46 protein-coding genes and 1 tRNA gene (1 of these 47 running past the window's edge) are annotated in these 57671 nt (G+C 67.9%); 28 read left to right on the top strand and 19 right to left on the bottom strand.

Annotated features, from left to right (window positions below; genetic code table 11):
• The 6 genes from FZ029_RS23190 to FZ029_RS23165 all read right to left on the bottom strand — a co-directional run.
• Positions 1–685, bottom strand: partial view of a TrkH family potassium uptake protein gene (locus FZ029_RS23190; protein WP_149272118.1) — the 5' portion only. It extends 776 nt beyond the left edge of the window; only the first 685 of its 1461 coding nucleotides appear in the window; its start codon is at positions 683–685; its stop codon lies beyond the left edge, outside the window.
• A 57-nt stretch (positions 686–742) separates the two neighbouring features.
• Complete coding sequence (gene trkA / locus FZ029_RS23185; protein WP_149201395.1) at positions 743–2122, bottom strand: Trk system potassium transporter TrkA; 1380 nt, start codon at positions 2120–2122, stop codon at positions 743–745.
• Between the two features lie 145 nt (positions 2123–2267).
• Positions 2268–5000 (bottom strand): TIGR02302 family protein, encoded by a 2733-nt coding sequence (locus FZ029_RS23180; RefSeq protein WP_149272117.1) that lies wholly within the window; start codon positions 4998–5000, stop codon positions 2268–2270.
• 208 nt (positions 5001–5208) lie between these two features.
• Positions 5209–6147, bottom strand: a complete 939-nt coding sequence (locus FZ029_RS23175; RefSeq protein ID WP_247892459.1) for a DMT family transporter — start codon at positions 6145–6147, stop codon at positions 5209–5211.
• A 128-nt stretch (positions 6148–6275) separates the two neighbouring features.
• The gene (locus FZ029_RS23170) at positions 6276–6842 is read right to left on the bottom strand and encodes a DUF2934 domain-containing protein (RefSeq protein ID WP_149272116.1); all 567 of its coding nucleotides are present in this window, start codon (positions 6840–6842) and stop codon (positions 6276–6278) included.
• A 135-nt stretch (positions 6843–6977) separates the two neighbouring features.
• Positions 6978–7610: a hypothetical protein gene (locus tag FZ029_RS23165; RefSeq protein WP_149272115.1), complete on the bottom strand. Its 633-nt coding sequence runs from the start codon at positions 7608–7610 to the stop codon at positions 6978–6980.
• Between the two features lie 178 nt (positions 7611–7788).
• Between FZ029_RS23165 and FZ029_RS23160 the strand changes: the two genes are divergently transcribed.
• The 5 genes from FZ029_RS23160 to FZ029_RS23140 all read left to right on the top strand — a co-directional run bounded on the left by FZ029_RS23160 (position 7789) and on the right by FZ029_RS23140 (position 12765).
• Positions 7789–9360, top strand: coding sequence for a bifunctional aminoglycoside phosphotransferase/ATP-binding protein (locus FZ029_RS23160; RefSeq protein WP_149272114.1), 1572 nt, complete (start codon positions 7789–7791; stop codon positions 9358–9360).
• 176 nt (positions 9361–9536) lie between these two features.
• Positions 9537–10403 (top strand): universal stress protein, encoded by an 867-nt coding sequence (locus tag FZ029_RS23155; protein ID WP_149272113.1) that lies wholly within the window; start codon positions 9537–9539, stop codon positions 10401–10403.
• 149 nt (positions 10404–10552) lie between these two features.
• A complete protein-coding gene (locus FZ029_RS23150; RefSeq protein ID WP_149201389.1) occupies positions 10553–10813 on the top strand; it encodes a hypothetical protein in 261 nt (86 codons plus the stop codon).
• 107 nt (positions 10814–10920) lie between these two features.
• A complete protein-coding gene (locus FZ029_RS23145; protein ID WP_149272112.1) occupies positions 10921–11391 on the top strand; it encodes a hemerythrin domain-containing protein in 471 nt (156 codons plus the stop codon).
• A gap of 183 nt (positions 11392–11574) precedes the next feature.
• Positions 11575–12765, top strand: coding sequence for a hypothetical protein (locus tag FZ029_RS23140; RefSeq protein WP_247892458.1), 1191 nt, complete (start codon positions 11575–11577; stop codon positions 12763–12765).
• 4 nt (positions 12766–12769) lie between these two features.
• Here FZ029_RS23140 and uvrC read toward each other — a convergent pair whose 3' ends face one another.
• From uvrC to FZ029_RS23125, 3 genes are all read right to left on the bottom strand, one after another.
• Entirely contained in the window at positions 12770–14644 is a 1875-nt protein-coding gene (uvrC, locus tag FZ029_RS23135) for an excinuclease ABC subunit UvrC (RefSeq protein ID WP_149272111.1), read from the bottom strand.
• A gap of 126 nt (positions 14645–14770) precedes the next feature.
• Positions 14771–15826, bottom strand: a complete 1056-nt coding sequence (locus FZ029_RS23130; protein WP_149272110.1) for a GMP reductase — start codon at positions 15824–15826, stop codon at positions 14771–14773.
• Positions 15827–15980: 154 nt separating this feature from the next.
• Complete coding sequence (locus tag FZ029_RS23125; protein WP_244560979.1) at positions 15981–16784, bottom strand: DeoR family transcriptional regulator; 804 nt, start codon at positions 16782–16784, stop codon at positions 15981–15983.
• A 371-nt stretch (positions 16785–17155) separates the two neighbouring features.
• Between FZ029_RS23125 and FZ029_RS23120 the strand changes: the two genes are divergently transcribed.
• The 11 genes from FZ029_RS23120 (at position 17156) to FZ029_RS23065 (ending at position 32247) form a co-directional block, all read left to right on the top strand.
• On the top strand, positions 17156–19333 hold the full coding sequence (locus FZ029_RS23120) for a HAMP domain-containing methyl-accepting chemotaxis protein (RefSeq protein ID WP_149272109.1): 2178 nt from the start codon (positions 17156–17158) through the stop codon (positions 19331–19333).
• Positions 19334–19485: 152 nt separating this feature from the next.
• On the top strand, positions 19486–21237 hold the full coding sequence (locus FZ029_RS23115; protein WP_149272108.1) for a glycosyltransferase family 61 protein: 1752 nt from the start codon (positions 19486–19488) through the stop codon (positions 21235–21237).
• Positions 21238–21604: 367 nt separating this feature from the next.
• The gene (glpD, locus tag FZ029_RS23110; protein ID WP_149272107.1) at positions 21605–23227 is read left to right on the top strand and encodes a glycerol-3-phosphate dehydrogenase; all 1623 of its coding nucleotides are present in this window, start codon (positions 21605–21607) and stop codon (positions 23225–23227) included.
• Positions 23224–24327, top strand: coding sequence for an ABC transporter ATP-binding protein (locus tag FZ029_RS23105; protein ID WP_149272106.1), 1104 nt, complete (start codon positions 23224–23226; stop codon positions 24325–24327). The genes glpD and FZ029_RS23105 overlap by 4 nt, the downstream gene beginning before the upstream one ends.
• Positions 24328–24341: 14 nt before the next feature.
• Positions 24342–25418: an ABC transporter ATP-binding protein gene (locus tag FZ029_RS23100; protein ID WP_149201380.1), complete on the top strand. Its 1077-nt coding sequence runs from the start codon at positions 24342–24344 to the stop codon at positions 25416–25418.
• Positions 25419–25433: 15 nt separating this feature from the next.
• Complete coding sequence (locus tag FZ029_RS23095; RefSeq protein ID WP_149201379.1) at positions 25434–26309, top strand: sugar ABC transporter permease; 876 nt, start codon at positions 25434–25436, stop codon at positions 26307–26309.
• 113 nt (positions 26310–26422) lie between these two features.
• Positions 26423–27175: a carbohydrate ABC transporter permease gene (locus FZ029_RS23090; RefSeq protein WP_149201473.1), complete on the top strand. Its 753-nt coding sequence runs from the start codon at positions 26423–26425 to the stop codon at positions 27173–27175.
• A gap of 15 nt (positions 27176–27190) precedes the next feature.
• Positions 27191–27469 (top strand): DUF2160 domain-containing protein, encoded by a 279-nt coding sequence (locus tag FZ029_RS23085; RefSeq protein ID WP_244592272.1) that lies wholly within the window; start codon positions 27191–27193, stop codon positions 27467–27469.
• Between the two features lie 131 nt (positions 27470–27600).
• Positions 27601–29364 (top strand): ABC transporter substrate-binding protein, encoded by a 1764-nt coding sequence (locus FZ029_RS23080; protein WP_211104194.1) that lies wholly within the window; start codon positions 27601–27603, stop codon positions 29362–29364.
• 284 nt (positions 29365–29648) lie between these two features.
• On the top strand, positions 29649–31142 hold the full coding sequence (gene glpK / locus FZ029_RS23075) for a glycerol kinase GlpK (RefSeq protein WP_149272105.1): 1494 nt from the start codon (positions 29649–29651) through the stop codon (positions 31140–31142).
• Positions 31143–31731: 589 nt separating this feature from the next.
• Entirely contained in the window at positions 31732–32247 is a 516-nt protein-coding gene (locus FZ029_RS23065) for a DNA-binding protein (RefSeq protein WP_149272103.1), read from the top strand.
• Positions 32248–32289: 42 nt separating this feature from the next.
• Here FZ029_RS23065 and FZ029_RS23060 read toward each other — a convergent pair whose 3' ends face one another.
• Positions 32290–33915 (bottom strand): 3-(methylthio)propionyl-CoA ligase, encoded by a 1626-nt coding sequence (locus tag FZ029_RS23060; protein ID WP_149272102.1) that lies wholly within the window; start codon positions 33913–33915, stop codon positions 32290–32292.
• Positions 33900–34361: a MerR family DNA-binding transcriptional regulator gene (locus tag FZ029_RS23055; RefSeq protein WP_149272101.1), complete on the bottom strand. Its 462-nt coding sequence runs from the start codon at positions 34359–34361 to the stop codon at positions 33900–33902. The genes FZ029_RS23060 and FZ029_RS23055 overlap by 16 nt, the downstream gene beginning before the upstream one ends.
• A gap of 205 nt (positions 34362–34566) precedes the next feature.
• Between FZ029_RS23055 and FZ029_RS23050 the strand changes: the two genes are divergently transcribed.
• Complete coding sequence (locus FZ029_RS23050; RefSeq protein WP_188052022.1) at positions 34567–36267, top strand: glycosyltransferase family 39 protein; 1701 nt, start codon at positions 34567–34569, stop codon at positions 36265–36267.
• Positions 36268–36301: 34 nt separating this feature from the next.
• On the opposite strand, the gene FZ029_RS23045 is transcribed toward FZ029_RS23050, so the two are convergent.
• Positions 36302–37684, bottom strand: coding sequence for a sigma-54 dependent transcriptional regulator (locus tag FZ029_RS23045; RefSeq protein WP_149272099.1), 1383 nt, complete (start codon positions 37682–37684; stop codon positions 36302–36304).
• A 7-nt stretch (positions 37685–37691) separates the two neighbouring features.
• Positions 37692–39482: an ATP-binding protein gene (locus tag FZ029_RS23040; RefSeq protein WP_149272098.1), complete on the bottom strand. Its 1791-nt coding sequence runs from the start codon at positions 39480–39482 to the stop codon at positions 37692–37694.
• 304 nt (positions 39483–39786) lie between these two features.
• Between FZ029_RS23040 and FZ029_RS23035 the strand changes: the two genes are divergently transcribed.
• The 3 genes from FZ029_RS23035 to FZ029_RS23025 all read left to right on the top strand — a co-directional run bounded on the left by FZ029_RS23035 (position 39787) and on the right by FZ029_RS23025 (position 42730).
• Positions 39787–40407, top strand: a complete 621-nt coding sequence (locus tag FZ029_RS23035) for a class I SAM-dependent methyltransferase (RefSeq protein ID WP_149272097.1) — start codon at positions 39787–39789, stop codon at positions 40405–40407.
• 144 nt (positions 40408–40551) lie between these two features.
• Positions 40552–41409: a uroporphyrinogen-III synthase gene (locus FZ029_RS23030; RefSeq protein ID WP_149272096.1), complete on the top strand. Its 858-nt coding sequence runs from the start codon at positions 40552–40554 to the stop codon at positions 41407–41409.
• 154 nt (positions 41410–41563) lie between these two features.
• Complete coding sequence (locus FZ029_RS23025; RefSeq protein ID WP_149272095.1) at positions 41564–42730, top strand: cytochrome c peroxidase; 1167 nt, start codon at positions 41564–41566, stop codon at positions 42728–42730.
• A gap of 38 nt (positions 42731–42768) precedes the next feature.
• On the opposite strand, the gene FZ029_RS23020 is transcribed toward FZ029_RS23025, so the two are convergent.
• The 3 genes from FZ029_RS23020 to ccoG all read right to left on the bottom strand — a co-directional run bounded on the left by FZ029_RS23020 (position 42769) and on the right by ccoG (position 45359).
• Positions 42769–42954, bottom strand: coding sequence for a hypothetical protein (locus FZ029_RS23020; protein ID WP_149272094.1), 186 nt, complete (start codon positions 42952–42954; stop codon positions 42769–42771).
• A 177-nt stretch (positions 42955–43131) separates the two neighbouring features.
• Positions 43132–43689, bottom strand: coding sequence for a hypothetical protein (locus FZ029_RS23015; RefSeq protein WP_149272093.1), 558 nt, complete (start codon positions 43687–43689; stop codon positions 43132–43134).
• 194 nt (positions 43690–43883) lie between these two features.
• The gene (gene ccoG / locus FZ029_RS23010) at positions 43884–45359 is read right to left on the bottom strand and encodes a cytochrome c oxidase accessory protein CcoG (protein ID WP_247892457.1); all 1476 of its coding nucleotides are present in this window, start codon (positions 45357–45359) and stop codon (positions 43884–43886) included.
• A gap of 651 nt (positions 45360–46010) precedes the next feature.
• On the opposite strand from ccoG, the gene FZ029_RS23005 reads away from it, so the two are divergent.
• Positions 46011–47879 carry a PAS-domain containing protein gene (locus FZ029_RS23005; RefSeq protein ID WP_149272091.1) on the top strand — a complete coding sequence of 623 codons (1869 nt, stop codon included), beginning with the start codon at positions 46011–46013 and terminating at the stop codon, positions 47877–47879.
• 86 nt (positions 47880–47965) lie between these two features.
• Here the strand turns inward: FZ029_RS23005 and FZ029_RS23000 are convergent.
• Positions 47966–48051: transfer RNA gene (locus FZ029_RS23000), tRNA-Tyr, on the bottom strand.
• 172 nt (positions 48052–48223) lie between these two features.
• On the bottom strand, positions 48224–49090 hold the full coding sequence (locus FZ029_RS22995; RefSeq protein ID WP_149272090.1) for a hypothetical protein: 867 nt from the start codon (positions 49088–49090) through the stop codon (positions 48224–48226).
• Between the two features lie 405 nt (positions 49091–49495).
• Here FZ029_RS22995 and FZ029_RS22990 point away from each other — a divergent pair, with 405 nt between their 5' ends.
• From FZ029_RS22990 to FZ029_RS22970, 5 genes are all read left to right on the top strand, one after another.
• Positions 49496–51094 carry a DegQ family serine endoprotease gene (locus FZ029_RS22990; RefSeq protein WP_149272089.1) on the top strand — a complete coding sequence of 533 codons (1599 nt, stop codon included), beginning with the start codon at positions 49496–49498 and terminating at the stop codon, positions 51092–51094.
• Positions 51095–51208: 114 nt separating this feature from the next.
• Positions 51209–51970, top strand: coding sequence for a glycosyltransferase family 2 protein (locus FZ029_RS22985; RefSeq protein WP_149201363.1), 762 nt, complete (start codon positions 51209–51211; stop codon positions 51968–51970).
• 37 nt (positions 51971–52007) lie between these two features.
• Positions 52008–52343 carry a lipid-A-disaccharide synthase N-terminal domain-containing protein gene (locus tag FZ029_RS22980; protein ID WP_149272088.1) on the top strand — a complete coding sequence of 112 codons (336 nt, stop codon included), beginning with the start codon at positions 52008–52010 and terminating at the stop codon, positions 52341–52343.
• Positions 52340–54031 carry a glycosyltransferase family 39 protein gene (locus tag FZ029_RS22975; protein WP_149272087.1) on the top strand — a complete coding sequence of 564 codons (1692 nt, stop codon included), beginning with the start codon at positions 52340–52342 and terminating at the stop codon, positions 54029–54031. The genes FZ029_RS22980 and FZ029_RS22975 overlap by 4 nt, the downstream gene beginning before the upstream one ends.
• A 169-nt stretch (positions 54032–54200) precedes the next feature.
• Positions 54201–54608, top strand: a complete 408-nt coding sequence (locus tag FZ029_RS22970) for a hypothetical protein (RefSeq protein ID WP_149272086.1) — start codon at positions 54201–54203, stop codon at positions 54606–54608.
• Between the two features lie 10 nt (positions 54609–54618).
• Here FZ029_RS22970 and FZ029_RS22965 read toward each other — a convergent pair whose 3' ends face one another.
• Entirely contained in the window at positions 54619–55623 is a 1005-nt protein-coding gene (locus tag FZ029_RS22965; protein ID WP_149272085.1) for an ROK family protein, read from the bottom strand.
• A gap of 277 nt (positions 55624–55900) precedes the next feature.
• Between FZ029_RS22965 and FZ029_RS22960 the strand changes: the two genes are divergently transcribed.
• On the top strand, positions 55901–56671 hold the full coding sequence (locus FZ029_RS22960) for a hypothetical protein (protein ID WP_247892456.1): 771 nt from the start codon (positions 55901–55903) through the stop codon (positions 56669–56671).
• 386 nt (positions 56672–57057) lie between these two features.
• Positions 57058–57671: branched-chain amino acid ABC transporter permease LivH (locus FZ029_RS22955; RefSeq protein ID WP_149272083.1), on the top strand; the 614-nt coding region annotated here is incomplete at its 3' end.

Here is a 57671-nt window from a genome sequence, read left to right as displayed (position 1 = left end):
CGGAGGTGGAGAAGCCGCCGCTCGACAGGCTGGTCAGCGCATGCACCACCGCCTCGAACGGCGTCATGCCGGCCACCCAGTAGCTGACACCGCAGATCACCGTCAGCCCGGTATAGACGGCGGTGATGGCCTTGGCGATCTGCTGGGCGCGCGGCAGCACCTTCTGCGAGCGGTCGGAGGATTCGGTGCGGAACAGCTGCATGCCGCCGACCCCGAGCGCCGGCAGCACCGCGATGGCGACGCCGATGATGCCGATGCCGCCCAGCCATTGCAGCAGCGCCCGCCACAGCAGGATCCCTTCCGTCGTCTGGTCCAGCCCGACCAGCACGGTCGATCCCGTGGTGGTCAGCCCCGACATCGTCTCGAAGAAGGCGTTGGCGTAGTTCAGCGACAGCTCGGGGAAATGCCCGAACTGGAAGGGCAGGGCCGCGAAGGCTGCGGTGGTCGTCCAGGTCAGCGGTGTCAGCAGGAAGGCCTGCCGCAGCGACAGCCCGCCGTGCAGGCGGCAGCGCGCGGACAAGGCCAGCGCCCCGCCGCAGGCGGCGGTGACGGCGGCGGAATAGAGGAAAATCCGCGAATCCGGATTCCCATAGGCATAGTCGACCGCGGCCGGGATGAGCATCGTCGCGGCGAGCGCCAGCAGCACGATGGCGATGATGAACAGGATCGGCCTCAAATTCGGCATGATGTCTCTGGGCGGGGATGAGGAGCGGCGGAGTCTCGACAGGAGGGGGTTGACCGATCAGAAGAATTCCAGCCCGACCGCGAACAGCTTTTCGACCTTGCGCACCAGATCGGAGGTCGCCATCACGATGACGCGGTCATGCGGTTCGATCACCGTCTGGCCGGTGGGGATGATGACGTCGCCGCCGCGGACCAGCGCGCCGATCATCATGCCGGCCGGCAGGCCGATGGTGCCGATCGGGCCGCTGACGGCGCGCGAGGTCGCCAGCGCCTCCGCCTCCACCACCTCGCCGAAATTGTCGCCGATGGTCTGCACCGCCGCCACCCGGCCGCGCCGGACATGGCGCAGGATCGAGGAGACGGTGACCGCCGCCGGGTTGACGACGACATCCATCCCCAACCCCGCGACGATCGGCGCGTAGGAGGTCTTGTTCAGCAGCGTGATCGCCCGGCCGCAGCCGGCGCGCTTGGCCAGCAGCGAGGTGAAGACGTTGGTCTCGTCGTCGTTGGTGACGGCGACGATGGTCTCGGCGCGGCCGACCTGCGCCTCCTCCAGGATTTCATGGTCGAGCGCGTCGCCGTTCAGCACCACCGTGCTCGAGCGCAGAGAGCGGGAGATCAGCTCCGCCCGGTCGGCGTTGCCCTCGATCATCTTGATCGAAATGCCGCGCATGTGGCGTTCGACGATCTGCGCCAGATTGAAGCCGACATTGCCGCCGCCGGCGATGACCAGCCGGCGGGCCGGCGCCTCGCTGTGGCCGAACAGGGCGACGACGCGGACGATGTCGGCGGTCCGGCAGACCAGATGCACGTCGTCGCCCAGCCGCAGCTGGTCATTCCCCTTCGGCACGAAGCCGGTGCCGTCGCGGAAGACCGCCAGCACGGCGGCGCGCAGGTCGGGAAACATCTCGGTCAGGCGGCGCAGCGGCGTGTTCAGCAGGGGCGAGCTGTTGGTGCAGTGGACGCCGATCAGATGCACCTTGGCGTCGGCGAGCGGCACCATCTCGAACGCGCCGGGGGAGCGCAGGCGGCGCGCGATGCTGTGGGCGATCTCCACCTCCGGCGAGATGACGACGCTGATCGGCAGATGGTCGGGCGCGAACAGCTTCGACCATTCCGGCTGGAGATAGGCCTGCTTGCGGATGCGGGCGATGCGCAGCGGGATGTCGAACACCGAATGGGCGACCTGGCAGGCCACCATGTTGACCTCGTCGGAGTGGGTCACGGCGATCAGCATGTCGGCGTCCCGCGCCCCCGCCTGGGCCAGCACGTCGGGGTGCGAGGCGTAGCCGACCATGCCGCGCACGTCGTGGCTCTCGTCCATCCGCTGGGCAAGCTCGGTCGATGTGTCGATGACCGTGATGTCGTTGTCTTCCAGTGCGAGATGCCGCGCGATGCTGGCCCCGACCTGTCCCGCCCCGCAAATGATGACCTTCATACGCCCGCTCTCCCCGGCTTGCCGCCCGCTCCGCCCCCGTTCGGCCGGAATTCGTGAGGAAATGACGGCGGGAGCGGAGCGTTGCAAGTCGGAGCGGCGGGGAAGGCCGGGAAACCGGCCGGAATTGCCGGAGTTCCCGCCGCCGTCAGAACTGTTTCAACAGCCGGTCGATGTAGTTGCGTTCCTCCTGCGGGCGGCCGTACTGGCCGGACCGGCGGCGGAGTTCGTCCAGGATTTCGCGGGCGCGCTGGAGTTCCGACTGTTCGGGGATCTTCACGTCGTTGGAATCCTGCATGCCGTAGCCCGACGGGCGTCGGCCCAGCGGGTCGCGTCCCCGGCCCTGGCGGGGCATCTGGCCCTGCTGGCCCATCATCGCTTGCCCCTGCTGGCCCATCATCTGCTGGGCCATCTGTTCGGCCATGCCCTGCATGCCCTGCTGCAGCTGTTCCATCGCCTCCGTCTGCGACGGCACCGCGGCGCCGGGGGCGCCCTGCTGCAGCGCCTGGGCGGCGTCGCGCATGGCGCGTTCGGCGCGGCCCAGCGGCTGCGGGATCTCGCCTCCCTGCTGTTCGCCCATGCGGCGCATCAGCTCGCCCAGCTGGCGGCGCAACGCCTCCTGCTGTTCGGCCTGCTTCTGCAGGGTCGGGCTGCCGGGATTTTGTTGCTGGCCGTTCTGGTTGCGGCGCTGGTTTTGCTGGCGGCCGCGGGGCTGTTCGCCCTGCTGCCCCTGCTGCTGATCCATCGACTCCTGCGATTGGCGGAAGCTCTGGTCGAGGAGCTTCTGCTGCTGCTGAGCCAGCTTCTGCAGCTGCTGCATCATCTCCCAGGTCTGGTTCTGCTGCTGGGCCTGCTGCTGGTTCATCTGGGCCATGGCGCCGGAGCGCATGTTCTCCAGCATCTGCTGAAGCTGGGACAGCATCTGACGGGCGGCGTCGCGCGACCCCGTCTGCGCCATCTCGCGCATCTGGTCGAGCATCTGCTGCAGGTCGTTGCGGTCGGTCATGCGGTCGGCCATTTCCGGCGGGACCATCGGGATCTTCTCGCCGCGCTGCAGCGCCTCCATCATCCGCTGTTCCATGGCGTCCATGAACTTGTCGAGCGCCGCCTGCAATTCGTCCATCAGGCGGTTCAACTCCTCGTCGGAGGCGTTCTTGTCCAGCGCCTCGGACAGGCGCTTCTCGGCGTCGCGCAGGTCCTTCTCCGCCAGTGAGAGGCCGCCATCCTCGATGCGCAGCGCGGTTTCCCACAGAAGCTGCTGCAAGGCCGGGACGCTGTCGGCGCTCTGGTCCAGCATCAGCCGGGCCATGGCGGTGCGCAGCGACAGGAAGGCGACGATGTCGTCGCCGTAGGTGCCGGGGCGCGAGGAGATCTCCGCCAGCGCGCGGGCGACCTCGACCCGCGACTCCTGCGGATTGCGGGTCAGGATCTTGCGCTGGTTGATGATGGCGCGGGCGACGGGATGGCTGAAGGTCCGTTCCGGCAGGATGATGGCCGCATCCTCCGACCGGCCGGTCTGGCCGGCACCGTCGGTCGCGGTCAGCCGCACTGTCACCGGCATGCCGGCCCAGGGGTGGGCGGTCAGGTCCTGGAAGGCGGTGGCGTGCGCCTCCTTCGGGCGGACGCCGGGCAGCGACAGCGGGAATTCCAGCACCGGGCCGGCTTCGGTCTTCGGCGCCTCGGTCTTCGCGGTGCCATTCTTCACGGCGCCGGGCGGCGGAACCTCGGGCGCGAGGCGGATTTGCGCCTTCACCTCGGTCAGGCCGTAATCGTCGCGGGCGGCATAGTCCAGCTTCAGCGCCCCGCGCTCGCCGGCGGCCGGCGGATTGGCATGGGCGATGATGGGAGCGCGGTCGGGAACCACCTCGATCGGCCAGGAGCCCAGCGTGCGCCCGCCCTGGGTGACGGCGATGCGGGTGCCGCCGGTCACCGGCTTCTGCACCTGGAAATTGGTCGAATCAACCGCCTCGAACGCGCTGGTCTGGTCGCCGGCCTCCAGGCTGGGGGTGCCGCCGCCGCCGGTGACGCGGGCGAGCACGAGGCTGCCCTGCGGCACCTTCACCGGCTGGTCGGTGGGGTGGTCGCCGGAGTGGTTGGCGGTCGGGGAACCGGCGGTCTGCTGGCTTGCCGGTTTGGCAGTGGACTTGTCGGCGGACTTGGCGGCGGAGCCGGATTTCAGGAAGACCGGCGGCAGGCCGGTGTAGTCGGGCGGGTTGATCCACAGGTCGAGCGTCGCCGCCGCCGTGGCGGTGCCGCCGGCGAAATGGGGGGTCAGCGCGGCGGCGATGCGCGGGCGCCAGTCGCCCCAGGCGGCGGCGCCGGCGACCACCAGCGTCAGGATCACCAGGGCGCGCAGGGCGTAGCGGTCGTGCGACGGCACCTCGGTGCCCGGCCAGGCGACGCGCAGGCCGCGCATGGCGGCGCGCGTGCGTTCCTGGTGCAGGCGCCACAACGCCTGGGCGGTCGGGTCGTTGCCGGCGGGCCGGTCGCGCAGGGTGTGCAGCGGACGGTGGGCGAGGCCGCTGTCCCGCTCCAGACGGCGGCGGGCCTCATCCTCCGCCGGGGTGCGGAAACGCCGGACCCCGATGACGAGCGACAGCAGGAAGGCGGCGGCGAGCACCAGCAGGGCCAGCCCATGCAGCCAGCCCGGCAGCAGGACCAGCAAATTCAACAGCGCCAGCGCCAGGAAGGCGCCCAGCACCGACAGCGGCGCCCACAGCGCCGGCCCCAGCCGTTCCCACAGCAGCGCCGCGCGCGCCTGGGCAAGGCGGAAGCGCGGTTCGGTCACGCCGTCGCCGGCGCCACGATCATCGGCGGCCCGGTTCGGGGCCGCCCGATTCTGGACCGGTCCGGAGTCGCCGCGTCGCTCGTTCTGCTTCATGCCGCCCCCTCCGCGCCGAAATGCAGCCGGTCCGGCGGTTTGCCTGAGCCGCCGACCGGTCATGCTGCGCGAACCAATCATATAGGCGCCGCCTGCGGCTTTTGCCCACCGACTCGTTCACCGGCGCAATGCTACAGCCCATCATTGCGCCATGGCGAAACTATGACGCGTGGCGATCCGCCGAAATTTCGGGGCGTGCGGGGTGCCGTCAGTCGCCCTCGCCGGCCGGCAGCGGCTTGGTCAGGGTCGTGCCGCGCCGGGTCTCGCGGTGCAGGATGTAGAGACCGCTCGCCATCACCACGGCGGCGCCGGCCGCCATGGTCGCGGTCGGCACCTCCCCCCACAGGAGCCAGCCGAAGCCGACCGCCAGCAGCAGCGAGGTGTAGTTCAGCGGCGCCACCAGGGCGGCCGGGGCCAGCGAATAGGCGCGGGTCAGCATCAGCTGGCCGCAGCCGCCGCACAGACCGGTCGCCAGCAGCATCAGCAGGTCCAGCGGGGCCGGCGTGATCCAGGAGAAGGGCAGGGTCAGGCCGAGCAGGACGGTGGTCAGCAGGGTGAAGTAGAAGACGATGGTGTTCGCCAACTCCGTCCGGCTCAGCTGGCGGATGGCGATCATCGCCAGCGCGTTGGTCAGCGCGCCGAACAGCGCGATGAGCGCGCCCAGATTCAACACGTCGCCGCTGGGCCGCACGATGATGAGCACGCCGACGAAACCGACCAGAACCGCGCTCCAGCGGTGGATGCCGACCTTCTCGCTCAACAGCGGCACCGACAGCGCGGTGAGGAACAGCGGGGCGGCGAAGTTCAGCGAGATGGCGTCGCCCAGCGGCAGCAGGTGGAAGGACCAGAACATGGCGGCCATGGAACTCAGCCCGATCAGCGACCGCCCCAGATGGCCCCAGGGATAGCGGGTGCGCAGCGTCGTCACGAAGCCCATGCCGAAATGGATCGCCAGACAGACCGGGATCAGCGCGAACAGGCTGCGGAAGAACATGACCTCGGTCACCGGGAAGCGGTCCATCAGGAGCTTCGCCAGGACGTTCATCAGCGAGAAGAACAGCACGGAAATCAGCATCGAGGCGATGCCGAGCGGGGTGTTGTCGACGCGCTTGTGCGGCTTGGGGATGGTTTGCGGCGGGACTGTCACGGTGCGCCGAGCCTACCAAGCGTTGCCGCCCGCGTCACTGTGTCGCGACGCGGGCGGTCATGTCGGGGCGGTATGGCGGTGTTGCGTAAACCCGCGCGGGCGCTCGGCCTGGAACGTCCGACCGTCGCTCAGACCTTGAACAGGCCGGAGATCTCGGCCTCGGCGCGCAGCCAATGCTCCTGCTCGCGGCCTTCGGGGCAGCCTTCCTCCTGCCAGATCTGATAGGCGCGTTCCTGGATCATGCGGTTGCGCTGGCCGCTGAGCAGGCCCTCGGCGATGTTCATGTTCAGGCGGGCCAGCGAGACCAACTTGCGCGTCTCGATCGCGCCCTGGGTCGCCAGCATGGTGGTGGAGACGACATACTGCGCCAGATTGCGCAGGTTGGCCTTCACCTCCGGCTCGACCGGGCAGTCGTCGTTCAGCAGGACCGTCTTGATGGCGATCCACAGCTTCAGGTTCTGGTCCAGGGCGACCGTGACCTTTTCCGGCACGTCCGATTCCAGCAGGGTGCTGGCCGCCTTCAGCAGGACGATGCTGTCCTGTTCCACCGACGCGAAATTGGTGCGCAGGATGGTGTCGGCCCAGCTTTCCACCGGAGCCTCGAACACCGGCGCGGCGGCGGCAGTCGCGGAAGCAGCGGCGGCGGGAGCGGTTGCGGGAGCGGCGGAGGAGGCGGTCTTGCGCTTGGTGGCCATGGTGGGTTCCCCGGGGAGCGTTCGGTCCGCGTCCACTTGATCCAACCATGTTTAAGATGCGGTTAAGACGCTACCCTTGCGCGCGTTTTCAGGACATGAGACGCCGCGACACGATGTCCTGGCCATCGCGGCCGGTCAGGGGCCGCCGAAAGGCAAGCGGTAGTAAAAGCCGAAGACGTTGTTGGTGCCGGCCGCCGGATCGCCCGCCGCGGCGTCGTTGACGATGCGGCTGTAGCCCAGGCTGAAGCGCGACTTGTTGTCGAACTCGTATCCCAATTCCAGCTGCGAGCGGAACTCGGTGGTGGGGGCGCCCTCGCGCCGGGCGGTGGGCAGGGTGCCGGCGCCGAAACTGGGGGTGAAGACGAAGGAGCCGAGCGGCACGTCGACCAGCACGCCGCCGCTGAGGCCGCCGGTCAGTCCCCCCGTCAGGCCCGCGCCGAGGCCGGTCACGGCGCCGCGCGGGGTCAGGCTGCTGCCGCTGCCCGGCCCGATCCAGGGCTGGATGCTGACATAGGGTTCGACCTGCGGGATCAGCGATGACCCGATCCGCATCTTGCTGTTCAGGATGGTGAGGCTGCTTTCCGCCGGCGGCTGCAGACTGTAGGCGAGGCCGCCCACCGCCCAGTTGCCGAACCGGCCGTCCGCGTCGATGGACTCCGCCCGTGCCGAACCGGCGCCGGCCGCCAGGAAAACGAGGACGACCGCGAGCGACCAGGCGGGCAAGGCGCTTGGCAGGCAATTCCTCTGGCGGCTGAACAGGCGGTTCACGGGCACCCCCTCCCGGTGACGCGTCGGATCGCACCATGCGGTCCGGCCACTATAACGATGGGGCGTGGCGACTGACCCATGGAGTATCGGCACTACCCCTAGGATGTCGTCATCGCCATCCGCGTTTCAACCATGAAAGCATGAGCGGCGCGGGACGATCGTCTGTTACCATATGCTCATGAACGCGCATCCCGCCGAGCCAGCGTCCGGCCCTGGGCCGCAGGAGGAGGTGATCGCCTTTCTCGGCGATCCGCGCACCCATGGCGGGCAGTCGGTGGAGCGGATCGACACCCACGCCGCCCTGGTGTTCCTGGCGGGTGACCGGGCGTTGAAGCTGAAGCGTGCGGTGCGCTATCCCTATCTGGATTATTCGACGGTCGGGAAGCGCCGCGCGGCCTGTCTGGCGGAGCTGGCGATCAACCGTCGCACCGCACCGGCGCTTTATCGGGGCGTTGTAGCAATCCGCCGTGGGGCCGATGGCGGTTTGCGGCTGGACGAAGAGGACGGGGACGCGGCAGGGGATGTGCCAGTGGACGCAATCGACTGGCTGGTATCGATGGCGCGCTTCCCCGACGAGGCGCTGTTCGACCGCATGGCCGAGCGGGACGGCCTGACCCCCGCCCTGATGCGCCGTCTGGCCGAGCGGATCGCCGCCTTCCACCGCGATGCCGCTCCCCGGCCGGATGGCGGCGGGGTGGAGGCGCTGCGCGTGGTGGCGGACGGCAATCTGGAAGACCTGCGCGCCGCGCCGGACCTGTTTCCGGCGGACGCGGTGGCGCGGCTGGCGGAGCGTACGGGACAGGCGCTCGACCGGCTGGCCCCGCTGCTGGAGACGCGGCGGCGGGACGGATTCGTCCGCCATGGCCATGGCGACCTGCATCTGCGCAACATCGTCCTGCTGGACGGCGAGCCGACCCTGTTCGACGCCATCGAGTTCGACGAGGCGCTGGCGGTGGCCGACGTCTTCTATGACCTCGCCTTCCTGCTGATGGATCTGGATCACCGCGGGCTACGGCCGTTGGGCAACGCGGTGCTGAACCGCTATCTGGAGGAGACGGCGGATTACGGCGGGCTGGCGGCGCTGCCGCTGTTCCTGTCGCTGCGCGCGGCGGTGCGGGCCAAGGTGTCGGCCGCGGCGCTGCGGCTTGGCGGAAAGGCGGAGGGGTTGGCCGGGGAGGCGCGGCGCTATCTGGACCAAGCGCTCGCCGCGCTGGAGCCGGCGCCGGCGCGGCTGGTGGCGGTCGGCGGGCTGTCCGGCACCGGCAAGACCAGGCTGGCCACGGGGATCGCGCCCGATCTGGGGTCGTCGCCCGGCGCGGTGGTGCTGCGCAGCGACGTGCTGCGCAAGCGGCTGTGCGGAGTCGCCGACACCGACCGGCTGCCGGCCGACGGCTATGCCGCGGCGGTGACGGAACGGGTCTATGCGGAGTTGTACCGGCGGGCGGCGTCGGTGCTGGGAACGGGCCAAGCCGTGGTGGTCGATGCGGTGAGTGCCCGGCCGGACGAGCGCCGCCGGATCGAAGCGGTCGCGGCGGAGGCCGGGGTGCGGTTCGACGGGATCTGGATGGAGGCGCCGCTGTCGGAGCGGGTGGTGCGTGTGACCAATCGTCGCAACGATGCGTCCGACGCCACCGCCGACGTGGTGGAACGGCAGGAATCCTATGATTTGGGTACAATCGACTGGACGCGCCTGGATTCTGGCAGGGTTGCAGCGGATGTGCTGGACGACGCCCGTGCAAGCTTGGCCTAATTCCAGGAGTGACAACGTCTTATGGACTGCATCTTCAAGGTTTGCGGCCCCTGCCCCGGACCGCGGACCGCAGCGACGATGGGGCGAATGACGGCCCGGTGAGAATCGCCCGCCACACCGGCGGACGGACCGCCGCCGTCCGGGAAGGGCCGCTCGAACCGGTCCGGGAGGAGTCCATGACCTACAAGACCATCCTTGTGCCGCTGTGCGGCAGTGAGAACGATCCGGTGGCCCTCAAGGGCGCGATTTCGGTGGCGCGCGATTTCGACGCCCACCTCGTCGGCCTGTTCGTCAGCCTCGACCCGCGCGATGCCGTTCCGATGCTGGGCGAGGGCATGTCCGGCGCCATGGTGGACGAGATCATGCGCGCGGCGGAGACCGAATCGAACAACCATCGCGCCGTCGCCCGCCGTTCCTTCGACGCCGCCGTCGCCGAGGCCGGTTTCGAGATGCGCGATGTCCCCGGCGGGGTCGAGGCGCCGTCCGCCTCCTGGCGCGAGGTCGTCGGCCGGATCGAGGACGTGGTGCCGGCCGAGGGGCGTCTGGCCGACCTGATCGTCTGCGCCCACACCTCGATCGAGGCGGACACGCAGGGCTACACCACCATGGAAACGGCGCTGCTGGGATCCGCCCGGCCGGTTTTGCTGGTGCCGAAGAATCTGCCGGCGGAGATCGGCCACACCATCGCCGTCGCCTGGAACGGCAAGACGGAAGCCACGCGCGCCGTCGCCGCGGCCCTGCCCTTCCTGCGCAGCGCCGAGCGAGCCCACATTCTGACCGCCGAAACTTCGGTGACGGAAGGCGCGACAGGACGCCGCATTGCCCAATATCTCGCTTGGCAGGGCGTTAACCCTGAGTTAACTATATTGCATCCGGGATCGGAACCCGTTGGGGAGACGGTCACCAAGAAAGCCGTGGAGCTGGGCGCCGACCTGCTGGTTATGGGCGGTTACGGCCACAGCCGGATGCGGGAAATGATCCTGGGCGGTGTCACGCGCTACGTGCTGAACCACGCCGGGCTGCCGGTTCTGATGGCTCACTGATCGTCGCTGGTCTTCGGCCGCGCGGGTTTTCCTGCCGCCTCTTCTGGTGGGGATCCCGTGCGGCTCCGGCATTTGCGGCGGGGCGATCAGCAGGACCGTTTTCGACCCTGCCCAAAGGGCATCCCGGCCGTTCCTGGGAGGAACGCGCCATGTTGACGATCAAGGACTGCATCGCGCTGAGCGATCTCACCGAAGCGGAGATCGACGCGATCGCCGAACACGAACATCTGCCGGAAATGGTTGCGGTGGAGATGGGCCATTGCCTTGCCCACTGCCCCGGCGGACCCGACCGCATCGCCCACATCATCGCCGACGACATCGCGGACGCCTGCGCCCACGGGCATGTCGACCATGCGGTGGAACTGATGCACACCCTGCGGGAATTCGTGGACACCCATCCGCGGGGCTGAGGGTGATAAGGCCGGGAACAGTCCGGCCGCGGCGGGGTTCTACTGGCAAGCTTTTCCGCGATTGCCGTCCGGCAGTCGCCTCTCGCAATTTGCCAAGGACCCCGACGATGGCCAGCAAGACCACCGGCACCCAGGCTGATATCTTCGCCCGCATCAAGACCGATCACGACACCATCCGCAGCCTTCTGGAAAAGACCGAGAAGGCCAACGGCAGCGGCCGCGCCGTGTTCGAGGAGCTGCAGCGCGAGTTGTGGGCCCATTCGAAGGTGGAGGAAGGTGTCTTCTACGCCTCGCTGAAGAAGGCCAAGGAGGCGAAGTCGGAAACCGTCGAGGGGTTGAACGAGCATCACCTCATCAATGGCCTGCTCGACGAGTTGAACGCGATGAAGACCACCGACAGCGGCTGGAAGGAAAAGCTGCAGGTGCTGGGCGAACTCGTCCGCCACCATTTGGACGAAGAGGAAGAGGAACTGTTCGAGGAAGCCAGGGACGTCCTCGACGACGAGCGCGCGGCCGAGTTGGGCGGCGCCTATGACGACCGCAAGAAGCACATCATGGCGGGTCTGGCGCCGCTGTAAGGAGGGCTACGCCATCCCGTTCGGTTGTCGTCGGCCGGCGAAGGGGCCATATCTGGGGCTTTCCGGAACTGGCCGGCGGTGTCGATGTCCAAGCGTGTCAGCGTCAAGCGAATGCTCTCCCGGCGGGGCGTACGGTTCGGCCGTGCCGCGTTGGCGGTGGTCGCACTTGGGGTTTCCGTCCTCATGACCGCCCCCGCATCCGCCGCACCCGCCACTCCGGCGAGGGAGCTGGCACAGAAGACCTGCGGCACGCTCGCGTCGCGGGTCGACGAGGTGTCCGGGCGTGGCCCGCTGTTCCTGCGCAGCTACGACAATTCATACGCGCCCGGCCCAACCTCGGAGCCGGCGCTTTCCAACGCCGCCTTCACCTATGACAACGCGCTGGCCATCATGGCGCTGACCGCCTGCGGCCAGCGCGACAAGGCCTTGCGCATCGGCGAGGCCTTGCTCGACGCCGTGTCGCTCGACCGCGCCGGCTGGAAGGGGCGGCTGCGCAACACCTACCGGGCCGGCGCGCAGAAACAGCGGCCGATCCCGCCGAATGGCTGGTGGGATGCCGTCGGCAACCATTGGGGCGAGGACCCCTATCAGGTCGGCACCGCGACCGGCAACGTCGCCTGGGCCGGGCTGGCCCTGCTGACGCTGGCCGATGCGACCGGCGAGACGCGCTTCCGTGACGGAGCGGTAGAACTGGCCCGCTGGGTGGTCGAGCATACCCGCGATCCGCGCGGCCCCGGCGGCTTCAACGGCGGCTTGCAGGGCTTCGACGACGCACCGCAGCCACTGACCTGGAAATCGACCGAGCACAACACCGATCTGGTTGCGCTGTTCGGCTGGCTTGGCGGCGATTTCGCCGGCTCGGAACGCGAGGCGCGCGATTTTCTCGATAAAATGTGGACGGCGGGCGGCGACCATTTCCCCATCGGCACCGCACCGGACGGGGTGACGGTCAGCACCTCCACATCCGGTCTCGATGCCCAGCTCTGGCCGCTGCTGCTGCCGAAGGCGCCGGAGGCCTGGCGGGCCGCCCTGTCCTATGCGGAGCGCGCCCATGGCGCCGACGGCGGTTTCGACTTCAACGACGACCGCGACGGCATGTGGGTGGAGGGCACGGCACAGGCCGCGCTCGCCTACCGCGCCGTCGGCCGCCGCGGCGATGCCGACCGGCTGTTCGGCGAGCTGCTGAAGGAGATCAGCCCCGGCGGCTATCTCTACGCCACCCGGCCGCAAGTGCTGTCCACCGGGCTTGCCATCGGGCCGGACAGCAAGACCGACGACTTCCTCTATTACCGCCGCCCCCATCTGGGCGCGACCGCCTGGGCGGCGCTGGCGGCGGTCGGCTGGAACCCGTTCACGGGAAAGTCGGTGCCGTAACCGTCTATCCGTGGAAATGCTCGTAGAGCTTTCGCGCGATGGCTTCGCTGATGCCGGGCGCAGCCTCCAGGTCCTTCAGGCCGGCGGCGGCGACGGCCGTGGCGCTGCCGAAATGGTGGAGCAGCGCCTTCTTGCGGGCCGGGCCGATGCCGGGGATGCCGTCGATGCGGGTGTGCGACATCGCCTTCATGCGGCGGGCGCGGTGGCTGTCGATGGCGGTGCGGTGGGCCTCGTCGCGCAGCCTTTGCAGGAAATGCAGCACCGGATCGTTGGGCGCGAGGGACAGCGGCGGCTGGCCGGGGCGGAAGAAGCGCTCGCGCCCGGCGTTGCGGTCGGGACCCTTGGCGATGGCGACCAGAGGGATATCGGTGATCTGCAGCATCGCCAGCTCGTCCTTCACCGCGTTCAGCTGTCCAAGCCCGCCGTCGATCAGGACGAGGTCGGGCCATTGGCCGGAATCGCGGCCGGCCTCGCTGCTGCGGTGGAAGCGGCGGGTGAAGGTCTCGCGCAGCATGGCGTAATCGTCGCCGGCGGCCTCCGGATCGCGGATGTAGAAGCGGCGGTAGGCGTTGCGCTGGAACCCGTCCGGCCCGGCCACCACCATGGCGCCGACCGGGAACGAGCCCTGGATGTGCGAGGTGTCGTAGATCTCGATGCGGCGCGGCGCGGCGGGCAGGCCGAAGACGCGCGCCACCCCCTCCAGCAGGGTCGCCTGGGTGGACCGTTCGGCCAGACGGCGGCCGAGAGCGTCGCGGGCGTTGGTCTGCGCGTGTTCGACCGCGCGGCGCTTCGATCCGCGCTTCGGGCATTCCACGGCGACGCGGTGACCGGCGGACAGGCTCAGCGCTTCCTCCAGCAGGTCCGGTGACTCCACCGGATCGCTCAGCAGCAGCAGGGCCGGCGGCGGGGTGTCGGCATAGAGCTGGGCGGCGAAGGCGGCCAGGATGTCGCCCGGCTCCTCCTCCGCATCGATGCGGGGGAAGAAGGCGCGGGTGCCCTGGTTGCGGCCGCCGCGGAAGAAGAAGGCCTGGACGCAGGCCGCGCCGCCTTCGCGGTGCAGGGCCAGCACGTCGGCATCGCCCAGCGTGTCCTCCAGATTGATGTCCTGTCGGCTCTGCAGGGCTGTCAGGGCGCGGATGCGGTCGCGCCAGCGGGCGGCGTCCTCATATTCCAGCCGGTCGGAGCTGTCGAGCATGTGGCGGGCGAACTCCGCCTGCACCTCGGCGCTGCGGCCGGACAGCACGTCGCGCACGCCCTGGACCTGATCGGCATACTCCTCCTCGCTGACGCGGCCGACGCAGGGGGCGGAGCAGCGCTTGATCTGGTGCTGCAGGCAGGGGCGGGTGCGCGAGGCGAACACGCCGTCGTCGCAACTGCGCAGCAGGAAGGCGCGTTGAAGCGCGGCGATGGTCATGCCGACCAGATGCGGCGAGGCGTAGGGACCGAACAGGTCGGAGTCCCTGCGGTTGCCCTTGCCGGAGGTGCCGCGCCGCTCGGCGCTGCCGCGATGCTGTATCAGGCGGGGGAAGTCGTGACCTTTCCCGATGACGATGTAGGAGAAGGAGCGGTCGTCCTTCACCAGGATGTTGAAGGGCGGCAGCAGGCTGCGGATCAGGTTCGCTTCCAGCAGCAGCGCCTCGGCCTCGGTGTGGGTGGTGACGAACTCCATGGCGCGGGTCAGCGACACCATCCGGCGGGTGCGGTTGGGCAGCCCGTCGGTCCGGGTGTAGCTGGCCACCCGCCGCTTCAGGTTCTTTGCCTTGCCGACATAAAGGACCGACCCGTCGGCCGCCAGCATCCGATAGACGCCGGGCGTGTCCGGCAGGGTCGGCAACTGGGCGCGGATGACGTCCGCTCCGCTGCCGGGCACCCCGTCCATAAGCACTCTCGTTCCCGCAAAGATCCGATTCGCCGCTCACCCAACCAGTAGAACGGAACGGGTCCAAGAGACAAGAATCGGATGCGGGAAAATCGCCGGAGTTCTGGGCGGGGTGCCCGTTCCGGCTTAACCGCCGAACACGGTGTTCAGCTGGGCGCCGACGCGGACGAAGGTGGTGCGCTTCGGCACCTCCTTCAGGCGGGTGGCGCCGATGTAGGTCATCATGCTGCGCACGCCGCCCATGATCTCCTGCATCGTGTTCTCCACCGGGCCGCGATAGGGGACATCCACCGTCTTGCCTTCCGAGGCGCGGTAGGAGGCGACGCCGCCGGAGTATTTGTGCATCGCGGTGTCCGACGACATGCCGTAGAAGGTCATGGCGACGGGCACGCGGTTGCCGTCCCGGTCCTCGTAGCGGATCTCGCCCTCGCACTCGTCATGGCCGGCCAGCATGCCGCCCAGCATGACGAAGTCGGCGCCGGCGCCATAGGCCTTGGAGATGTCGCCCGGCACGGTGCAGCCGCCGTCGCCGCAGACCTGACCCTTCAGCCCGTGGGCTGCGTCGGCGCATTCGATGATGGCCGACAGCTGGGGATAACCGACACCGGTCATCTTGCGGGTGGTGCAGACCGACCCCGGCCCGATGCCGACCTTGACGATGTCGGCGCCGGCCAGCAGCAGGGCCTCCGTCATGTCGCCGGTGACGACGTTGCCGGCCATGATGACGGTCTCCGGGTTCTCCTCGCGCAGGCGCGCGATCACCTCGACGAAGCGCTCGGTATAGCCGTTGGCGACATCGAGACAGATCTTGCCCACCGGAGCCTGGGCCTTCACCGACTGGAACTTGTCATGGTCGGCGTCGGCGATGCCCATCGAATAGAAGACGTTCGACTGAACGGCGGATTCCGCCTCCGCCCGGAAGAAGGCGACCAGCTCGTCCGCCTTGTAATGCTTGTGCAGGGCGGTCATGGCGCCGAAGCGCGACAGCGCGCGGGCCATGCCCATGCTGCCGGTGACGTCCATGTTGGCAGCGATCAGCGGGAAGCCGGTCCAGTCGCGCTGGGTGTGCAGGAAGGTGAAGGTCCGGTTGACGTCCACGTCGTTGCGGCTCTGCAGCGTGCTGCGTTTCGGCCGGATCAGCACATCCTTGAAGTCGAGCTTGAGGTCGCTTTCGATGATCACCGCACACCTGCTGATATCTGTTTGCCGGGCCAACCGCTTTCACAAGGCCCAACATCACAGAGTGGAGGCGATGCCCCGCTTCGGCAAGCGACATCGGGGCCGCGGGTGGAGGTGCCGCGTTTGAAGCAGTTTCGCCGAAACGGAGGGTATCCCCTCAGTCTTCCGCATCCTCGCCGTCGCCGTTCGCCGGCTCGCTGCCGTCGGCGACGTGGACCTGGCAGTCGGCGTTGCCCAGCACCTCCATCAGTTCGGGCGGCGGCAGGCGGTCGGTGAAGAGCGCGTCGAGCACGCTGACGTCGGCCATGCGGATCATGGCGTTGCGGCCGAACTTGGTGTGGTCGGTGACCAGGAAGACCCGGCGCGAGCTTTCGATAATCGCGCGGGCGACGCGGACCTCCTGCTCGTCGTAATCCAGCAGGTCGCCTTCGGCGTCGATGCCGCTGATGCCGATGATGCCGATGTCGACCTTGTAGCGGCGGATGAACTCCACCGTCGCCTCGCCGATGATGCCGCCGTCGCGCTCGCGCACGAGGCCGCCGGCGATGGAGAGCGCGAAGTTGGTGTTCTTGTGGAGGATGGTGGCGACGTTCAGGTTGTTGGTCAGCACCCGCAGCCGCTTGTGGCCGAGCAGCGCCTGGGCCACCGCCTCCGTCGTCGTGCCGATGTTGAGGAACAGCGAGGCGTCCTCCGGCACATGGCGGGCGACCATCTCGGCGATGCGGCGCTTTTCCTCCGCCATCAGGGTCTGGCGGGTGGAATAGGCGATGTTCTCCACGCTGGACGGCACGGTGACGCCGCCGCGGAACCGACGGACGGCGGACTGCCCGGCCAGATGTTCGATGTCGCGGCGGATGGTCTGCGGCGTGACGTCGAAATGCTCGGCCAGCCATTGGATCTGCACCATGCCCTTGGCATGGACCAGGGCCACGATTTCCTGCTGGCGGCGTTCGGCGTCCAGGCGCGCATCCATCGGGGGCTGTCTCCGGTCGGGTGGGGCGTCAGTGAATCAGATGCGCGGAATGGGTCAAAGCGAAAACGGCAACCGGGCGGCGGTTCCGATCCAGGCGGGCCGGGCGATTCCGCCGCGCATTCCGCCGTACCCCGAACCTACGGCCCCGTACGGCAGATATGTACGCCGGATATTGTTCGCAACACAAGCATGTTTCTTTACGAAAATGAACGCGCATGCTAAGAGAGGACGTACGCGGTTCCGATATGTGCCCGACAGGGGTTTGCCGCGACTGACGGCCGTTGGCGCCATCCTTCAAACTTGTCGCGATACCAAACTGTCAAGACTGCTGACAAAAACATTACGTATAGGAGAGGAACATGACGCAACTGACGCCGGGTGGGGAGCGGCGGGGCATTCGGCTCGGCATTCAGGGGCGGCTGTTCCTGGCCTTCGGCGGGGTGGCGATGCTCGCCGCCTTCGCCAGCGTCATGGCCTGGTGGTCGCTGACTGAAACCGGGCGGTCGATGGGCCAGATCGGCCGCAGCAGCGTGCCGGCAATCGTCCGTTCGCTCAATCTGGCGAAGGACAGCACGGCGATCGCCGCCGATGCGCCGGCGGTGGCGGCATCGCGCGACGCGGCCGAACTGACGGAGCGGATGGATGGCCTGACCAGGCGGCTGGAGGCCCTGCGCGACCGCATCGCGGCGATGCGCAGCCAGTCGGGAGCGGGTGCCGGAGGAATGGCGGCGGATGCCGAGGCGGTGGCCGGGCTGGCGGAGCGCATGGGGGCGGCGCTGGACACGCTGGGCAAGCGCACCGCCGAACGGCTGGACCTGGAGGAGAAGCTCAACACGCTGATGGCCGACGCGGTGATGGCGCACGAGGATTTCACCGATCTGGTGGCGCCGCTGCTGGAGGTGTCGACCCTGTCGGTCAACAACGTGGTGGGCGATCTGGCGGCGGCACAGGCGGTCGATACCGCCACGGGCTTGGGCCGCCGGCTGGTGCAGGAGGAACTGCCGGTCATCACCCAACTGATGAACGTGCAGGCCAACGGCAACCTCGCCTTCGGCATGATCGCGGCCGCGTCCAGCGTGCCCTATGGCGCGACGCTGAACAACATCCGGTCGAAGTACAATTGGGCGCTGCTGCGCGTCGACAACGCCATCGAGGCGTTCCCGAAGGACAATCCCGACCGGCCCTCGCTGGTCAAGGCGCGCGACGGGCTGGCCGCCTTCGGCAGCGGCGCCGGCAGCGTCTTCCGCCTGCGCGACGATCAGGCGCGCATCACCGCCGACATCGAAAGCGCGCTGGCCGAGACCGTGCGGCTGACCACCGAACTGAACGGCACCATCGACGCCGTCGTTGCTCACCAGCAGGACCGCACCGACACCGACGTGACGCGGACCGAAAGCGCGATTGCCGGGGCCGTCGCCGTCCAGGGCGGCGCCGCGGCCGTCGTGGTGCTGTCCAGCCTGCTGATCGCCTGGTTCTATGTCCGCAACCGGCTGACCCGCCGGCTGCTGCGTGTGATCGACGCCATGCGGGCGGTCGCGGTCGGTGATCTGACGGCCGACGCCAAGGTCCGTGGACGCGACGAGATCGCGGAAATGGCCGGGATCGTCGGCGTCTTCCGCGACAAGAGCGCGGAGATCGCCCGGCTGCAGCAAGAGCAGGACGCGATGAAGCAGGCCGCCGATGCCGAGCGGTCGCGCACCATCCAGTCGATCACCGCCAGCATCGAGGCCAGCGTGAAGGAGGCCTCGCGCCACATCGCCGCTGCGTCGGCCGACATGCGCGAGGCGTCGGAAGGCATGTCGGCCACCGCCGAGCAGACCTGCCGCCGCATGACCGACGTGCGCTCCGCCGTCGCCGATACTGCGTCGAACGTGCAGACGGTGGCGGCCACCGCCAGCCAGCTCTCCGCCTCCATCGGCGAGATCACGCGGCGGGTCGGCGATTCCAGCCAGATCGCCCGCAGCGCGGTGGAGGAGGCGCGCAGCACCAACGAACTGATGGGGGCGCTGGCCACCGCCGCGCAGAAGATCGGCGACGTGGTCGGCATGATCAACGCCATCGCCGGCCAGACCAACTTGCTGGCGCTGAACGCCACCATCGAGGCGGCGCGGGCGGGGGAGGCGGGCCGCGGCTTCGCCGTGGTGGCGGAGGAGGTGCGCAGCCTCGCCGGCCAGACCGCCAAGGCGACGGAGGAGATCGCCCAGCAGGTCCAGGCGGTGAGGACCACGGCGCAGGGGGCTGTGTCGGCCATCGACGACATCGGCCGTACGATCAGCCGCATCGACGAGATCACCGCCATGGTCGCCGCCGCGGTGGAGGAGCAGTCCGCCGCCACCGACGAGATCGCGCGCAGCATCAACCATGCCTCCGATGCGGTGCAGAGCATCGCCGATACGGTGGTTTCGGTGGACGACGCGGTGAACCGCACCGGCAGCGCCGCCGCCCAGGTGGTGGACGCCACCCGCGCGCTTTCGCAACGCTCCGAAAGCCTGAGCGAGGATATCGACCGACTGCTGGGCGGCATCCGCGCGGCGTGAACCTGGGGTGCGACCTTGTCGATCGATGTCCGGGCGATGCCCTGGGTGAATGACCCGGTTCGATAACCCGGACATCGATCGAGCCAGTATTCCATACAGCCCGACAATCGGGGTAAGGTGCGGGGCAGAAACAAACTTTTATATTATCGGAAATGAACTCGAACCCGACCGATCTCCTGACCAGCGCCCTTGCACATCATCAAGCCGGGCGATTGGGCGAGGCCGAGCAGCTCTACAAAATCGCATTGTGCCATTCGCCTTTTGATTTCAATGCTCTGCATTGCCTGGGGCTGGTGCGCTGGCGGTCCGGAGATCCGCAGGCGGGGGCTGCGCTGATGCAGCGGGCGATTGCCGTCAACCCATGGTTCGACGCGCCTTTCATCAATCTGGGCAATCTGTACCGCAGCCTGAACCAGCCGGAAACCGCCGCCCGGTGGTATGAGCGCGGCGTTGCCGCCAGTCCCGGCTCCGTGCCCCTGCGCGAGCTGTATTGCGCCCAAGCGCTCGATATGGCTCTTGCAGCTCACATGCGGAACGACATGGACGCTGCCGGGCCCTGGCTTCGCAGCGCACTTCTCGGGCTGGCCAACGCCCCGACCATGAACCAGTATCTCTACGACCTGTTCGAGCGGCACATCCGGATCGCCTTGCTCGCGGGTTGGCGCGACTTGGCCGAAGACTGCGTCCGTGTGAAGAACCGCTATGATTTTCGCACCGTGGCGGAAAGCGACATCGACATTTTCACGGTCGATATCCACGAGTTTCCGGATTGGTGCGCCGCCGCCGGACTGTCCGCCCACATCTGGCAGCCCGAGGCCCAACCGGTGCCGCAGGCGGCATACGAGGATTATCCCGCTTACCTGCACCGTTATCTCGACGACCTGCCGGCTCTCGGCGCGGCGCCGGTCGGGGTGGCGTTCGACGCCAGAATCGAAGTGATCCAGGGCTTTTACGTCAAGGACAACTTCGAAAGCTTCATCCTTGCCGATCGCCGGCACATGCTTCGCGAAAGCAAGGACAGTGTGGTGAACGGCGCCCATGTGCCGCTGGTCGGGGTGACGCCCGAACTGCTGAGTGGAGCGATCCGCCTGCCGCGTCCGCTCTACCGGGCGGTCGATATTCCGGAACGCGCGATCTTCGTGCGTTCGACCCCCAATTACTGGCACTTCATGGTTGATGTGCTGCCGATGCTGATCGCCTGCACCCGGGTTCCGGAAGCGGAGGAACTGCCGGTCATTCTGTTCGACGTGCGCGAGTATCAGTACGAGATGCTCGAACTGATCGGCATCCGGCGTGAACGCATCGTCGACATGCGCCGCACCCTTGGCCATGAAGGCACGTTCTCGCTCTACCGCTTCGACCGGGCCGTGGTGCCGTCGCCGGTCTCATATCCCGTCGCGTATCGCTGGCTGCGCGAGGCGATGCTGCCACGGACCCGGCCCGACCGCGGCCCCTTGCCCCGGCGCGTCTTCCTGTCCCGCCGGAACTCGTATCCGAAACATCGCATCGCCAACGACGCCGCAGTGGGCGACCTGCTGGCCGGCTACGGTTTCGAGGTGGTTCCGCCGGAGTCGCTGAACGTCCTGGAAACGATCGAGCTTGTCGCGCAGGCCGAGATCGTGGTCGCACCGATCGGCGCCGGCACCTCCAATCATGTCTACCTGTCGCCCAACGCCACTTGGATTCACCTGAACAACCCGGACTTCTTCCATCCGGACTCTTCCTGGAACATCCAGATGGGGACGCAGGCCACGCTGATCGGGCATTTCAGCCAGTTGACCGGGAGCTTCGCCGGCGATCCGGTCGAATATTCGGAGCGTCTGGTCGACAGGCTGGATGTTCCCGTCGACATCGACCTCGCCGCCCTGGCCCGCCTTGTCGAGGAAGCGATTACCCGCCTGTAACGGATCGCCTGTAAAGGATCGAAGGTCGTCTGTTCGCTAGACAACGTCCGGAAGCCGCCGCCGGAGCGACGTTGCGGCTGACGGGAAAGCTCCAGCCCGGGCGTCGGCAAGCCTGACGCTTTGTGGGCACGGACCGTTCCGCAGCTTGGACGTGGTAACCCGATCGCACCGGAAACGCAGTTGGAATCCGTGCCATAGCTGGCTTCGCGCCCGATTTCCGATAGGAAAACGGCAGGAACCGGCGTAGCCTCAAGAACATGGTCCGTTGAACAAACATTTTCCTTTTCAAACGCGAACGAACATTCTATGTTCCGAAACGAAAGCGGCCGGGTTCGCAAGGAACCGGCGCGGTACGGAGAGGAACCCAATGGCAAACGCGAGCCCTGCAGGAACGGACGGCCGGCTCGGTGCAGGCGGACCCGGTACTGCCGGTTCCGTGGTGGCTGACCTTCTGATCGTCGGCGGCGGCGTGAACGGTGCGGGCATCGCCCGCGATGCGGTCGGGCGCGGGATGTCGGTGGTGCTGTGCGAACAGGGCGACCTTGCGGGCGCCACCTCGTCGGCCAGCACCAAGCTGATCCACGGCGGCCTGCGCTATCTCGAATATTACGAATTCCGTCTGGTGCGCGAAGCTCTGCAGGAGCGCGAGGTTCTGTTGCGCGCCGCTCCGCACATCATCTGGCCGCTGCGTTTCGTTCTGCCCCATGACAGCAGCATGCGGCCGGCCTGGATGGTGCGCATCGGCCTGTTCCTTTACGATCATCTGGGAAAGCGCAAGCTTCTGCCGGGGTCGCACGGCGTCGACCTGACCAGCGCGCCGGCGGGAAAGCCGCTGTCGGGCGGTTTCACCAAGGCGTTCGAATATTCGGACTGCTGGGTGGAGGACAGCCGGCTGGTCGTGCTGAACGCGATGGATGCGAAGGCGCGTGGGGCGGAAATCCTGACCCGCACCCGCTGCGAGAAGGCCGAGCGGCGCGACGGGCTGTGGGAAGCGACGCTGGTCGACGTGACCACGGGCGCCACCCGCACCGTCCGCGCCCGCGCCCTGGTCAATGCCGCCGGTCCCTGGGTGCGCGAGATGATCGCCAAGCGCACCGGCGTCACCGTCGACAAGTCGGTGCGTCTGGTCAAGGGCAGCCACATCGTCGTGCGCAAGATGTTCGAAGGCGAACACGCCTACATCTTCCAGAACGATGACCGCCGCATCGTCTTCGCCATCCCCTACGAGCGCGATTTCACCCTGATCGGCACCACCGACCTCGATTATTCGGGCGATCCCGGCGCGGTGGCGATCAGCGGGGACGAAATCGCCTACATGTGCCGGGCGGTGTCGCGCTACTTCGCCAAGCCGGTGAGCGAGAGCGATGTGGTGTGGACCTACAGCGGCGTCCGGCCGCTGTTCGACGACGCCAGCGGCAACGCCTCGGCCGTCACCCGCGACTATGTGCTGGAGATGGACGAGCCGGCCGGTCAGGCGCCGATGCTGTCGATCTTCGGTGGCAAGATCACCACCTTCCGCCGGCTGGCGGAGGAGGCGACGGAGAAGCTGGGCCGGGCGCTCGGCAAGGACGGCGCCACCTGGACCGCGAATGTGCCGCTTCCCGGCGGCGACATCGCCGACGCCGACTTCGCCGGCTTCCTGGCCGGTCTGAAGCGGCGCCGGCCCTGGCTGCCCGATGCGCTGGCCCTGCGGCTGGCGCGAGCCTACGGCACGCGGGTGGAGCGGCTGTTGGGCGACGCCAAGGGGCTGGACGATCTGGGCATCGATTTCGGGGGCGGCGTCTTTGAAGCCGAACTCGACTATGCCGCGCGGGAGGAGTTCGCCATGACCGGCGACGACTTCCTGTGGCGGCGCTCCAAACTTGGGCTGCACCTGGACGCTGCGATCCGGGACGCCATCGGCGGCTGGTTCGACCGGCGCCGCGAAGCTACGGCCAACAGGGACACGGGCGAAAACCCCGGCCTGCGGTCGATGGGAGGAATGCGGTGACACTCACACTGGAAGGCGTGGCCAAGCGCGTCGGCGCCGAGCAGCATCTCCACCCCCTGTCGCTGGAGCTGCAAGCCGGCAGCTTCAACGTCCTGCTGGGGCGGACGCTGGCCGGCAAGACGACGCTGATGCGGCTGATGGCCGGGCTGGACAAGCCGGCCGCCGGGCGCGTGCTGGAAAACGGCAAGGACGTCACCGGCACGTCGGTGCGCCATCGCGATGTGGCGATGGTCTATCAGCAGTTCATCAACTACCCGGCGATGACGGTCTACGAGAACATCGCCTCGCCACTGCGCCGCCAGGGCAAGGACAAGGCGGAGATCGACGCCAAGGTGCGGCGCACCGCGGCCATGCTGCGGATCGAACCCTATCTGGAGCGCCTGCCGGCCGAACTGTCGGGCGGACAGCAGCAGCGCTGCGCCATCGCCCGCGCCCTGGTGAAGGGCGCCGGCCTGCTGCTGCTCGACGAGCCGCTGGTCAACCTGGACTACAAGCTGCGCGAGGAACTGCGCGCCGAACTGCGCGACATCTTCGCGGATGGCAAGACCACGGTGGTCTACGCCACCACCGAACCGCAGGAGGCGCTGATCCTCGGCGGCAACGTCACGGTGCTGCATGAGGGGCGGATGCTGCAGACCGGGGCGACAGGCGAGGTGTTCCACACGCCGGCCTCGCTGGAATGCGCGCAGGTGTTCAGCGACCCGCCGATGAACGTGGTGGACGCGATCCTGACCAACGACCGTGTCGCCCTGTCCGACGGCACCAGCCTGCCGCTGTCGGCCCATGACCGCAACCTGCCGGCCGGCCCCTGCAAGGTCGGCATCCGTGCCAACCACCTGACGGTGCTGCGGCGGAGCGAGCGGCTGGTCCCGATCAAGGGCCGGGTCGCCCTGTCGGAGATCAGCGGGTCGGAGACCTTCGTCCATCTGCGCCACGGCGACACCACGCTGGTCGCGCGGGAAGAGGGGGTGCACAGCCATCCCATCGGCAGCGACATCCAGGTCTATGCCGATCCCGACCGCATCTTCGTCTTCTCCACCGCCGGGCAGCTGGTGGCGGCACCCAACTGGCGGCGCGGCGCGCTGCGCAACATCGCTTAAGGGGGGCGGGAGCGATGGCGACCATCCAATTCGACAATCTCGGCCACTCCTATCACCCGCACCCCAGCAAGCCGGAGGATTACGCGCTCCGCCGCCTGTCGCAGGAGTGGGAGGACGGCAAGGCCTATGCGCTGCTGGGGCCGTCGGGCTGCGGCAAGTCCACGCTGCTGAACATCATCTCCGGCCTGCTGGTGCCCAGTGAGGGACGGGTGCTGTTCGACGGGCTGGACGTCACCCGTTGCACCCCGGAAGAGCGCAACATCGCCCAGGTGTTCCAGTTCCCGGTCATCTACGACACCATGACGGTGTACGAGAACCTCGCCTTCCCGCTGCGCAACCGCAAGGTTCCGGCCGCGGATGTCGACCGCCGCGTGCGGCAGGTGGCGGAGGCGCTGGACCTGACCGACGATCTGAAGAAGCGCGCCCAGCGGCTGACGCCGGACGCCAAGCAGAAGATCTCGATGGGCCGGGGCCTCGTGCGCTCCGACGTGGCGGCCATCCTGTTCGACGAGCCGCTGACCGTCATCGACCCGCACACCAAGTGGATCCTGCGCCGCAAGCTGCGCCAGATCCATGAGGAATACCGCCTGACCATGATCTACGTGACCCACGACCAGGTGGAGGCGCTGACCTTCGCCGACAAGGTCGCGGTGATGTACGAGGGCGCCATGGTCCAGCTCGGCACCCCGCAGGAGCTGTTCGAGAACCCGGAGCACACCTTCGTCGGCTATTTCATCGGCAGCCCCGGCATCAACCTGATGCCCTGCACGCTGGGCAACGACCATGCGCTGGTCGACGGCATCGCCATCCCGCTGCCCGACCGCGCCGTACCTGCGGTGGGGGGCAAGTTCGAGCTGGGCATCCGGCCGGAATTCCTGGAGCTGACCCGCAGCGGCAGCGCAGGCGCCATCCCGGTGCAGGTCACCGGCGTCGACGACCTCGGTACCTCCAAGCTGGCGACGGTGCGGCTGGGCAACCATACGCTGAAGGCGCGGCTGAGCGAGGATCAGGAAATCCCGGCGCTGGACGCCGCCATCCGTTTCCCCAACCGGTGGACCAAGCTCTACCGCGACAGCCATCTGGTCGGCTGAAAGGAGCCATGAGCCATGGATAAGGTCCAGGACAACCGGGCTTGGTTCCTGATCATCCCGGTCTTTCTGATCGTCGCCTTCAGCGCGGTGATCCCGCTGATGACGGTGGTCAATTATTCGGTGCAGGAGATCTTCGGCCCCGGCCAGACCTTCTTCGTCGGCACCGAATGGTTCGAGGCGGTGCTGAAGGACGACCGGTTGCACGACGCGCTGGTCCGTCAGATCATCTATTCGCTGGCGGTGCTGCTGATCGAGATCCCCTTGGGCATCCTGATCGCGCTCGGCATGCCCGGCGGTCGCAGCGCTAAGACGTCGCTGACGCTGGTGCTGCTGGCCCTGCCGCTGCTGATCCCGTTCAACGTGGTCGGCACCATCTGGCAGATCTTCGGCCGCGGTGACATCGGTCTGCTGGGCGCCACCTTCCGCGCCCTCGGCATCGACTACAACTACACCAACAACTCGGCCCATGCCTGGATCACCGTGCTGGTGATGGATGTCTGGCACTGGACCAGCCTTGTGGCCCTGCTGTGCTACGCCGGCCTGCAGTCGATCCCGCCGGCCTTCTATCAGGCGGCCAAGATCGACGGCGCGTCGAAATGGGCGGTGTTCCGTTACATCCAGCTGCCGAAGATGCGCGGCGTCCTGATCATCGCGGTCCTGCTGCGCTTCATGGACAGCTTCATGATCTACACCGAGCCGTTCGTGCTGACCGGCGGCGGTCCCGGCAACTCCACCACCTTCCTCAGCCAGTATCTGACGCAGATGGCGGTGGGGCAGTTCGACATCGGCAAGGCGGCGGCCTTCTCCATCGTCTACTTCCTGATCGTGCTGCTGTTCAGCTTCATCTTCTACACCATCATCACCCGCACCGGCGAGGGAGAGAAGAAATGAGCAAGGCTGCGGTTCTCGCTCCCGGTGCGCTGGCGGCACCGGCCAACATCCGCCGCTCCTCGGCGCGGGTTTCGAACAGGACGATCGTTCTGGTCTGCTACATCATCTTCCTCATGCTGCCCATCTACTGGATGGTCAACATGTCCTTCAAGACGAACGAGGAGATCCTGTCGGGCCTGACGCTGTATCCGCACAACCCGACGCTGCGCAATTACGCCGTCATCTTCACCGATCCCAGCTGGTACAGCGGCTACATCAACTCGATCTATTATGTGACGCTGAACACCATCATCTCGCTGACGGTGGCGCTGCCCGCGGCCTACGCCTTCTCGCGCTACCGCTTCATCGGCGACAAGCACGTCTTCTTCTGGCTGCTGACCAACAAGATGGCGCCGCCGGCCGTGTTCCTGCTGCCCTTCTTCCAGCTGTACCAGACGGTCGGGCTGTTCGACACGCACATCGCGGTGGCGCTGGCCCACTGCCTGTTCAACGTGCCGCTGGCGGTCTGGATCCTGGAGGGCTTCATGTCCGGCGTGCCGCGCGAGATCGACGAGATGGCCTACATCGACGGCTACAGCTTCCCGCGCTTCTTCGGCACGGTGTTCCTGCCGATGATCCGGGCCGGCGTCGGCGTCACCGCCTTCTTCTGCTTCATGTTCAGCTGGGTCGAGCTGCTGCTGGCCCGCACGCTGACCTCGGTCGATGCCAAGCCGATCGCCGCGACCATGACCCGCACCGTCAGCGCGTCGGGCATGGACTGGGGCCTGCTGGCCGCCGCCGGCGTGCTGACCATCCTGCCGGGCGCGCTGGTGATCTGGTTCGTCCGCAACTACATCGCCAAGGGCTTTGCCCTGGGCCGCGTCTAAGGGAGGGCTCGCGTCATGGATATGGACTGGATGGCGTGGACCACGCCGACCGCGATCTTCTTCCTCTGCATCGCCCTGATGCTGGCCGGCATGACGGTTTGGGAGGTGGTGTCGCCGACGGTGGAGGCCAAGGGCTTCCTGCCGATGCGCACCACCCGCGGCGACCGCCTGTTCATCGGCCTGCTCGGCAGCGCCTTCATCCATCTGGGTTGGCTCGCCGCGACCGACGCGTCGCTGTGGGGTGCCTCCGCGGTCGCGCTGGTCTGGATCGCGCTGGTGATCCGCTTCGGCTGAGGGGAAACCAGAGTTTTCAAGGGTTCCGTCACCGTTGCCGAGGCGGCGGATGACGAAGTGAGCGGCTGTTCCGCCGGTAAGAGCAATACGAAACGTCAACCCGACACCAAGTCGATCAAGTGGGAGGAAGCATGCTTCAGCACCAGACTCTGCGGCACCGCCTGACCGGGGCCGTGATGGCCGGCGGCATCGGCGTTCTGCTGGCGATGGCCTCTGCGGCCCCGTCCGCCGCCATGACGCCGGACCAGGAAGCCGTCGCCAAGCGCATCATCGAAGAACTCCAGCCCTCCACGCTCTCCAAGGACGAGCAGATGAAGGAGCTGGAATGGTTCGTGAAGGCGGCCGAGCCCTTCAAGGGCATGGAGATCAACGTCGTCTCCGAGACGCTGACGACGCACGAGTTCGAATCGAAGACGCTTGCCAAGCTGTTCAGCGAGCTGACCGGCATCAAGCTGAAGCACGACCTGATCCAGGAAGGCGACGTCATCGAGAAGCTGCAGACGCAGATGCAGTCGGGCCGCAATGTCTATGACGCCTACGTCAACGACAGCGACCTGATCGGCACCCACGTCCGCTATGGTCAGGCCGTCGCCCTGTCCGACTTCATGGCCGGCGAGGGCAAGGACGTCACCCTGCCGACGCTGGACGTGAAGGACTTCATCGGCACCAGCTTCACCACCGGTCCGGACGGCAAGCTCTACCAGCTGCCCGACCAGCAGTTCGCCAACCTCTACTGGTTCCGCGCCGACTGGTTCGCCCGTCCGGACCTGAAGGAGAAGTTCAAGGCCAAGTACGGCTATGATCTCGGCGTGCCGCTCGACTGGTCGGCCTACGAGGACATCGCCGACTTCTTCACCAACGACGTGAAGGAGATCGACGGCGTCCGCGTCTACGGCCACATGGATTACGGCAAGAAGGACCCGTCGCTCGGCTGGCGCTTCACCGATGCCTGGCTGTCGATGGCCGGCGCCGGCGACAAGGGCCTGCCGAACGGCAAGCCGGTGGACGAATGGGGCATCCGCGTCGAGGGCTGCCGCCCGGCCGGCGCCTCGGTCAAGCGCGGCGGCGACACCAACGGCCCGGCCGCCGTCTATTCGCTGACCAAGTACATCGACTGGCTGAAGAAGTATGCGCCGCCGGAAGCCGCCGGCATGACCTTCTCCGAAGCCGGCCCGGTGCCGGCCCAGGGTGCGGTCGCCCAGCAGATCTTCTGGTACACCGCCTTCACCGCCGACATGACCAAGAAGGGCCTGCCGGTCGTCAACGAGGATGGTTCGCCGAAGTGGCGCATGGCCCCCTCGCCGCATGGCCCGTACTGGGAAGAGGGCATGAAGCTGGGCTACCAGGACGTCGGCTCCTGGACGCTGCTGAAGTCCACGCCGCTGGAACGCCGCAAGGCCGCCTGGCTCTATGCCCAGTTCACCGTGTCGAAGACCGCGTCGCTGAAGAAGACGCTGGTCGGCCTGACGCCGATCCGCGAAAGCGACATCCAGTCCGAGGCGATGACCAAGGTCGCGCCGCAGCTGGGTGGTCTGGTCGAGTTCTACCGCAGCCCGGCCCGCGTCGCCTGGACGCCGACCGGCACCAACGTGCCGGACTATCCGAAGCTGGCCCCGCTGTGGTGGCAGAACATCGCCGAAGCCGTCACGGGTGAGCGCACCCCGCAGCAGGCGATGGACAATCTGGCCGACCAGATGGAGCAGGTCATGGCCCGCATGGAGCGTGCCAAGATCGGCGGTGAGTGCGCCCCGCAACTGAACAAGCCGGAGGACGCCAAGGTCTGGTTCGACAAGCCGGGCGCGCCGAAGCCGAAGCTGGCCAACGAGAAGCCGAAGGGCGAGACCGTTGCCTACGACGACCTGCTGAAGGCCTGGAAGGAAGGCCGCGCCCGCTGATCCGGGTTGCGGTGACGGGTTCGCCCCTCCGGTATCCATCCTGGTTGCGCCGGAGGTGACCCTGGGGCGGCGGCCATTCGATTGAACGACCGCCGCCCTTTTTTCCCTCTCCCGCCCCGGGAGAGGGAAGGGGCCCAAGCGAAGCTTGGGAAGGGTGAGGGGTGATACCAGGGTGTGAAATCCATGTCCGGATCACCCCTCACCCTCCCGCCTTCGGCGGGTCCCTCCCTCTCCCGGGACGGGAGAGGGTATATAAGCCCAAGAAAACACGAGGGAACGCTTCCATGAGCAAGGCCGGCCATATCCTCGCCATCGACCAGGGCACCACCTCGTCGCGGGCGATCCTGTTCGATGGCAGGGGGACTCCGCTGGCCGAGGCGCGGCGCGAGTTTCCTCAGCATTACCCCGGCGACGGTTGGGTGGAGCATGACCCGGCCGACATCCTGCGCGACATCCGCACCGTGGCGCGCGAGGCGGTGGAGAAGGCCGGCGTCGATGCCGCGTCCATCGCCGCCATCGGCATCACCAACCAGCGCGAGACCGCCGTGGTGTGGGAGCGCGCCACCGGCGAGCCGATCCACCGCGCCATCGTCTGGCAGGACCGCCGCACCGCGCCGCTCTGCCACGATCTGGTCGCCGCCGGCCATGCCGAGCTGGTGCGCTCCAAGACCGGCCTGCTGATCGACGCCTATTTCTCCGCCACCAAGATCGCCTGGATCCTCGACCATGTGCCGGGCGCCCGTGCGCGGGCCGAACGCGGCGAACTGTGCTTCGGCACCATCGACAGTTTCCTGATCTATCACCTGACCGGACGCCGGGTGCATGCGACCGACGCGACCAACGCCTCGCGCACCATGCTGTTCGACATCCACACCCAGGATTGGGACGACGAACTGCTGGCGCTGTTCCGGGTGCCGCGCGCCATGCTGCCGCGCGTGCTGGACAGCTCCGACGATTTCGGCGCCACCGAGCCGGAACTGCTCGGCCGGCCGGTCCCCATCGCGGGTGTTGCCGGTGACCAGCAGGCGGCGGCCTTCGGGCAGGCCTGCCTGACGCCGGGCATGGCGAAATCGACCTACGGAACCGGCTGCTTCGCGCTGATCAACACCGGGGAGACGCCGGTGGTGTCGAAGAACCGGCTGCTGACCACCGTCGCCTATCGGCTGAACGGCAAGACATCCTACGCGCAGGAAGGCTCGATCTTCGTGGCGGGCGCGGCGATCAAGTGGCTGCGTGATGGCATCGGCATCATCACCCACGCCAGCCAGACCGACGACATGGCGACCCGCGTGCCCGACAGCCACGGCGTCTATTTCGTCCCGGCCTTCGTCGGACTGGGCGCCCCGCACTGGGATTCGGATGCCCGCGCCGCGATCTTCGGCATGACGCTGGATGTCGGCCCCGCCCATATCGCCCGCGCGGCGCTGGAGGCGGTCGCCTTTCAGACCCGCGACCTGATGGAGGCGATGGCCGGCGATTGGGGCGGCACCATCAACGCGCTGCGCATCGACGGCGGCATGGCGGCCAACGACTGGCTCTGCCAGTTCCTGGCCGACCTGCTGAACATGCCGGTCGAACGGCCGAAGGTGATCGAGACCACGGCGCTGGGTGCCGCCTGCCTCGCGGCGCTGCGGGTCGGTGTGTTCGACGGTTTGGACTCGGTGTCCGACGCCTGGCGCAGCGAGCGTCGGTTCGAACCGCGGATGGAGCAGGGCAAGCGCGACCGCCTCTATGGCGGCTGGCGCGACGCCGTGGCGCGGGTGCGGTCGGAGCGCTGAAACAGCCTCGATGGCGTGAAATTGCTGAGAGTGTGGCGCAGACGAACAAGTCGACTCTTTCGTCAGCCTGTAGATTGACCTTGGTTGCGCGCTCCTCCCTCGGGTGCGTCGTCCTCGCCACTCCCGCGGGGACACTGGGCCGGACGGTTCATGCCGTCCGGCCCGTTTTCTTTTTCCGGCATCACTGCAATGCCATCCACTTGCATGGTGATCGCCGGCATGAAATGAGAGAACAGGGGCGGCGTGTAAACAACCTGGTTGTCTGTTGACAACTATTGGACCTGTCCCATAATCATATGCTGGAGATGGGCGTGCCGCGGAACAGGCATCCGAAGAAGGAAATCGAGGAGGCCGTCCTCTATGCGGAGCACCGGGGCTGGACGTGGCAGAAGGGCCATGGACACTGCTGGGGTCTGCTTCGCTGTCCGGAGAACGAGGCCGACTGCCGGTGCGGAGAGTTCTGCCAAATCTCGGTCTGGAGTACACCACGGGTGCCGGAGAACGAGGCGCGCAAGATTCGCCGGGCGGTCGATGGCTGTGTCTATGCGGGTGGCCCGAAAGCAGGCAAGCCCTAAGGAGTGGGTGCGAGATGTGGGAATTCGTCCTGAAATTCCGCCTGCCGCCCGGCCGGGAGGAGCCAACGGTGTGGTTGGACGCCCTGTTCGAGGCCGGCTGCGATGACGCCACCATCGGCGTGGGGCGACATGGGTCCATCGCGCTGGACTTCTCGCGAGAGTCGGCCACCGCCGACTTGGCGGTTCGCTCCGCCATCGCCGATGTGCTGACGGCTATTCCCGGCGCGCAGTTGACCGAGATCGCGCCCGATCTGGTCAACCTCGCCGATCTGGCTGAGATCGTCGGCTGTTCGCGCCAAAACATCCGGAAATATGCCGCCGGCGAGATCAGGGCGGTGGCGACCGCCTTCCCCGATCCGGTCTATACCGGCAATCCCAGCCTGTGGCGTCTGGCCGAGGTTCTGATCTGGTTCGACCGCAACACTGACCTCCACCCTTCCCCAAGGTCGGTCGAGCTTGCTCGCATCGCATCGGAAATCGGTGCCGACATCCAGCGGCGGCGGCTTGCCGAATTGATCGCTGCCGAATGAACGCGGCGGGGACGGAAGAAGACCGCCCCCGGCCCTGTTCGGTCACACCCCGTCCGGGCTGGTCAGCATGTGGCGGATCTCGCTTTTCAGCAGCTTGCCGGTGGCGGTGTGCGGCAGGCTGTCGACGAAGCGGACGTCGTCGGGGATGCACCATTTCGCCACCTTGCCGTCGAAGACCGCCAGCAGCTCCTCACGGGTCAGGGTGGAGTCCGGCTTGCGGACGACGACCAGCATCGGGCGTTCGCCCCATTTCTCGTCGGGAACCGCGACGGCGGCGGCTTCCTGCACGCCGGGATGGCCGACGGCGATGTTCTCCAGGTCGATGGAGCTGATCCATTCGCCACCGGACTTGATGACGTCCTTGGTGCGGTCGACGATCTGGACATAGCCGTCGGCGTCCATCGTCACCACGTCGCCGGTCTCGAACCAGCCCGGCACCGTCTGGTGGGCGGGGCTTTCCGTCACGCCGAAATAGCCGGAGCAGACGGTGGGCCCGCGCACCAGCAGCCGGCCGAAGCTGGTGCCGTCGCGGGCCACGTCGTTGCCCGACCCGTCGACCACGCGGAACTGCACGCCGCAGATCGGCCGACCCTGCTTGGAGGCGAGCGCCAGCGCCGCGTCGGCGTCCAGCCCACGATGCTTGCCCTTCGGCATGTTGGCGAGGCCGAGCGGGCTGGTCTCCGTCATGCCCCAGGCATGCAGGACCTCCACCCCCATCTCCTGGAAGCGCTGGATCATCACCGGCGGACAGGCGGAACCGCCGATGGCGATGCGGCGCATGGTCGTAAGCTTCTTCTTGTTGGCGTCCAGCCAGTTCAGCAGGGCCAGCCACACGGTCGGCACGCCGGCGGTGTTGGTGACCTTTTCGGCCTCGAACAGCTCGTACAGGCTGGCGCCGTCCAGCTTGCCGCCGGGAAAGACCAGCTTGGCGCCGACCATCGGCGCGGCATAGGGCACGCCCCAGGCGTTGACGTGGAACATCGGCACCACCGGCAGCACGACTTCCACCGCCGACAGGCCGAACACGTCCGGCATGCAGGCGGCCATGGCATGCAGGTAGGAGGAGCGGTGGCTGTACAGCACGCCCTTCGGGTTGCCGGTGGTGCCGGAGGTGTAGCACATGCCGCAGGCGGTGTTCTCGTCCAGCTCCGGCCACTCGAAGCCGTCGGGCTGCTCGGCCAGCAGATCCTCGTAGCACAGCAGGTTGGGCAGGCTGGAGGCCGGCATGTTGGCCCGGTCGGTCATCACGACGATGCCCTTCAGCCCGGTCAGCTCCTGGGCGATGCCCTCCAGCAGCGGCACGAAGGTGAGGTCGGTGAACAGCAGCCGGTCTTCGGCGTGGTTGACGATGTAGGCGATCTGTTCCGGGAACAGGCGCGGATTGATGGTGTGGCAGACCATGCCCGAGCCGCCGATGCCGTAATAGCATTCCAGATGGCGGTAGCCGTTCCAGGCCAGCGTGCCGATGCGGTCGCCCGGCTGCATCCCCAGCGCCGCCAGCGCGTTGGCCAGCTTCTGGGCGCGGACCCAGGCGTCGGCGTAGGTGTAGCGGTGGATCGGCCCCTCCGTGGTGCGCGACACGATTTCGGTGTCGGCATGGTAGAGTGCCGCGTGACGCAGGATCGACGTCACCAGCAGCGGGCCATTCATCATCATTCCGCGCAGCATCGTTTCACTCCCGGTTCATTTCTCTTCTGTGTGGGCACGGTCTGCATTGGGTCGTCGTCGGGTAGGCAGGCGGCCAGCCGCCGTTCGGCATCGGCCTCCATCGTCTTCAGCTCGAGGATCACCTCGGCGATTTCCGACTGCATGCGCTCAAGCTCGGTCAGGCGGGCGCGGATCTTGCGCAGGCCGTCGCGGTATTGCCCGGCGCTGGGCCGGCCGGAGCGGTAATGGGCAAGGTATTCGGCGATCTGTTCCAGCGAGAAGCCGACCCGCCGGAATTTGAGAATCAGCATCAGCCGGGCACGGTCGCGGTAGGTGAACACCCGCCGCCCCCCGGCCCGTTGCGGCGCCAGCAGTCCCTTTTCCTCGTAAAAGCGCAACGCCTGCGGCGTGAGGTCGAACTCCGCCGCCAGCTCCGTCACGCCATACACCCGATCCCGTTCGGTCATGGACAATCCCCTGCGCCAATGATTTCGCCATGGGCACAGGGGGGAAGTCAACGTCAATCAGCTAAAGCGCACTTTATGCCGCGTCGTGAGGAGCGTCCGCGCATCCACGGTCATGTCAGAGATTTCACATGACAAGCCGCGATGCCCGATGCTTTCTGCAGTTCGGCCAGGGGTGGCTTGCGGACGGGAAGCGGGGGAGCCGGGCGTGCGAGGGAAAAGCAGCGTTTTGCGCCGGCTGATCGGCGAGCCGTGGGATCTTGCCGCGGCGTTGGGATTGCTGGCCCTGATCGTGCTGGTCGCCGTCACCTTCCGGCAATACGGCATCTCCAACGACGAGGAGGTGCAGCATGTCTACGGCGCCAAGCTGATCGACTGGTACGGCAGCGGCTTCACCGACGATTCGGCTTTCACCTACAAGAACCTCTATCTCTATGGCGGGCTGTTCGACATGGCGGCGGTGGTGCTGGCGCCGCTGCTGCCCTTCGACCCCTATGAGACGCGGCACCTGCTGTGCGCTCTGATCGGGGTGGCGGGGATCGCGGTGGTCTGGGGTGTCGGCCGCCGGGTTGCCGGGCCGCGGGCCGGGTTCCTGGCCGGGGCGCTGCTGGCGCTGTGCGGTCCCTGGTATGGCGGGCTGTTCAACCACACCAAGGACGTGCCCTTCGCCGTGTTGATGATGGCGGCGGTGGCGATGCTGATCCGGTTGGTCGGGCAGATGCCGCGGCCGCGCTGGGCGACGGTGCTGGGATTCGGCGCCGTCGTCGGGCTGGCGCTGGGCATCCGGGTCGGGGCTCTGCTGGTGGCCGGCTATGCGGCGGCGGCGCTGGCGGGCTGGGTGGTGGTGGGCGGAATCTCCGCCGCCCGGCTGCGCGACGCCGGCCGGGGGGCCTTGCGGCTTTTGCCGGCGCTGCCGGTCGCCTATGGGCTGATGGCGGTCTTCTGGCCCTGGGCGGTGCTGGAGCCGCTGAACCCGCTGCGGGCGCTGGCCGACTTCTCGCATTTCCATTATCCGATCCGCACCATGCTGGGCGGCACCGAATATTGGATGTACGAGGTGCCGCGCAGCTATCTGGTCTGGTATCTCGGGGTCAAGCTGCCGCTGGTGATGCTGGGCGGGGCGGCGCTGGGGCTGCTGGTATTGCCGGCAATGATGTATCGCGACCGGCTGGCGGGTGACGACGGTCGGGTCCGCGCGGTCGGCTGCGGGCTGGTGGGGCTGGCGGCGCTGTTCCCGATCGCCTGGTTCACCGTCACCCATGCGCCGGGCTATACGGCGATCCGCCATTTCCTGTTCGTGCTGCCGCCGCTGGCGGTACTGGGCGGCATCGGGCTGGACCGGCTGCTCGGCTGGGCCGGGGCCTGGCGGTTCGGCGTGTCGCAGCGGACCGGACGGGGGCTGTCGGCGGCGGCGCTGGCCGGTGTCGCGCTGGCGCTGGTGCTGGGCCGCGAGGCGACGGTCCTGGAGTCGCTGCATCCGGACGAATATGTCTATTTCAACGAGCTGGTCGGCGGCGTCGCCGGCGCGGTGCGCAAGTACGATGTCGATTACTGGGTCAACAGCCTGCCGGAAGCGGTCGAGGATCTGTCGGACGTGATCGCCGCCGAGGAGGCGCGCACCCACCATCACAAGACCTACAGCGTCGCCGTCTGCGCCGAGCCGCTGGCGTTTGAAAAGCTGGCGCCGGCCAACATGCGCTGGGTCACCGACTGGCACAAGGCGGACTTCTTCATCGCGCCGACGCAGGAGGATTGCGACGAACTGATGGCCGGCCCGACGGTGGCGGAGGTCGAACGCGACGGCGCCCTGCTGGCCGTGGTGAAGGACCTGCGCAAGCCGGCGGAACCGGCGGAAACAACCGTCGAAATGGCCCGCCTGCGCACCGGCCGCCACGTGCGGCATTGGTGACGCCGCCCCAGGCGGCATTGGTGATCGCCTGCCGTTATCCCTTGGGCAGGAAGCGGGTGCGGTCCAGCCCGTGGCGGGCCATCTTCTCGTTCAGGGTGCGGCGCGGGATGTCCAGCAGGTCCATCACCGACTTGATGTCGCCCTTGCAGCGGTCCAGCGCCTGTTCGATCACCCGCTTCTCGAAGGCGTCGACCTGATCGGCGAGCGCCCGCGGGGTTACCGCCGCCTCACCGCCGATGGGACGGCGGCGCAGCAGGCCGGCGACGCCGCTGCGCCCGACCGACAGGACATGGCGTTCGGCCAGATTGCGCAGTTCCCGCACATTGCCGGGCCAGTCATGGGCCAGCAGCGCGTCGATGTCGGCAGGGTCCAGCGGGCGCGGCTCGCGGCCATGGCGGGTGGCGAACTCCGCGGTGAAATAGTCGAACAGCAGCGGAATGTCCTCCACCCGCGTCCGCAACGGCGGGATGTGCAGCTCCGCCACGTTGAGGCGGTAATAGAGGTCGGCGCGGAACCGCCCTTCCTCGCTGAGGTCGAGCAGGTCGATTTTGGTCGCCGCCACCAGTCGCAGATCGACCGGAACCTGTTTGTTGGAGCCCAGCCGTTCGATGGTGCGTTCCTGCAGGGCACGCAGCAGCTTGACCTGGATGGCCAGCGGCATGCTCTCGATCTCGTCGAGGAACAGGGTGCCGCCGCTGGAATGTTCCAGCTTGCCGGCGCGGCGCTGGGTGGCGCCGGTGAAGGCGCCGGGTTCATGCCCGAACAGCTCGCTCTCCGCCATGCTGTCGGGGATGGCGCCGCAATTGACGGCGACGAAGGCGCCCTTTGCTCCCCTGGGTCCGAAATCATGCAGGCAGCGGGCGACCAGCTCCTTCCCCGTGCCGGTCTCGCCATGGATCAGCACGCTGGCGCTGGTGGCGGCGAGGTCGATCAGGTCGCGCCGCAGCTCGGCGATGGCGGGGGAAGTGCCGATCAGCTTCGATTCGATCCCGCCGCCGCCGGCCCGGCGGCGCAGGCCGCGGTTCTCCAGCACCAGACGGCGCTTCTCCGCCGCGCGGCGGATGACTGCGACCAGATGGTCGGGTTCGAAGGGCTTTTCGATGAAGTCGTAGGCGCCGCGCCGCATCGCCTCCACCGCCAGAGCAACGTCGCCATGGCCGGTCACCAGGATCACCGGAAGGTCGGCGTCACGCTCCAGCGCCCGTTCCAGAACCGCCATGCCGTCCATCCGCGGCATCCGCACGTCGGTGACCAGCACGCCGGGAAAGTCGGGCGCCAGCAGGTCGAGCGCCGGCTGCGGCGTCTCGAAGCCCTGCGCGGCAAAGCCGGCCAACTGCAGCCACTGCGTCACCGATACGCGCATCGCCAGCTCGTCGTCGATGAACAGGACGGGGGTGGCGTCGGGATCGGTCTTCATTCGGCCCTCATTGAGCGTCCGGCAGTTGGATGACGAAACAGGCGCCGCCGTCGGGGTTGTTCTCCGCCCGCAGCGTGCCGCCGAAATCCCGCACGATGCCATAGGACAGCGACAGCCCCAGGCCAAGCCCCTGTCCGACCTCCTTGGTGGTGAAGAAGGGGTCGAACAGTTGGAACTGGTGCGCCTCGGCGATGCCGGTCCCGGTGTCGCGGATGCGGATCTCCCAGCCTTGCACAGTGCGGACGGCGGACAGGGTCAGGCGCCGCTCGTCGCACTCGGCCATGGCGTCGGCGGCGTTGCGCAGCAGGTTGACGAAGACCTGTTCCAGCCGCACCGCGTCGCCGCGCACGCGGGCGTCGGGCGGAATGCTCTGCTCCACCTGCACCTCCTCCTCGCGCAGGCGTGGCGCCAGCAGGGCCATCGCGCGGTCCATGGCGCGGGCGACCGGCACCGCCTCCACCCGCGCCGGACCCTTGCGGGCGAAGTCCTTCAGATGGCCGGAAAGCACCGCCATCCGTTCCGCCAGATCGCCGATCATGGCGAGGTTGTCGCGGACCATCGTCGTCTCTCCCCGCTCCGCCAGCAGCCGGGTGGAGGCGACGAAGGTGCGGATGGCGGCCAACGGCTGGTTGATCTCGTGCGCGAGCGCGGCCGACATCTGGCCAAGCGCCGCCAGCTTGCCGGCCTGCACCAGCTCCTCCTGCGCCTCGCGCAGGACGCGGTTGGCGGTCAGCAGTTCGGCGGTGCGCTCCTCCACCCGGCGTTCCAGCGTCACCCGCGCCTCGTGCTGGAGCCGCAGGGTCTGGCGCCGCTGCCAGCCCAGCGCCAGGGCGGCGGCCAGCAGCAGGATGCCCATCGCGGTCAGCACGGCGGCACCCGCCGCCTGCGCCTTCACCGGCTCCAGATCCGACAGGAAGCGGATGGTCCAGCCGAATTCCGGCAGGGGAAGTTCCTGCATCAGGTAGGCGTGGCGGGCGCCGTGTGCGAGCGGATCGGGCAGGCTGACTTGCCGGGCGCCGTTTTCTGCCGGCGGGCCGTCGCGCAGGCCAAGCGGGACCGGATCGCTGCGGTCATATTGGCGGGTCTGCGCCAGCCGGGCCTTCACCGCGTCGGGCAGCGGACGCAAGGCGTGGTATTTCCAGTCGGCGTGGCTGGACAGGAAGACGATGCCGTTCTCGTCGGTGACCAGCACCCGCTCGCCACCGGCTGTCCAGTCGCGCTGCAGCGGTTCCAGGTCGATCTTGACCACGGCGACGCCGATCAGTGCCTCCCCCCGATGCACGGCGTGCGACAGGAAATAGCCGGGCAGGCCGGTGGTGACGCCGATGCCGAAGTAACGGCCGCTGCCGGACTCGACCGCCTGACGGAAATAGGGGCGGAAATCATAGGTCTGGCCGACGAAGCTCTGCGCCGGATCGGCCCAGTTGCTGGCCGCCAGCGCGAGGCCCGAACGGTCCACCACATAGAGCGCAGCCGATCCCGCCGCCGCGTTCGCCGTCTCCAGCCGGCGGTTCACCGCGTCGCGCCGCGTCTCCGACGGGGCATCGAGCAGGTCCAGCACCTCATGGTCGCGGGCGACCAGAAAGGGGAGGTAGTCGTAGCGGCCGACCGCGTTGCGGATGCTGCTGGCATAGAGCCCCAGCCGCTGGTCGCCGTTCAGGGTCAGCGCCGCCCGCGCCTCCGCCTCCGCCCACCGATAGGCACCCCAGCAGGCCAGCGCCGTCACCGCGGCCAGCGCCGCGACAAGGATCGCCAGCCGGCGGTGGCGCAGCGAACGGAATGAGACGGGGTCGGCCATGGCCTGTCTATGGGACCGCCGGGGCGATGCTGTCCAGCGCCTTTTGCCGCCGCCGGGAGGGCCGGTAAAGCCGCCAAGTTTCTTGAATGAACGTCCAATCAAAAATATCGAGGATTCGTGAGAATGCAAATCAACCAAATGGATATGACAAATGAACGGCTCCGCCAGCGGTGACATTGGCCAGCTTCTGTTGTTTGCGTCACTTTCATGGCATGCAAAAGGCGGGTATGGTGCGCCGCTGCCGGCTTGGGCTCGACCTTGCGGCACATGCAGGCAATGGGATCGAAACGGGGGAGACAGGATCATGGACGCCGAATCCATTCGCGCCGCTTATCGCCGCTATGCCGGATTCTACGACCGGGTGTTCGGCGTGCTGCTGGCCTCCGGCCGGCACGCGGCGGTGGAGTGGCTGAACCGCCGCGGCGGCCTGCGCATCCTGGAGGTCGGCGTCGGCACCGGCCTGTCGCTGTCCGACTACCGCAAGGACAACCGCGTCGTCGGCATCGACCTGTCCACCGACATGCTGAAGGTGGCGCAGGAGAGGGTTGCGCGCGAGAAGCTGGACCATGTCGAAGGGCTGCTGGAGATGGATGCCGGCAAGCTGGCCTTCGCCGACGGCAGCTTCGACGTGGTGGTCGCCATGTATGTGATGACCGTCGTCCCCGACCCCCAGGGCACGATGGCGGAACTGGAGCGCGTCTGCAAACCGGGCGGCGACATCGTCATCGTCAACCATTTCGCCGCCCCGCGCCCCGGCGTCCGCCGCGCGGTGGAGGGCTGGCTGTCGCCGCTTTCGAAGAAGCTCGGCTGGCGGCCCGACTTCACGCTGGATGCGATGATGGCCGGCTCGCGGCTGGCGGTGGAGAGCATCCGCACCCTGCCGCCCTTCGGGCTGTTCAGCCTGTTGCATTGCCGGCGGGGGTAGGAGCGGTTCGTCGTGCGTGACCGCGTCCGCCGCCAACTGTAGCTTCATGGTTGGCGATCGGATTCACGCTCCAAATCGATTCCGATTTTACGCGATCCGATCTAGTCTCGCCGTCACCACACACGCGACCATGGGAGCGGGGACATGACCGAACAGGGGGCCGAACGGGGCGGCGATCTGGCGGGAAAGCGGATTCTGGTGCCGGAAAGCCGGGACCTCGACCTGTTCGCGGGCATGATGGAGCAGCATGGCGCCGAGACGATCCGCTGCCCGCTGGTCAAGATCCTCGACCTCGACGATCCGGCGCCGGCAAGGGAATGGCTGGAGCGGCTGCTGACCGAAGGGTTCGACGACATCGTCCTGCTGACCGGCGAAGGTCTGCGGCGGCTGATGACCGTCGCCCGCGCCATGGAGCGCGAGGCGGACGTGGTCGCCGCCATCGGCCGGGCGCGCGTCTTCGTACGTGGGCCGAAGCCGGTGAAGGCGCTGCGCGAGATCGGCTGCACCCCCTACAAATCCGCCCCGGCCCCGACCACCGACGGCGTCATCGCCATGCTGGGCGAGGAGGACCTCACCGGCCGCCGCGTCGGCATCCAACTCTACCCCGACAACCCGAACGATCCTCTGCTGGAGGCGGTGCGGGCCGGCGGCGGTATTCCGGTGGCGGTGACCCCCTACCGCTACGCCAATGATTCGGAGACCGGCGCCGTCCAGACGGCGATCCGCGACATGGCGGACGGGCGCATCGATTTCGTCGCCTTCACCGCCTCGCCCCAGGTGCGGCGCCTGCATGAGGTGGCGGAGGCCTGTGGCCTCGGCGACGCCTTCCGCCAGGGATTCGCCAGGACGCGCATCGCCGCCGTCGGCCCGGTGGTGGCGGAAGCGGTGGAGGCAGCCGGCGGCACCGTCGCGGTTTCTCCGGAATCGACCTTCCACATGAAGCCGCTGGTCAACGCCATCCGCCGGCTGCTGACCGAGGGGGAGGGGAGCAAGCCGGCCTGACCGGCCATCGCCCTTTACGGGCCAGCGACCTTTCGCCCCACCCTCCTTATGCACGGGCGGATTGATAACGATTCTCACTCTCGATTAACCTCTGACGCTCAGTGTTGGCCCCAGTCTGTTGCCTCAGTCTGTGGCCGTTGCCAGGAGCGTCGTCATGCCCGTCCGTCTTTCTCCCCTATCCCGCCACGCGCTTGCGCTGGCGTTGCTGTCGGCCGGGCTGGCCGGGGGCGGGTCCGCGCTTGCCGCGGATCTGTCGAGCAAGGAGAGGCTGGGGGAGGCGCTGTTTTCCGACACCGCGCTGTCGGCCAACCGCACGCAATCCTGCGCCGACTGCCACAACCCGGATTTCGGTTTCGCCGATCCGCGCACCGGCGGGGCTGGCGGGGCGGCGTCGGTCGGCGACAACGGCAAATCGGTGGGCGACCGCAACGCGCCGACGGCGGCTTATGCGGCCTTCACGCCGGCCTTCCACATCAAGGCGGACGGCAAGGCGGTCGGCGGCCAGTTCTGGGACGGCCGCGCCGCGACGCTGAAGGATCAGGCCGGCGGTCCGCCGCTGAACCCGGCGGAGATGGGGCTGACCTCCAAGGAGCAGGCGCGTGAAAGGCTGGCGGAGAATCCCGACTACGCCCGCGCCTTTGTGGCGCTCTACGGCGCCGGGGTGCTGGATGATGCCGGGCGTGCCTATGACGCGATGACCGACAGCCTCGCCGCTTTCGAGAAGACCGACCGCTTCGCGCCCTTCGATTCGAAATACGACCGCTATCTGCGCGGCGACTACAAGATGACGCCGGAGGAGGATCTGGGCATGACCCTGTTCTTCTCCACCCAGTTCACCAACTGCAACCAGTGCCACAAGCTGAAGGCGATGCCGGCCGCGGAGGGGGAGATGTTTACCAATTACGAACATCACAACATCGGCGTGCCGGCCAATCCGGCCCTGCGCGAAGCCTCCGGCAAGCCGGGTTTCGCCGACCGCGGGCTGCACGACAATCCGGCGGCGGCCAAGCCCGCCTATGAGGGGAAGTTCAAGACGCCGACCCTGCGCAACGTCGCGGTGACCGGCCCCTACATGCACAATGGAGTCTTCAAGGATCTGGAGACGGTCGTGCGCTTCTACGACCACTACAACAACCGGACGGAAAAGGCCGCGATCAATCCGGAGACCGGCAAGCCCTGGGGACCGCCGGAGGTGGCGGCGAACCTGTCGACGAAGGAACTGGAATCGGTGCCTGCGCTGGACACCCGCCGCGTCAAGGCGCTGGTCGCCTTCATGAAGACGCTGACCGACGCGCGGTACGAACACCTGCTGGCGAAATAGGGCAGCCCCTTTCAGCCGTCCCTTTCGGGCTGTCCTTCTCAGCCGCCGATATCGATGCGGAAGAGTTCCAGGTCCAACAGTTCCATCGACATCCGGCGGCGCCCCGTGGACGCGTGTCGGGCGGCGTTGCGGGACGCCAGCTTGCGGGCCAACGGCTGGCTCAGCCAGGCGGCGCGGGCGCGGTCGATCAGGGCGGTGCAGCGATGGGACAGATTGGCGTTCATGGCGGTCGGGCTCTTTCGCAAGGGATCGGGGTCGGCGGCAGCATGGCTCCTGTGAGCAGTTGCAATAAGAATGTCCCGGCAACGTGACAGTTTCTATCGCCCGAAGGTCTAGTCCCTACGCCATAGGGGTGGGATTCGGCCGATTCCGGCCCGGTCTTCGACCAAAGGAGGAGGGCGTCACATCACCAGACCGACCAGCCGGCGCAGCGCGTCGCGGGCATCGGCGTCCAGAACCGGCAGGCCGTTGCGGGCCTCCAGCATGTAGGCGCCGGGATCGGCCAGGGTGCGCATGGCGAATCCGGCGACCACCGGCGGCTCGCTGCTGAGCGGCGGCTGGTCGTAGACGGGGGTGAAACTGCAGCCGCTGAGCAGCGCGCGGATCATCAGCGCCTCGTCCGACGTGGCGCCGGCCGCCGGCGTGTTGATGCCGAACAGCAGCCGCTCCGCCTCCGAGTCGGTCACCAGCCCGCGTTCCAACAGGATGTCGACCATGCCGGAACTGGTCATCACCGGTACCGCCCGGCCCTTCCAGCAGAAGCGGCCGTCGTCCCAGCCGACATCCAGGCTGCGGAAGATCATGTGCGGTTCGCCGCCGCCGGAGGCGCCGGCGACGATGTAGTTGACCCGCAGAAGCCCGTTCCACGCCCCGGCCGGTGCGACGATGCAGGACAGCCCGCTGCGCGTCAGGCGCAGGTAGGTGTCGTTGATGCCCGATGGCTCGAAGTCGAAAAGCATGGATGCCTCACCTTGCTGCAGGCCGGCCCGGCGTCCCCGCGGTCCAGCCTTCGTTCGCTTGAGTCAGGTGAGTGGCATGCCAGCTCGCGCAAACTGTCCATGCGGGTGCCCTCCCTTTGCGCAGAAACACGAAAGGCGGTAGGCCGATCCGCCGGTCCCCGCCTTTCGCGCTCGTGCCAAGGAGGGTTCGGAGGCTAGTTCGCCGGACCCATGAAGACGCTGTCGTGGCTGTTCTTCTCGTTCGTTCCGGTATCGGACAACTGGAAGGTCAGCGGCAGCGACGTGGCGGAGACCGCCGTGCGCGGGGCCGTCACATAGACGCGGTAGGTGGCGACGCTGTCCGGTTGGGCGGAGATGGTGGCGGTGTGGGCGGCGGTTTCCTCTTCCGCCTCGCCGATCACCTTGATCTCGGCATTGGGCAGGCCGGCGACGCTGAGGGTGTAGGAGCGGTCCTGCCGGGTCTTGTTGGCGACCTTGAAGGTGTAGGCGTTGCGGATCGAGCCGTCCGACAGCGTCACGAACAGCGGCGCGCGGTCGCGCAGAACCGTGATGTTCAGGCTGGGGCGCAGCGCGAAGCTCCAGGCCATGGCGCCACCGATGACCAGCATCAGCAGGGCGTAGACGATGATGCGCGGGCGGATCAGACGCCACTGATAGGACTTGCCGGAGGCCCGGGTGTCCTGGGCGGCCAGGCTGTCGAAGGCGATCAGGCGGGTGGGCAGCCCCTGCTGGATCATGATGCTGTCGCAGGCGTCGACGCACAGGCCGCAATTGATGCAGTCCGCCTGCTCGCCGGTGCGCACGTCGATTCCCATCGGGCAGACCTGCACGCATTGGCCGCAGTCGATGCAGTCGCCGAAGCCCTGGGCGCGCCGCTCGTCCCAATTCTGCGACTTGCGCTTGGGACCGCGGTTGTCGCCGCGGTCGGCCTGATAGGTGACGACCAGCGAATGTTCGTCCAGCATCGCGGTCTGGATGCGCGGCCACGGGCACATGTACATGCACATCTGCTCGCGCGCCCATCCGGCCATCACATAGGTCATGCCGACGAAGATGGCGAAGAAGGACACCGCCTCATAGCTGGCCTGGAAGGTGAACAGATCATGCAGCAGGGCCGGGGCGTCGGTGAAATAGGCGAGGAAGCCGAAGCCGGTGACGAGGCTGAGCGTCAGCCAGCCCGCATGCTTGCCGGCCTTGCGCAGGGCCTTGCGCGCCGTCCAGGGCTGCTTTTCCATGCGGATGCGTTCCGCCCGGTCGCCTTCGAAGATGCGCTCGATCCAGACGAACAGATCGGTCCACACCGTGTGCGGACAGGCGAAGCCGCACCACACGCGGCCGGCCAGCGCGGTCGCCAGGAACAGCCCCAGCGCCGCGACGATCAGCAGGCCGGTGAGATAGTAGATTTCCTGCGGCCAGATCTCGATCCAGAACAGGAAGAATCGGGGCGTGGTCAGGTCGAACAGCACCGCCTGGGCGGGCGCGTCGGGACCGCGTTCCCACCGGATCCAGGGAGCGATGAAGAACAGCGCCAGAAGAACGGAGAAGGTGACCGTCTTCAGGCGGCGATAGAGGCCCTTGACCGCCTTCGGATGGATCGTCTTATGGCTTTCGTACAGCGGGACCTTGGCGGGTTGGGCTGCGCCCTGCTGAACGATGCTTCCGTCTGGCATGTCGATGCGCCTGATTTCCGGTTCCACGTTGGCGCGGAGCATATTCGACCACCAGTGCGGCGTGTTTGACCTCTGTCAAACAACGTCGATATTCCGAAAAGCCATTCCAGATCTAAGGCTTTTCACCGGTTCGAGGGATCCGCGTTCCGGGGTCCGTTAATACTGTGGCGGGCGGCCAATCCACAAGCTGATTATTGTTCGGCAAGAGCGGTCTCACCCACAATACTGATACTATACTGTAAAGTAGCGCAACAATCGGCATAACGTATCGTCAGGGTTTGCCGGCGGCTGCCGGCCGGGCACAAGCTTGGACCGGGCGGGAAAAATCGTCGCGGCGGCCGGCGCCGCCAGGAACGGGATGCCATGGGCCGCAGCATCCGCCATCGCGCAAATCCTTATCTTAGACAACGGCTTGGCCGCCACGCGCCCTGGACAGGCGCAGGATTAGGCTGCACTGTCTCGTAAAACCAAGCCGTCTCCAGGCCGGGTCCGGCGCCGGCAGGTGCGGAATGACGCTTGCCCGTCAACCGTCAAGAGACAAGAATGCGATTGCGGGTCACGCCGCGTGTCCTGCCGCCGGGTTTCTCCCGTCGGTTGGGGTGCCGGCCGTGGGTTCAACCCGCTGGTCCAGCGGAGGGAGTAGGCACGGGCATGGGGGAGACCGGGTTCGCCCGCTTTGACGCCGACGAACGCCTGGTATGGGCCAATGCCGCCTTCGCGGCCCGCTTCGCCGTGCCGGCCGATGCGACGCTGGAGGGGCTGTTCGGCGGCCTGCTGGGTTGTGCCGCCATTGCCGACCTGCGCTGCGGCTGTCCATTGACGCGGGGGCTTCCTGATGGCAGCGCGGTGACCCTGGCGCTGGGGGCCGGCGGGCCGGGCGAATGGCTGCTGACGGCGATCGATGCGGCGGCGGCACCGGCCGAGCAGGAGCCCTGGGCGAAGACCAGTTCGGTGCTGGACTGCCTCAGCCAGGGGGTGATGGCCTTCGACCATGACCTGCGGCTGGTCGCCTGGAACCGGCGCGTGCTCGAATTGCTCTACATCGATCCCGGATTCCCGCGCTATGCCCAGCCCTATGAGGCGGTGGTCCGCCACATCGCGGAGCAGGGCGGCTATGGCCGCGGCGAAATCGACGATCTGGTGGCGCAGCGGCTGGACTATATCCGCAAGGCCTCCTGGCCCTTTTACAACGAACGCGTGCGGCCCGACGGCGTCGTCATCGAAACGGTGACCCTGCCGCTGCCCGACGGCGGATTCGTCACGACCTACACCGACATCACCCAGCGCAAGCAGGCCGAGCGCGAGGTCGCCTCCAGCCGGGAACTGCTGGAGCTGGCGATCCGGGCGGCGCGCGAGGGCATCTCGAAATGGGATCTCCGCACCGGCGAGGTGTGGTTCTCCCCGCAATGGTGGGGCCTGCTGGGCTATTCCGAGGCGGAGATGGACAACAGCCGCCGCCGCTGGGAGGAACTGATCCACGTCGATGATCTCGGCGCCGCGCTGGAGTTGGAGCGGGATCTGGCCGCCGGCCGGCGGTCGGAAGGCCGGCTGCTGCAGCGCTTCCATCACCGCTCGGGCGCCACGGTCTTCCTGGAGACGCGAACGCTCGCCGTGGCGGGCGGCGACGGCAAGCCCTTCCGCATCGTCGGCTCTCACACCGATGTCACCGAGAGCGTGCGCGCGGCCGAAGCCGTGCGTTCCGCCAAGGAAGAGGCCGAACGCGCCCTGCAGGACCTGAAGGAGGCGCAGGTCCAGCTGATCCAGGCGGAGAAGATGGCGGCGCTGGGTTCGCTGGTGGCCGGGGTGACGCACGAGATCAACACGCCGGTCGGCATCGCCCTGACCGGTGCCTCGCTGCTGGCGGAGAAGACCCGCGCGTTGCGTCACCTGTTCGAGGCCGGTGCGCTGCGGCGCGGCGATTTCGCCGAGTTCATCGACATCGCCGACGAGGCGACGCAGCTGATGCTGCTGAACATCGAGCGCGCCACCCGATTGATCCAGAGCTTCAAGCAGATCGCCGTCGATCAGGCGAGCGAGGAACGCCGCGTCTTCGAACTGAACAACTACATCCACGAAGTTCTGCGCAGCCTGGGCATGCGCATCCGCCGCAGCGGGCATACGGTTGCCGTCCATTGCCCGGAGGATCTGACGATCGACAGCTATCCGGGGGCGTTCAGCCAGATCCTGACCAACTTCGTCATCAACTCCCTTCTGCACGGATACGATCCGGGGGTGCGCGGCCGGCTGACGGTGACGGTCACGGCGAAGGACGGAGAGGTGGAGCTGGTCTATGCCGACGACGGACGCGGCATTCCGGCGGAGCTGCACGGGAAGGTGTTCGAACCCTTCTTCACGACCAGCCGCGACCGCGGCGGCAGCGGGCTGGGGCTGAACATCGTCTACACGCTGGTCATGCGGACCCTGCGCGGCCGGCTGCGGCTGGATAGCGCACCGGGGGCGGGGACCGCCTTCACGCTGCGCTTCCCGCGCGTGACGCCCGCCGAACCGCTGCCGCTCTAAGCGGAAGACTTTTAACAGATGATGTGGGGAAATCCGGCATTCGCGAGGGCCGTTCCGTTCGCCGGACGCTCTCGATTTGAATGCGATGGTGGAAGGGGCTGGATTCGAACCAGCGTACGCTAACGCGGGCAGATTTACAGTCTGCTGCCTTTAACCACTCGGCCACCCTTCCATCGGGGCGCAGAGGATTAGCCTTTCGATCGGGGGGCCGTCAAGCCCCTTTTGTGCGGATGGCGCAAGCGGAGACGCGGCCATGAAAAAACCTCCGCCCCGATCGGGGCGGAGGTTTTCCAGACGGCGGATTTTCAAAGGGGGCTTTTTCAAACCCGCTTTTCAAAGACCGCTCAGTTCGGGCGGCGCGAAGCCCGGTGCGCGGGGATCGGGATCGGACGGATCGCCTGTTCCTCGCGACGGCTGGCCGACATGTCGATCTCCACGCGGGCCAGGGCCTTGCGCAGTTCGTGCACGGTTTCGGACAGGGACTGGATCGTCGCCTCGCTCGGCTGCTGACGCCAGCCGCGATAGGCGGAAATGCAGGCCTTGGCGGTGTCGCGCAGACGGCCTTCCACCGCATCCACCGGCGGCGTCGGCTGGCCGGGGGCACGAGGGGCCTCCGGCGCGGCGGACGTCTGGGCGGGAGCAGGGGCGGCAACCGGAGCCGGCGCGGGAGCCGCGGCGGGCTCCGGCCGGTTCAGACGCAGCGTTTCCGTCGGAGCCGGCGCGGGAGCGGCGGCCGGCGCCTCGGCCGAAGCCTGCTCGGCCGCCGGTTCCGTCCGCGGGGCGCGGGTCAGGGTGGTGCGGCCGGTGCGGCTGGCGACGCGGCGCGGTTCGGCCGCGGTTTCGGACTCCGCGGCGGCGGGAGCGGCGGGCGCCGGCGTCGCGGCCGACGCTTCCGGAACCGCCGGGTTCACCGGAACCGGCGCCTCGCCAACCGTCTCCGGCGCTGCGGAAGAGGTGCCGTCGGCGGCCTGCGCCTCGTCCTGCATCCCTTCGGCGCCGGCATCACCATGAGCGGCATCGCCCTGGCCGCTTGCGGCCTCCGCCTTCTTGATGATGTAGGAGATGGCGCTGGGCGTGCATTCGAATTCGCGCGCAATTGCCGAAAGGGTTGCGCCGCTGCGGTAACGTTCAAGAATTTGGGGCCACGCCGACTGCGGAATGCGCCCACGCTTCTTGGGAGACTCCGGTTCGCTCCCGGTTTCTGCGTTCATTATATCGCTCGGTTGCCAAAGTGAATTTTCAGTCATTCGTCAGCATGTCTACCCGGACCGCACGCTTCAGACGCGGGACCACGCGGGCGCGTGCGTCAGCAGCATCGAGGCTTCACGCTGGCGGGCGATGTTTTCGGTATGGACGACTATCGGAAACTCTTCTCAAAAATGCCAGCATAACTTTGCACGGAATCGTGATTTTGTATCCGGTGTCACAACAGCGTACGACGCTTGGTGGAGGCCGGGGATTTTAAAATATGCGGGCGGCCGTAAACCCTCGGTCGCAGCATCCGGCCTTCGGCATCTTTCGATTGCCGACTTTTGAAAAGTGCGATGGACCCCGGACGGGGGGTGGCGTGTTTTCAGTTGCAGTACAGCCCCAACCGTTTTTTGCGGAGACCGTCCATGCCGCATGCGTCCGTGCCGCGATCCTATCCGATCTTCCGACACCTTCCGGCCGCGGCGCTGTGCGCGCTGCTGTCCGGCGCGGTCCTTTTGCCGGTGCTGCCCGCGGCTGCGCAGGATGCCTCCGCCGCCGCGCAGCCGGGGGCGAGCAGGACCTATTCGCCGCCGTCCTTCCGCGACCTCGCCCGGACGCAGATCGACACGGTCGTCAACATCTCCAGCACCCAGGCGCCCCAGGCCTCGGCCGGCGGCGGCCGGTTGCCGGAGGGTCTGGACCTGCCGCCGGGATCCCCGCTGGAGGAGTTCTTCCGCGAATTCCGCAAGCGCCAGAGGGGAGGGCAGGGAGACGCCCCGCCCGACGGCGCGCCGAACGGCAGCCCGCAGGGCCTGCCGAGCATGGCGCTCGGCTCCGGCTTCATCATCGATCCGTCGGGCCTGATCGTCACCAACAGCCATGTGGTGGCCGACGCGGCGGAGATCGCCGTCACCCTGCATGACGGGACCAAGCTGCCGGCGAAGCTGGTGGGGTCCGACGCCCCGACCGACCTTGCGCTCCTGAAGGTCGAAAGCGGCAAGCCGCTGACCGCCGCCCATTGGGGCGACAGCAAATCCGTGGAGGTCGGCGACTGGGTGGTCGCCATCGGCAATCCCTTCGGTCTCGGCGGTTCGGTGACCGCCGGCATCCTGTCGGCCCGCGCCCGCGACATCCAGCAGGGGCCCTACGACGAATATCTGCAGACCGACGCCGCCATCAACCGCGGCAATTCCGGCGGCCCGCTCTATGATGCCAGCGGCGCCGTGATCGGCATCAACACCGCCATCTATTCGCCGACCGGCGGGTCGGTCGGCATCGGCTTCGCCATTCCATCCTCGCTGGCCCAGCCGATCATCGACCAGTTGAAGGACGACGGAAAGGTGCGGCGCGGCTGGCTCGGCGTCCAGGTCCAGCGCGTGACGCCGGACATCGCCGAAAGCCTGGGCGTGGCCGGCACCGGCGGCGCCCTGGTCACCAGCGTGTCGCCCGACAGCCCGGCCGCGTCGGCCGGCCTGCGCCAGGGCGACGTCATCACCGCCTTCAACGGCGATCCGCTGGAACAGATGCGCCAGTTGCCCCGCATCGTCGCCTCCGCCGAGATCGGCAGCACCGTTCCGATGACCCTGCTGCGCGGCGGCAAGGAGGAAACGGTCCAGGTGACGATCGGCGAACTGCGCAACGAGCCGCAGCAGGTGGCGCTGTCCGGATCCAGCGGCGCCCCCCGCTCCGCCCAGCCGGAGGAGAGCAAGTCGGCGCTGGGCCTCAAGCTCGCTCCGCTGACCCCCGGCCTGCGTCAGACCTTCTCCATCGCCGACGATGTCGACGGGCTGGTGGTGACGGAGGTCGACCGCGACAGCGCCGCGTCCCAGCGCGGGCTCGACCTCGGCGACGTCATCGTCGAAGCGGGACAGGAGCCGGTGGCGACCCCCGCTGACCTTGAATCCCGCATCGCCAAGGCGAAGGAGGACGGGCGCAAGACCCTGCTGATGCTGGTCAGCCGCGGCGGCGACCTGCGCTATGTCCCGCTTCCGCTGCCCCCCACAGCCGATGGCCGGAAGGGGTAATCCGGCCGCTTCAGAGCCGGATCGGACGGAAGCGGGGACCTGCCCCGCTTCCGTCTCATCCTTTTCCGCTACCGTTCGCCGCGCCGCGAGAGTAATTTGCCGCCCGTTTGGCGAATGGGATGGCAAACCGTGAGCATTTATCCGGAGAACGGCCAGCCGGTGCGGCTGTCGGTCGTTGTCCCCGTTTTCAACGAGGCCGAGAACGTGCTGCCCCTGCTCGAAGAGATCGAGCGGGCACTGACTCCGGTCGGCGGTTTCGAGATCATCTTCGTCGACGACCAGTCGGACGACGATACCCAGGCGCGCCTCGCCGCGGCGGTGGAAGCCGGCCGGCTGCGCGTGCTGCGCCATGTCCGACGCTCCGGCCAGAGCGCGGCGGTGCGCAGCGGCGTCAAGGCGGCGCGCGGCGAGTTCGTCGTGACGCTGGACGGCGACGGCCAGAACGACCCGGCCGACATTCCGGCGCTGTTCGCCCTGGTTTCGACCGGGGAAGCCGGGGCGCCGGTTCTGGTCGGCGGCCTGCGCCGGAAACGGCAGGACACGCTGTCCAAGCGCTGGGCCTCCAGGATCGCCAATGCCGTCCGCCAGTCCTTCCTGCAGGACGGCTGCACCGACAGCGGCTGCGGGCTGAAGCTGTTCCGCCGCGACGCCTTCCTCGACCTGCCCTTCTTCGGGGCGATGCACCGCTTCCTGCCGGCGCTGTTCCGCGCCCACGGCCATCCGGTGGCTTATGTGCCGGTGAACCATCGCCCGCGCGAGCGCGGCGTGTCGAAATACAACAACTGGCGGCGCGGGCTGATCGGCGTGGTCGATCTGCTGGGCGTTTACTGGCTGAAGCGGCGGACGAAGCTGTCCCCGGTCTCCGAACGCCTCTGACCGACTTTCACCGACCCTTTCGGGACAGGATTTTACGATGCTTGAGCGCGCCGCAGCGTGGTTCCAGGGGCAAAGCACCACCGATCTGGTTTGGGTCGGCATCGGCTTCTTCGCCCAGCTGATGTTCACCATGCGCTTCATCGTGCAGTGGATCGCCAGTGAAAAGGCGCGCCGCAGCGTGGTGCCGGAACTGTTCTGGTACTTCTCGCTGGGCGGCGGCGTTCTGCTGTTCGCCTATGCCTTCTACCGCTTCGACCCGGTCTTCATGCTGGGGCAGGGCATGGGTCTGGTGATCTACGCCCGCAACGTCTATTTCGTCTGGAGCCACAAGAAGTCGCAGGCCGCCGACGGCGCGGTGCCGAGCAAATCGTGACCGCAATTTCCCCGCAGCCCAGCCGTCTGCCGATCTGGGCCTACGCATTGCTGGCGCTGCTCGCCGCGGCGCTGTTCCTGCCCGGCTTCACCATGCTGCCGCCCTTCGACCGCGACGAGGCGCGCTTCGCCCAGGCATCCTCCCAGATGCTGGACAGCGGCAACTTCGTCGACATCCGCTTCCAGGACGAGACCCGCTACAAGAAGCCGGTCGGCATCTACTGGCTGCAGAGTGCCGCCACCGCGGCGGCCGATGCGCTGCGCGGACTCCCGGTCGGGGCCGATAAGGTCATCTGGACCTACCGCATCCCCTCCTTCCTGGGTGCGATCTTCGCGGTTCTGGCCAGCGCCTGGACGGCCGCGCGGCTGTTCGGCGGCCCGGCCGGCTTCATCGCCGGGCTGATGATGGCGTCCTGCGTCGTGCTGGGGGTCGAGGCGCGGATGGCCAAGACCGACGCCGTCCTGCTCGCCACCGTGGTGATCGGGCAGGCGGCGCTTGCCCATCTCTATCTCGGCCGCCGCGATCCGGTTCCCGCCGGACGGGCCGCCTGGACGGTGCCGCTGGTCTTCTGGATCGCCGCCGGCGTCGGCGTGCTGGTCAAGGGGCCGATGGTCCTGCTGGTGTCCGGCACCACCGCGCTGGTTCTGGCGCTGTGGGACCGCGAGGCCGGGTGGCTGAAGCGGTTGAAGCCGCTGGCCGGGCTCGGCATCGTCGTCGCCATCGCCGCCCCCTGGCTGATCGCCATCGCCATCAAGAGCAAGGGCGCCTTCTTCGCCGAATCCGTCGGCCACGACATGCTTGGCAAGGTGTCGGGCGGGCAGGAGGGCAAGGGGCTGCCCCCCGGCTATTATCTCGGCACCTTCTGGGTTACTTTCGCCCCCTGGTCGCTGCTGGCGCTGCTGGCGGTTCCCTGGGTGTGGGTCCGGCGCCGGCTGGACGCGGTGCGCTTCTGCATCGCCTGGATCGTCCCGAGCTGGCTGGTGTTCGAGGCGGTGCCGACCAAGCTCCTCCACTATACCCTGCCGGTCTTCCCGGCCATCGCGGCCCTGGCCGCCGCCGCACTGATCGACAATTTCGACCGCAGCCGCGAACGGCCGCGCCGCTGGCTGGTCGCCGCCGCGGTGGCGCTGGGCGTGATCGGATTCGGTGCCCTGACCCTGGCCGTCGCGGTGATCCCCTGGCTGGTCGACCGCCGGATCGATCCGGTCGGGGTGGCGCTGGTGCCGGCGGTGGGCGGTCTCTTCGCCCTTGCCCTGCGCTCGCTTCTGCGGGGCGAGCGGCGGACCGGCCTGGCCGCCGGGGTCGGCGCCGCGGCGCTTCTCTATGCCGGGACCTATGCCGCCGTGCTGCCGAACATCGACGGCGTGTGGGTCAGCCGGCAGGCCGCCCGCGCGGTGGCGCAGGTCCGCCCCTGTCCGGACAGCGTGGTGGCTTCCGCCGGATATTCGGAGCCGAGTTTGGTCTTCCTGCTCGGCGCGCCGACCAAGCTGGTCCATGGCGCCGGTGCGGCGGCGCATCTGACGGCCGACCGCGCCTGCGGGCTGGCCCTGGTGGAGGACCGGGAGGCGCCGGCCTTCCTCGACGGTCTGGGCACGGCAACGCCGCTGCCGCTGGCGGAGCTGTCGGGCTTCAACTACAACACCGGCAAGCGCCTGCATCTGACGCTCTACCGGCTGCCGGCGCAGTAACCCGCCTCCCGGCCTGTATCGGCCGGCCTGTATCGGAAGGGCGGAGGTCTGCTCCGCTTGGGGATGCCGCGACCGGGGTGGGTAACGCGCCTCCGCATTGGACGGCGCGGGCGCTTTCCGCTCGACTGACCCTTCCGATCCGTTTTTCCGGACGAAAGGCGCCTGTTCGATGACCCGCGTTGCCTCCTCTGCCGAAACCGCCGTCAAGTTCGCCATCTCCGCCGTGGCCGCCACGCTGGCGATGGTGACGCTGTCGCTGCCGGCCCATGCCCAGAAGCAGGAGTATGCGCCCTGGGTGTATGACCAGATGGTCCCAACCGGCCCGCTCCTGCGCAACATGGATCAGGCGCAGCCGATTCCCGGCCCGGCCCCGTCCCATTGGGGGGCGATCAAGGCGGGCAAGGACCGTGCCGGCATGACGCGTTACGGCACCGACGTGAAGCGGACGACTCAGCATTATTCCGCCTCCCACTCGCTGACGCCGCCGCCGGTGGACCCCGCCGCGGCCCGGCGCGGGGCGGCTCCGCCGCGCAGCGCCGATGCCCCGCCGGCTCCGCGGACCGCGCGGACCGATTAAGCCCTTTCGGTCATGTCCGGTCCGGCAACTCTCCGGGCCGCCACAGCCATGCTGCGCCGCGCACGCCACTGGAATCGCCATGGCGGGCGCGGCGCACCGGCGTGTCCAGACGGTCGCTGAAGGCCCAGGGCTGCATCGCCGCCGGCAGCCGGTCGTACAGCAGCTCCGCGTTCGACAGGCCGCCGCCCAGCACGATGACGTCGGGGTCCAGCAGGTTGGCGACCGCGGCCAGACCACGGGCGAGCCGGCCGACCAACCGGTCCGCGGTCGCCCTGCATCCGTCGTCGGCGGCGGTCTGATCGGCTGCGCGGGCGAGGATCGTCGCGGCGTCGAGCCTTTCGCCGGTCGCCGCGAGATGGTCCGCCGCCACAGCGGGTCCGGACACGAAGGTCTCCAGGCAGCCGCGCCTGCCGCAATAGCAGGCCGGTCCCGGCCGCTCGGCATCGGTCGGCCAGGGCAGCGGGTTGTGTCCCCATTCCCCGGCGATGGCGTTGCGTCCGCCCAGCACCCGGCCATGCACGACGATGCCGGCGCCGCAGCCGGTGCCGAGGATCGCCGCGAACACCACGCCGCAGCCGGCCCCGGCGCCGTCGGTCGCCTCCGACACAGCCAGGCAGTTGGCGTCATTCTCGATCCGCACCGGCCGACCGAGCGCCTGGGTCAGGTCGCGCGTGAAATCGCGCCCGATCAGCCAGGTGGAGTTGGCGTTCTTGACCAGCCCGGTCGCCGGAGAGATGGCGCCCGGAATGCCGAGCCCGACCGTCGCCTTGTGCCCGCCGGAGATTTCGCCCTCCAGGCGGGCGACCAGATCGCGGATGGTCGCGACCGTGCCGTCGTAATCTCCCTTAGGCGTGGGAACTCTGTGGCGCGCCAACTGGTTTCCCTGTCGGTCGAGCAGGATGCCCTCGGTCTTGGTCCCGCCCAGGTCGATGCCGATACGGTGCCCGCTCGCATAGTCTGTTCCAGGCCCGGTTCCGAACCCCGTTCCGGCCGATTTCGATCCGGTGGCTGCCATGTCCCGTCACCTGTCCGACTGTCCTGCGTACATCCATAGCGTCGCCGGACCCGACCCGTCCAGCGGCGGGCGCCACCCCTGCCCGGAGGGGCATGACCCTGTCGCCGAGAGCCGCCCGGACCTGCGTTGCCTCTCCGCCGCGGTGATGGGACAAAACGCAAGCGGCGGGCAAATCCCATTGACCAGCCCGGGCGTTCGGGTAGAAGGTCGCCGACTGTCGGGCGCCGCCCATCTCCGCCCGAACCCGTCCTATCGTACCGCGCCACCGGAGCCCCTGATGAGTCGCCAGCGCGCCGCCCTCCGCCTTTCCCTGAAAGCCCTGACCGGCGCCGCCGTCCTCGGCGCGCTGCTCGCCCTGCCCGCGCCCACGAGTGCCGCCGCCAAGGAGGCTGCGAAGCCGCCGGCGAAGGCGGCCGCCGCGAAGGCGCACTCGGCCAAGTCGAGCGGCCCGGCCACGCCCGCCTGCTACAACCGCACCGAATATGCGGCCGAGCAGATGATGCGCCTGCACACCGAGATGATGATCGTCGGCCTGACCTGCCGCACGGTCGTGCCGGAAAAGAAGCCCTTCGACCTGTACCAGGACTTCTCGGTCAAGAACCGCGCCATGCTGTCCAATTCGGAAGCGTCGCTGATCTCCTTCTACAAGCGGTCGGGCGGCGGCAACGCCACGCGCCAGTTCGACATGTTCCGGACGGAGCTGGCGAACGAGATCAGCCGCCGCGCCGCCACCATCGGCATCCCGCAATACTGCGCCAACTTCGTCGATCGTTCGGTCGCCGCCAAGGACCTGACGCCCGACGACCTGCGCACCCTGACGACCGATGAAAAGGGCGCCGGCCTGATGCATCTGGCCAGCCGTCCGCTCTGCGACGTGAAGACGGTCAGCAATCCGGATCCCGTCTTCGCTGTCGCTTCAGCCACGCCCGCCCCGGCGGCGCCCAAGGCCACGACCGCGAAGGCGAAGCCGGCCAAGGCCGCCGCTCCGGCGAAGCCGAAGCAGAAGGTCGCCGCCGCCCCGGCCAAGCAGTCGGTCGCCGTGCGCTGACGCTTCAACGGTCTCTGGTTCGTTGCGAGAAACGCCCTGCCGGCAACCGCCGGCGGGGCGTTTCTCATTTCAGGCTCCGGTTGTCCCGGAGGATCACGCATGCGGACAGCACAAATCTGTCTTGCAAAAATCCGTCAGGCTGGTACTACCGAAAAGGTCAGGAGGAGCACCTGCCCGACGGCCCGGCCGGATTGCAGGGGCATCCTCCGAACAGGAAAAATCATGGTCCGTCAGACCAGTAGGCGGAACTCCCGATGAAACGGCATTCCGTTTGGTGACTGGACGGGCTGCACCAGACAGGGGGCTGCTGTTGCGAGACCGGTGTGCCGAGTGTGCCCGTGCCGCCGCACCCTGCCTTTGCGCCGCGCCGAAGGTGGGATGAGGACATGGACTATTTTCTCCAGCAATTGATCAACGGCTTGTCGCTTGGGGCGATTTACGGCCTGATCGCGATCGGCTACACGATGGTGTACGGCATCATCGGCATGATCAACTTCGCCCATGGCGAGATTTACATGATCGGCTCCTTTGTCGCGCTGATCACTTTTCTGGCCATCGGCGCGCTCGGCATCACCTGGGTGCCCTTGGCGCTGCTGATCATGCTGCTCGCCTCCATGCTGTTCACCAGCGTCTATGGCTGGACGGTCGAGCGCATCGCCTACCGGCCGCTGCGCTCCTCGCCCCGGCTGGCGCCGCTGATCTCCGCCATCGGCATGTCGATCTTCCTGCAGAACTACATCCAAATCCTCCAGGGCGCCCGCTCCAAGCCGCTGCAGCCCATCCTGCCCGGCAACCTCACCCTGATGGACGGCGCCGTCTCGGTCAGCTACGTCCGTCTCGCCACCATCATCATCACGCTCGTCCTGATGATCGGCTTCACCACGCTGATCAACCGCACCTCGCTCGGCCGTGCCCAGCGCGCCTGCGAGCAGGACAAGAAGATGGCCGGCCTCTTGGGCGTCAACGTCGACCGCGTCATCTCGCTGACCTTCGTCATGGG

Origin of the sequence: Azospirillum sp. Sh1, assembly GCF_008365135.1 — a bacterium.
Lineage (GTDB): Bacteria > Pseudomonadota > Alphaproteobacteria > Azospirillales > Azospirillaceae > Azospirillum > Azospirillum oryzae.
The sequence above is the reverse complement of the archived record's forward strand: the minus strand, read 5'-3'. Positions and strand labels throughout refer to the sequence as shown.

Excerpts from the sequence above, each read along its gene's own strand:
- FZ029_RS23080 (WP_211104194.1), top strand. The coding sequence starts at position 27,601 with ATGCTTCAGCACCAGACTCTGCGGCACCGCCTGACCGGGGCCGTGATG.
- FZ029_RS23045 (WP_149272099.1), bottom strand. The coding sequence starts at position 37,684 with ATGAAGACCGATCCCGACGCCACCCCCGTCCTGTTCATCGACGACGAG.
- FZ029_RS23140 (WP_247892458.1), top strand. The coding sequence starts at position 11,575 with ATGACCGCCCCCGCATCCGCCGCACCCGCCACTCCGGCGAGGGAGCTG.
- FZ029_RS23160 (WP_149272114.1), top strand. The coding sequence starts at position 7,789 with ATGAACGCGCATCCCGCCGAGCCAGCGTCCGGCCCTGGGCCGCAGGAG.
- FZ029_RS23155 (WP_149272113.1), top strand. The coding sequence starts at position 9,537 with ATGACCTACAAGACCATCCTTGTGCCGCTGTGCGGCAGTGAGAACGAT.
- FZ029_RS23055 (WP_149272101.1), bottom strand. The coding sequence starts at position 34,361 with ATGACCGAACGGGATCGGGTGTATGGCGTGACGGAGCTGGCGGCGGAG.
- FZ029_RS23005 (WP_149272091.1), top strand. The coding sequence starts at position 46,011 with ATGGGGGAGACCGGGTTCGCCCGCTTTGACGCCGACGAACGCCTGGTA.
- FZ029_RS23150 (WP_149201389.1), top strand. The coding sequence starts at position 10,553 with ATGTTGACGATCAAGGACTGCATCGCGCTGAGCGATCTCACCGAAGCG.
- glpK (WP_149272105.1), top strand. The coding sequence starts at position 29,649 with ATGAGCAAGGCCGGCCATATCCTCGCCATCGACCAGGGCACCACCTCG.
- FZ029_RS23090 (WP_149201473.1), top strand. The coding sequence starts at position 26,423 with ATGCTGCCCATCTACTGGATGGTCAACATGTCCTTCAAGACGAACGAG.
- glpD (WP_149272107.1), top strand. The coding sequence starts at position 21,605 with ATGGCAAACGCGAGCCCTGCAGGAACGGACGGCCGGCTCGGTGCAGGC.
- FZ029_RS23015 (WP_149272093.1), bottom strand. The coding sequence starts at position 43,689 with ATGCTTTTCGACTTCGAGCCATCGGGCATCAACGACACCTACCTGCGC.
- uvrC (WP_149272111.1), bottom strand. The coding sequence starts at position 14,644 with ATGGACGGGGTGCCCGGCAGCGGAGCGGACGTCATCCGCGCCCAGTTG.
- ccoG (WP_247892457.1), bottom strand. The coding sequence starts at position 45,359 with ATGCCAGACGGAAGCATCGTTCAGCAGGGCGCAGCCCAACCCGCCAAG.
- FZ029_RS22980 (WP_149272088.1), top strand. The coding sequence starts at position 52,008 with ATGCTTGAGCGCGCCGCAGCGTGGTTCCAGGGGCAAAGCACCACCGAT.
- FZ029_RS23085 (WP_244592272.1), top strand. The coding sequence starts at position 27,191 with ATGGATATGGACTGGATGGCGTGGACCACGCCGACCGCGATCTTCTTC.
- FZ029_RS23065 (WP_149272103.1), top strand. The coding sequence starts at position 31,732 with ATGTGGGAATTCGTCCTGAAATTCCGCCTGCCGCCCGGCCGGGAGGAG.
- FZ029_RS23115 (WP_149272108.1), top strand. The coding sequence starts at position 19,486 with ATGAACTCGAACCCGACCGATCTCCTGACCAGCGCCCTTGCACATCAT.
- FZ029_RS22970 (WP_149272086.1), top strand. The coding sequence starts at position 54,201 with ATGACCCGCGTTGCCTCCTCTGCCGAAACCGCCGTCAAGTTCGCCATC.
- FZ029_RS23170 (WP_149272116.1), bottom strand. The coding sequence starts at position 6,842 with ATGGCCACCAAGCGCAAGACCGCCTCCTCCGCCGCTCCCGCAACCGCT.
- FZ029_RS23040 (WP_149272098.1), bottom strand. The coding sequence starts at position 39,482 with ATGGCCGACCCCGTCTCATTCCGTTCGCTGCGCCACCGCCGGCTGGCG.
- FZ029_RS22990 (WP_149272089.1), top strand. The coding sequence starts at position 49,496 with ATGCCGCATGCGTCCGTGCCGCGATCCTATCCGATCTTCCGACACCTT.
- FZ029_RS23030 (WP_149272096.1), top strand. The coding sequence starts at position 40,552 with ATGACCGAACAGGGGGCCGAACGGGGCGGCGATCTGGCGGGAAAGCGG.
- FZ029_RS23095 (WP_149201379.1), top strand. The coding sequence starts at position 25,434 with ATGGATAAGGTCCAGGACAACCGGGCTTGGTTCCTGATCATCCCGGTC.
- FZ029_RS23025 (WP_149272095.1), top strand. The coding sequence starts at position 41,564 with ATGCCCGTCCGTCTTTCTCCCCTATCCCGCCACGCGCTTGCGCTGGCG.
- FZ029_RS22965 (WP_149272085.1), bottom strand. The coding sequence starts at position 55,623 with ATGGCAGCCACCGGATCGAAATCGGCCGGAACGGGGTTCGGAACCGGG.
- FZ029_RS23035 (WP_149272097.1), top strand. The coding sequence starts at position 39,787 with ATGGACGCCGAATCCATTCGCGCCGCTTATCGCCGCTATGCCGGATTC.
- FZ029_RS23120 (WP_149272109.1), top strand. The coding sequence starts at position 17,156 with ATGACGCAACTGACGCCGGGTGGGGAGCGGCGGGGCATTCGGCTCGGC.
- FZ029_RS23180 (WP_149272117.1), bottom strand. The coding sequence starts at position 5,000 with ATGAAGCAGAACGAGCGACGCGGCGACTCCGGACCGGTCCAGAATCGG.
- FZ029_RS23100 (WP_149201380.1), top strand. The coding sequence starts at position 24,342 with ATGGCGACCATCCAATTCGACAATCTCGGCCACTCCTATCACCCGCAC.
- FZ029_RS22960 (WP_247892456.1), top strand. The coding sequence starts at position 55,901 with ATGAGTCGCCAGCGCGCCGCCCTCCGCCTTTCCCTGAAAGCCCTGACC.
- FZ029_RS23060 (WP_149272102.1), bottom strand. The coding sequence starts at position 33,915 with ATGCTGCGCGGAATGATGATGAATGGCCCGCTGCTGGTGACGTCGATC.
- FZ029_RS22985 (WP_149201363.1), top strand. The coding sequence starts at position 51,209 with ATGGGATGGCAAACCGTGAGCATTTATCCGGAGAACGGCCAGCCGGTG.
- FZ029_RS22995 (WP_149272090.1), bottom strand. The coding sequence starts at position 49,090 with ATGAACGCAGAAACCGGGAGCGAACCGGAGTCTCCCAAGAAGCGTGGG.
- FZ029_RS23020 (WP_149272094.1), bottom strand. The coding sequence starts at position 42,954 with ATGAACGCCAATCTGTCCCATCGCTGCACCGCCCTGATCGACCGCGCC.
- FZ029_RS23145 (WP_149272112.1), top strand. The coding sequence starts at position 10,921 with ATGGCCAGCAAGACCACCGGCACCCAGGCTGATATCTTCGCCCGCATC.
- trkA (WP_149201395.1), bottom strand. The coding sequence starts at position 2,122 with ATGAAGGTCATCATTTGCGGGGCGGGACAGGTCGGGGCCAGCATCGCG.